This is a genomic window from Corynebacterium callunae, assembly GCF_046592015.1.
Classification (GTDB): domain Bacteria; phylum Actinomycetota; class Actinomycetes; order Mycobacteriales; family Mycobacteriaceae; genus Corynebacterium; species Corynebacterium callunae_A.
Genome location: NZ_JAWVOB010000001.1, coordinates 1 through 57,671, shown reverse-complemented (window position 1 = coordinate 57,671; position 57,671 = coordinate 1). Strand labels below are relative to the sequence as shown.

Genomic DNA, 57,671 nt, shown 5'->3' with positions numbered 1-57,671 from the left:
TTAGTACAGCTTTTGGGTTCAGATGCGCCCACCATGACGCGCACGCTGCAGCGCTTGGAAAGTGCCGGATTTATTAAGAAAATCCCTAGCAAAACAGATAAGCGCGTGACCATTATTGAGGCAACCATTGCCAGCAAAGCCATTCAACCCCAGGTCAAACAGGCGTGGGAAGAGTTGGAAGCTGGTGTGACTGATGATCTCAGCGACGCCGATAAACGCAAGCTTTTGGAGCTTCTAGAACAAGCAGAAGAGACTCTGACTGGCATCTTAGAAACCTCTGACGAGGAAAAAGACACTAAGTAAAAAAGCCGGTTTTTCGTCGAAAAGCGCAAAGTTTAAGGCCCGCACACAAGTACCTTGTGTGCGGGCCTTAACTGTTAAAACTAGCGGGTCAGCTTGCGGTGGGTGACTCGGGAAGGACGAGCGGCGTCAGCGCCGAGACGCTCAACCTTGTTCTTCTCATAGTCTTCGAAGTTGCCTTCGAACCAGTACCACTGGCCTTCGACGATGTTGCCTTCCCACGCCAAGATGTGGGTACAGGTGCGGTCGAGGAACCAACGGTCGTGGGAAATGACCACGGCACAGCCGGGGAAGTTCTGCAGTGCGTTTTCCAAAGAGCCCAGGGTTTCGACGTCCAAGTCGTTGGTAGGCTCATCGAGCAGGATCAGGTTGCCGCCCTGCTTCAAGGTCAGTGCCAGGTTGAGGCGGTTGCGCTCACCACCGGACAGTACCTTGGAAGGCTTCTGCTGGTCAGCGCCCTTAAAACCGAAGGCGGAAAGATATGCACGGGATGGCATTTCATTCTGACCAACGATGATGTAGTCCAGACCATCGGAAACAACTTCCCAGACAGTCTTTTCTGGGTCGATGTTCTCGCGGTTCTGGTCAACATAGGACAGCTGCACGGTTTCGCCGATTTCAACCTTGCCGGCATCTGGCTGCTCGAGGCCAACAATGGTCTTGAACAGGGTGGACTTACCCACACCGTTAGGTCCGATCACGCCGACGATGCCGTTACGAGGCAGGGTGAAGGAAAGATCCTTAATCAGGACGCGGCCATCAAAGCCCTTCTCCAGGTCGCTAACCTCAACAACCTTGTTGCCCAGGCGTGGAGGGGTTGGGATTTGGATTTCTTCGAAGTCGAGTTTGCGGAACTTTTCAGCCTCTGCAGCCATCTCTTCATAGCGAGCCAGACGAGCCTTGTTCTTGGCCTGACGGGCCTTAGCGCCGGAACGAACCCATGCGAGTTCTTCCTTCAGACGCTTCTGCAGCTTCTGGTCCTTCTTGCCAGCAACTTCCAAACGCTCAGTCTTCTTCTCCAGGTAGGTGGAGTAGTTGCCCTCGTATGGGTGCAGCTGACCGCGGTCAACTTCACAGATCCACTGTGCAACGTGGTCGAGGAAGTAACGGTCGTGGGTGACGGCAAGGACAGCGCCCTTGTAATCAGCCAGGTGCTTTTCCAGCCAGAGCACGGACTCAGCGTCCAAGTGGTTGGTAGGCTCGTCGAGCAGCAGCAGATCAGGCTCAGAAAGCAGGAGCTTAGCCAGTGCAACGCGGCGACGCTCACCACCGGAAAGGTGGGTTACTGGCTCATCTCCGGGAGGGCAACGCAGAGCGTCAAGAGCCTGCTCGATCTTGGAATCAATTTCCCAAGCGTCAGCGGCGTCAAGAGCTTCCTGCAGGACACCCATCTCTTCCATGAGCTCATCGGTGTAGTTGGTGGCCATTTCTTCTGCAATGGCCTCGAAGCGCTGCTTCTTTTCGAAGATCTCGCCGAGACCTTCTTCAACGTTCTGGCGAACGGTCTTTTCCTCATTCAGTGGAGGTTCCTGCAGCAAGATGCCCACAGTTGCGCCCGGATCAAGGAATGCCTCACCATTAGATGGCTGGTCAAGACCGGCCATGATCTTCAGAATAGATGACTTACCAGCGCCGTTAGGACCAACGACACCGATCTTGGCACCTGGGTAGAAGGACATGTAGACATTGTCCAAGATGACCTTGTCACCAATTGCCTTACGCACGTTCTTCATCGTGTAGATGAACTCGCCCAATGTAACCCCTTTAACTGCGATTTTGCGTTTAAGTACTCAGCTGTCAAGGTTACATGAGCGAGCCCAAAATCGGGACCTTGGCCTGACCTGCTCTGGGGATATACAGGGATATCGCGGGAAAGGCCTCTGTCCCACTGCTACTCGGGGTTACTAGGAAAGGTTATTGTTCAGGTTCATTGGGTGCGCCGGCGTTAACCAATTGGTTCTCCGCACCTGACTCCCCGCGCTCCCCTGCCTCTCGTGCCTCTGGATTATTGTGCTCTTGGTTATCTGGGTCTTGGCGCGTATCTCCTGAGGTATAACTTGCAGACCTATTTTCCGGCATGACCACGCCATGGGGAACGTTTTCCAAGCGAGGTCGCGCATCCACAAAGCCCACAAGGTAGGAATTGAGATCAATACCAATTGATAGGGCACGCAAGCGAACTTCTTGGCGCTTGATGGGCTTGTCCGAATTGGCTTCAACAGTTTCCCACTGATTGGTATAAAGCATGCCGTGCACGATGACGGATACTCCAACTGTCAAGGACTGGTGTGCGTTAACGGCCAGGCGACCCCAAGCCTCAACATTGATATAAAGCTGGTCGGTGTTGTGCCACTTTTCGTCCTGACGGTAGGAACGTGAGGAAGCAATGCGAATCTTGAGCACACCGTCGCTATTATCCTTAGTTCCGATATAAACAGGGTCGCTGCAGATACGTCCGACGATGGTAATTGGTGAGTTAATCATGTCCTGGTTTTCCATTTCTCTGGTTGGCGGAAGTGCTTTCACCAGGCAGTGTGCCAGCCTCTAACCAAGACGAAAAACACCCCAGCAGCCAAACTGTGGATAACTTCTTCAGATCGAAAGTTATCCACAGGCCGGGCTCCTGGGGCGCGCAAGAAAGCGTCGAAAAGCTTATTCTTTGTCTTTAGCTTCGAATGTTTCGTTGTAGTAATCCGAGTGTAAATCGTGGCCTTCGCTCATGCGGGCCAGCATCTTGTTGTACTCCTCCGCATCCTCAAAACCTGTCTCCTGAGCACGCTTTTCATAGATTTTTTCATTGTTTCGCTCCTCACGTAACCAGCCACGGAAGAGGTATCCAAAAACAATAATCATCGGGAATGATCCTGAAGCCCAGGCAATGCCGCCACCTACCAGCTGGTCATGTGCCAGGTCCACGGCCCATGGAAGATCTAAGCGGGTATAAAAATCTTCAGCCAAAATCTCCTTGAGCTGCATGAGGTAGACGCCAAAGAAAAGGTGGAAAGGCATGGAGAACACCAGCCAGGCCAAGCGCGATACGTGGGTGCGCTCCTCCGGCTTGGGGTCTGGTCCAATCATTTCCCAGTAGTAGATATAACCCGAGAACACAAAGACAAAGTTCATAATCAGGTGGCCAGCGTGCTCGGACACCATAACCTCATAAAGCGGGGTGAGGTAGAGCGCATAAAAAATAATAATGAACTGAATCGTGTTAACCGCAGGGTGCATGAGGAACTTCAGCAGCGGGTTATCCGCCAGCACCGCAGCCCACTCATGCAAGCCTGGACGGCCCGGTTCACCAGGTTCAACAGCCTCCATAACCAGGGTTAATGGCGCGCCAAGCACCAAAAATACCGGCACCACCATGGACAGCAGCATGTGCGCGACCATGTGCATGGAGAAGGTCGCCGGCATATTCATGCCGATACCCGAAGAAACGGTGATGCCCAGCGTGGCACAACCGAGCACCCACCAGAAGGTGCGTAGGTGGTTCCACGCCTTTGCTTTACGACGCAAAACTCGCAGGCCTTGCATATAGAAGAGGAATAGCAAGATAGCGACAGTGCCCAGCATCAAGTCAAAGCGCCACATCGAAAAGACGTTTGTCAGGGTGGGTTCCTTTTCAAGGGCATAGCCAATTTCGGTAGCCATCACAGAAAGATTTGGAGCATCTGGTGCTGGTGGCGGGGTGCGCCCCATGGAAATCGCAATACCCATAATCGCAGCCATCGCCAAGACTTCCACGATGGCAATCCGAGCAAAGATCTGTGGGTTTTGCCCAATCTTGGGTATTGATACCACCCGGTGCGCCAAGCCAAAAAGACCTACAACGATGACGCCGACAGTTTTTGCTACCACAAGGAGTCCGTAGTTGGAGGTGAACAAATCCGCGAAATCAATACGCAACAAGGCATTAAAAACACCAGAGATCGCCATGCCAAAAACGGCAAAGGTAGCGATGGCGGAATAGCGCTTGACGGCTACTTCAAGGTCTGGACCGAGGCGTCGACAATGTGCAATAAGCGCCATCAGGCCGCCAACCCACAACAGCATAAGCAGCAGGTGCCACAGCAAGGAGTTGGTGCCAAAATCGTGGTTACCACCAGATGCAGAGTGCCCCTCCAAACCGAGTGGCAGCATCATGATAACGGCGCCACAAAGCAGTACCGGCTGCATTAACCAGCTGCGTGAGAAAAGGCCAAGGATGCCGGTAATAAAGGCAAAAACTGCAACCCAGGCCCACGCTTTGGCGGTTGCTACCTGCTCAAAAGCAATGGACCAGTTCTGAGGTTGAATAGCCGAGCTAAAAGGCTGTCCCGAGAGATCCGACATGACCAGGGGAATCATGACAATTGCGATGAGTCCGAAACACAGCGCTGCTAGTGCGCCGGTGCGAGTGGAAATAGCACCATCAACCGATAACAAAGCCCTTTTAAGATCATTTTTGCCATCCACCAAACGTGGTGAAATGAAAAATGTCGATGCCAGGAAACTGCCGACCGATAGTGACGCCAGAATCCAGCCCACAGCCCGCAGGAATGGGAGGCCGGCGGTGGTGATTGGGCCTGGATCGGGAATGCCTAAGGCAGCGAGGGAATCAGAGAGGAACCCCCACGAAAGAATTGCGCCAACGAGGCCTGCAACACAAGCAAAGAGGATATAAAGGGGCCAGGAGACCCGTACCCTGCTTTTCTTTATAGTCCCCGTTTGTGCACTAGCTTGCTCATCCATGTCACCAATCTAACCCGCTTCCTTTTAGCTTCCCTAGTTGAGTGAGCTTTTTACTAACCGAACCCGGGTGTGCGATAGAGTTCCATCTCAGATAAAATTTGTGGGAATTCACACAGCTTTAGCTCGTTTTGGATTCAAGAGAGTACTTTATATAAAGTATTTTCCAGAAGTTGCAAGTACTTTTGCTTTGCTATTTCTATCGCCTCCATAGCTCAGTGGACAGAGCAACCGGCTTCTACCCGGTTGGCCGCGGGTTCGAATCCTGCTGGGGGCACAGATTTTCTCCAGTTCAGGGCACCTCTTCCGATCGGATTAGGTGCCCTGATTTTTGTATGCCCACCATATGCCCACAAACTTTTGTCTCTTAACCCAGTCCTCTCATGGTGTCAATTATGTCTCGACTGATCTGTCAACCATGCCTTGACGCACGACTCGCCCCGACCAAGTCTCCCGTTTCACCTAAGTAAGTGGACACTAACTTTTTAACTTAAGTTTCCAAATAATTAAGAAATCTCTAATAAGTTCCTTAACGTCAGCATATTTACAGCTGTCTTATTTTCCCGAGTTTGGTTGTCCCAACATTCACCTCGACTTATAGGAATTTTCATGTCTTTTAATCGTCGTCGCTTTGTTCTAAGCTGCGCTGCCACCAGCAGCATTGCCCTTGTTGCACTTTCCGGTACCGCTACCGCTCAGTCTTCTTTTGTTTCCGGCTCTTCCGGACTATTTTCTTCTGATTCCACTCCAGCAGCTCCTGAGGCTCCAAAGAACATCATTTACATGATCGGCGATGGCATGGGATTCAACCATGTTTCTGCCACCAACCTCTATGAAACCGGCCAGACCCGTTACCAGGTTGCTGGTGAGCCCGGCGCGGTTGAAGCACTTCCAGGTGGCGAGGCTGTTCAGGTTTATGAGCAGTCAGAGTGGACTCAAATTGCAGCATCCTCCTACCAGGATGGAAACTCCTACGACCCAGCTCGCGCTTGGTCTGATCACAACTACGTCAATGAGAACGCCACCGACTCTGCAGCAGCTGGCACCGCAATGGCAACTGGTGTTAAAACCACCAACGGCATCATCGGTATGGATCCTGCTTTGCAACCAGTTCAGAACACCTCTGAATACGCTATCGCCCAGGGTAAAGCTGCAGGTGTTGTAAGCTCCGTGCCTTTCAACCATGCGACTCCTTCCGCTTGGGCTGCGCACAACTCCAACCGCAATGATCTCCACGCCATTGGTGAGGAAATGATCAACAGCGATCTCAACGTCATCATGGGCGCCGGTCACCCCTTCTACGATCAGGACGCTAAGCCTGTCGCTACCGCCGATGAGGACTACATGCTGACTTCCCAGTACGAGCGCCTTGCTAATGGTGAAACTGAGTTCACCTTCGTTGAGGATGAAGCAGATTTCCAGGCACTTGCCGATGGCAATGTTTCCAGTGACAAGTACTTCGGTCTAACACAGGTAGCAGACACCTTGCAGCATGACCGTTCTGGAGAATCTGTCACCCCTTATGACACTCCTCAAAATGACGTAGTTGATCTAGCTACCATGTCTGAAGCTGCGCTTAATATCTTGAACCAGGATGAGGACGGCTTCCAGGTAATGATCGAAGGCGGCGCTATCGACTGGGCCGGCCACGCCAACGACGAAGCTCGCGATATCGAAGAAGTTCAGGCTTTCAATGCTGCCGTTGAAACTGTTGTCGAGTGGGTTGAAGAGAACTCTTCCTGGGAAGAAACCCTCGTTATTGTTACCGCTGATCACGAGACCGGCTACCTCGCTGGCCCAACCGACGATCCAGCATGGTCTGCTATGACCGGCGCAGCGGGCGTTGTTCCAAACCACAACTGGTTCTCCGGAAACCACACCAACCAGTTGGTACCAATGTTTGTTCGTGGCACCGGTTCCGAGGACATCGTTGCTGCTGCCGATGAGATCGATCCCGTCCGCGGAAAATACATCGACAATGTTGAGGTTGCTCAAATCACCATGAACAAGTGGTGGTAATTCAACGTCTGAAAAACGCTTAAGTTTTCTATTCTGACCAGCCGTTTTGGCGAAAGCAGCACGGTGCATTAACATAATCCGTGCTGCTTAACGCGGTAATGGTGGCTGTAGTTCAGCTGGTAGAGCACCAGGTTGTGATCCTGGGTGTCGCGGGTTCGAGCCCCGTCAGCCACCCCTAAGAAATCAGGGTTTCTTCTCCTAGGAAAAGAAACACTGATTTTTTGTTGTGCACGCACTAGCCAGTGCAACAGTCTGCAACTAGTTGCTTAGATTCCACGATCTGAGCACACTAGTTTTATGAGCCACAAAACTATCACCATGCCCATTCATGGAGGCCCGGCAGAATCGGCGGCCCTGTGGGGAAGCGCCGTGGAAGTTCTCAACGAGGAACAAGTCCGCCAATTCATTTTTGATGAGATCGCCAAATTTGATATTGACGGCAAGTCCGTGTGTATTCCGATACCCGATGGCACCCGCTCCGGCCCGATGGGCTGATGATTAAGTCCGTTTATGATGCGATCGCTGATCGCGCCAAGTCGATCACTATTTTGATTGCGCTGGGCACCCACGCAGCAATGGATGAGCCTTCCATTGCCAAGCTTCTCGACGTTCCATCCGGCACCATTGCGGAACGTTTCCCCAAAGCGGTAGTCGTCAACCATGACTGGCACAACCCCGAAGCGATTGCCTCCCTCGGCACCATTTCTGCTGAGGAGATCTCTCGACTATCCAATGGCCTACTCACCGACCGCGCCATGGATGTGCAGATCAATAAGCTCGTTGCCGAAGCCGATGTCAACCTGGTTGGAGGCCCAGTCTTCCCACATGAGGTGGTCGGATTCTCCGGCGGAAATAAGTACTTCTTCCCCGGCTGCTCTGTCCATGATGTGATCGATATTTCGCACTGGGTGGGTGCGCTGATTACAGCCTCGGAAATTATTGGTACCTTAGGCATAACTCCCGTTCGTCAGCTTATTAACTCCGCCTCGGATTTGATCAAGGGAGAAAAGCTGGCGTGACCTATGTTTCCACCACCGGCGATGATGAACAGCCGGTGCTGCACTCCGTTGCGGTGGGAACCACTGAATCGGCCTGGGCTGCTAACGCTCAGATTGCCTCCAGCACCCATATCAAGTGGTTGGATGCTCCTTTTAAGCGCATCGTGTCCAAGGTTCCAGAGATGTATGAGGATCTGTGGACCGGCGCCAAGGGCGTTTATAAGATGGAACCAGTGTGTGCTGATGGTGGCGAGATCATTATTTATGCACCTCACATCACTGAAATCTCGGAAATGCACCAGGGCCTTGCCGATATTGGCTACCACTGCATCGAGTACTTCACCAAGCAGTGGGAAAAGTTCAAGGACCATCCTTGGGGCGAAATCGCACACTCCACCCACGTGCGTGGACTTGGTACCTATGATCCAGAAACCGGTGTGGAAAAGCTGCGCATTAATGTGACACTTGCATCCCAGGTTTCCAAAGAGGTCTGCGATGCCTACAACATTGGTTATGCCGATCCCAATACCCTGACTGGGCTGAGTTTGAGGCAGATCCTGACACCCTGGTGGTAGAGCATGCAGGCGAAATCTTGCACCGTTTGGAGTCCCGGCGCTAATGACACTGCTTAACCCTGACTCCGACGCGCAAGCACTGATTGCCCGCGTCGAAAAGCATCTTCCTGCTAATGGCCGGCTTGGGGTGGCCTACTCAGGTGGTGTGGATTCGGCGGTGTTATTGGCCATTTCGGAGTATGTGCTCGGCTATGATCGCACGCTGGGAATTACGGCGGTTTCGCCTTCTTTAGCGGCGCGTGAGCGTGCCATTGGGGCGGATACGGCAGCTTATATTGGTGCTGAAACCCTCGAGATCAACACCAATGAGCAGGCAGTGGCTGCCTACCGTGCCAATAACGTGGACCGTTGTTATTTTTGCAAGAATGAGATGTTTAACCGCATTGATGACACCGTAGTTGAGGCACATAATTTAGCGGCTGTTGCCTATGGTGAAAATGCGGATGACACCAAGCGTATTGACCGCCCCGGTGCGCGCGCTGCTGCTGAGCACAATGTGTTGCGTCCGCTCTCTGATGCTGGTTTGAGCAAGGTGGAGGTGCGCCAAGTCGGCCGAGCTTTTGGACTACCGGTTGCCGATAAGCCGGCAGCGCCATGTTTGGCTTAGCGCATTCCCCATGGTCAGGAAGTAACTGAGGAGAAATCGCAGCAAATTGAGGCGGTGGAGCTGGAGCTTTATCGTTTGGGATTTAGCGATTCCCGCGTGCGCCACCATGGCGATATTGCGCGCATTGAACTGCTTACCACTGAGCTTCCGCTGGCTACTCAACCGGAGACGGCACGAGCCATTGAAGCTGCTGCCAAAGAGGCTGGATCCCGTTATGCGACGGTTGATCTTAAAGGTATTCAATCTGGTGCCATGACATTGTCACTACTAAATGCGAAGGGCACTCTGTGAGCGAAGAACAAACCTCTGATCAGCGCACCAAGAAGTTTGGTGATTTCGCACATCTGGATGTGGATCGCGCACAGCGGCGTGGCTACCCCGAAGCGGTGTACTGCGAATCCAAAACTGTCGAGCAGGTAGCAGCCATTGCAGAAGGGCTGCGCGATGCTGGCCACACCACGCTGTTTACCCGGGCATCCAAGGAGCAAGCAGCAGCGATTATCGACACTCTCGGCGATGTTTTTTCTGATGCTGACGCTGGTTTTTGGCCTACCCGGCTGCCCCACCAGCATCATCTGGGGTAAGCGTATTGGTGGTTTCCGCAGGTACCTCGGATCTACCAGTGGCCAAAGAAGCCTTGCACACCGCTAATCATTTGGGACGCGAGGTCTCCCTCATTGTGGATGTGGGAGTAGCTGGGATTCACCGCCTGCTATCCTATGAACCACAATTGCGCGAGGCCGGGGTGATTATTGTTGCTGCCGGTATGGACGGCGCCCTGCCCGGAGTAGTTGCCGGCCTGGTATCTGCGCCAGTGGTTGCCCTGCCAACCTCTGTTGGTTATGGCGCGGGGGCCGGTGGAATTGCGCCATTACTCACCATGCTTAATGCCTGCGCTCCGGGCATCGGCGTGGTCAATATTGACAATGGCTATGGCGCAGGCCACCTAGCAGCGCAAATCGCTGCCCGCTAGGCGGATTCTCAGCTAAAGCTACTGCTGGACCCGGGCAAGTACCTGCGCCTCAGTCCAGGCCAGAGCAGCAGCTGTTGCTTTAATATCTGCAAACTCCGGCTGGCGGGTGAGCACTTCCCCACCCCGAGATCCCACCTTGATCTTGATGGTGTGGCCTTCGATCTCCACATCCTCAAAATGGCGGTCTAAACCTTCATGTTCCACCTTCCAGGAGCGAATGCCAAAGGTGCTGGTGCCAGCAAAAATAATGCCCTTTCGCTTTTCGACGTCCCCTGCAGCTGTCAGTACATGAAGCGTGTGGGCTGGGCGTCCCTTCTTCATAATGATGGGGCTTAACCACGCATCGCGCGCACAAGCTGCGAGCAAACTATCCAAGACTCCTGGCCAGAGGCGGGGATCAAGATCATCCACATTGGCCTCCAACAGCACCAACTCACCGGTATCAGCATTGGGTTGTGACGCGAGGGTGTCGTCGAAAAGCACAGCACGCACCACATTGGGGCGGCCGACCACGTCTTTGGTGCCGGCGCCGATGCCGATGGCGCGCATAATGCCGCTGGGGACTGTCTGCGCGGTGGTGGCAAAATGCCTGATCAGCGCCACGCCGGTGGGTGGGGCCAGCTCGCCGACGGGATCGAGGGAATCACCGATGGCACCAGATTGCGCGGGCCAGCCCTTAATGAGCTCGGCAACTGCCGGAACTGGGACTGGAATATCACCATGAGCTGCCTTGATGCGTCCAAATCCAAGGGCAATGGGGCTGGCGGAAATGCCTCCGGGATTTAGTTGGCGGATGGCCTCGCACACGCCGACGATATCGGCAATGGAATCCCAGGCGCCGACCTCGTGGAAGTGAATTTTTTCCGGATCGATACCGTGTACCTTCCCCTCAGCTAGGGCGATTAGTTCAAAAACTGCCAGGGCATCTGCTTTGGTTTGCGCCGGAATTTCGGCTGCGCCCAGCACCTCTTTAATAGTGCTCCAATGGCGGTAGGAATGGTGTTCATGCACAGCATGAACGTCTAATTTGATGCCACGTTGGCCTTGACGGACAACCTCTGCAGTTTCCAAGCGCACATCACCTGGGATTACGGCCTCGACCACCTGCTGAATTTCGTTGAGATCGGCCCCGACATCAATGAGTGCGCCCATTAGCATGTCCCCAGCTACACCTGCGGTGGCATCAATTCATAAACCCACTTTTACCCCATTCATATCCTCTGAAAAACTTCTTATCTGACCAGCTTAGACCCACTAAAGGGGTAGGAAAATCAACCCCGTTTATCACGGTCTTATTAGACTTTCAAACACAAAGATCAAAACTAGGGTGTAGCTGATTTGAAGGAGCAAAATGTCTAAGTTCGCCGCCAATTTATCGCTGCTTTTTAAAGAGTTTGAGTTCACTGATCGCTTTGCCAAAGCAGCTGAATTTCCTTTTAGCGCTGTGGAATTGATGTACCCCTATGACGAGGACATCAATGAGATCAAGGCGGCTCTTGATGCTGCAGGTCTGCCCCTAACGCTTTTTAACGCTCCAGTGGGAGATCAATTTGGCTATGCTGCAAATGTAGAACTACCGGTGTTTAAAAAGCTTATGCAGCCCGCCTTGGAATATGCCGAGGTGTTGCGTCCAGAGAAGATGCATATTCTTTCCGGACTTGTAGAGCACACTGCGGAGGCCTCGCAGCGCTATATTGCCAATATCAGCTGGGCTGCGACTAAATTGGAACGGCTCAACGTACTAGCCGTTATTGAGCCCATTAATGGCTACTCCATTCCTGGGTACTTCTTGAATGACCTGGATCAAGCTCTAAAACTGGTGGCTGCGATTGATCACCCCAATGTGAAGATCCTTTTTGATATTTTCCACCTGCAGCAAATCCACGGTGACCTCATCCATCAATTAGAAAAAGTCACCACAGCTGGATTACTGGGGCACGTGCAGGTAGCAGGAGTGCCCGCCCGCAATGAGCCCGGCACCGGCGAGGTTAATGAAGCTCTTATTTTTAAGGCTTTGGATGTGGCTGGTTACCAAGGCTATGTAGGCGCAGAATACAACCCCAAGGCGGACACCATCTCAGGCCTGGGATGGCTGGACAATCACGTGTCCACCCCATGACGTACCATTAATCGCGATAGTTTTTTGCCATTTAATCAGCACCGAATATTAAGCACGAAGGAGCCTGACATGGCGTTACCCATTCCGAGCCCAAATGCCCGCGCACTGGTCACCGGCGCCAGCCAAGGTATTGGCCTAGCCATTGCCCGTGACCTCGCCCGCTTTGGCCACAACCTCATTTTGGTGGCCCGCCGCGAAGAAATCCTCAAGGAGATTGCCGCCGACTTGGAAAACAAGCACGGTGTCATCGTTGAGGTCCGCGCCATTGACCTGGCAGATCGCGATGCCCGCGCGGAACTCATTGCGGAGATCTCCGAACGCGAGATCAATATCATCATTAACTCTGCTGGTATCGCTAGTTTTGGGCCATTTAAGGACCAGGACTGGGGTTATGAAACCAAGCAATTTGAGCTCAATGCCACCGCAGTTTTTGAGCTCACTCATGCCGTGCTCGGAGGCATGTTGGAGCGTCGTAATGGCGCTATTTGCAATGTTGGTTCCGCAGCCGGCAATGTGCCAATTCCAAACAATGCCACCTATGTGCTTACCAAGGCTGGTGTCAATGCCTTTACTGAGGCGCTGCACTATGAGCTGCGTGGTACTGGCGTTTCCTGCACCCTGCTGGCCCCAGGCCCAGTACGTGAGGCTGTAGTTCCAGCTGAAGATATGTCCATTGTGGATCGTGTGGTGCCAGACTTCCTGTGGACCACCTATGAATCTTGTTCCGCGGAAACCTTGCAGGCACTCTCCAAGAACCGTCGCCGCATTGTTCCCGGTCCGCTGGGCAAAGCCATGAACACTATTTCCTCTATTGCTCCAACCGCTGTGCTCTCCCCTGTTATGGGCTGGGTTTATAAGAAGATGGGTTAACCATGACCGAAATTGATACAACTACCCCTCCCGTTGCAGCACGCGATGATCGCCTGGTCTGGATTGACCTGGAGATGACCGGCCTGGATCTGCAAAAACACGTCATTGTGGAAGTTGCAGCGCTAGTCACCGATGCCAACCTCAATATCATCGGTGAAGGCGTGGACCTGGTTGTTCACGCCACCGAAGAAGAGCTGGCGCAAATGGATGATTTTGTGACCAATATGCACGAATCTTCTGGACTCACCGAGGAAATCCGCAATTCCACAGTTTCCCTTAAAGAAGCAGAAGACGCCGTGCTGGCGCTGATCGCTGAGCACTGCGATCCTGCACACCCAGCACCACTGGCCGGAAATTCCATTGCCACGGACCGTTCCTTCATCCGCGAGCAAATGCCCCGCTTGGACGCCGCGCTGCACTACCGCATGGTTGATGTTTCTTCGGTCAAGGAACTCGCCCGCCGTTGGTACCCTCGCGTGTACTACAAGCAGCCGGAAAAGGGCCTCGCCCACCGCGCACTGGCCGATATTGTGGAATCAATCCGCGAGCTGGACTACTACCGTCGCTCATTTTTTGTGGCAGCGCCAGGTCCTACCACTGAGGATTGTGCCGCGGATGCGCAAGCAGCCACTGAACGCTTTGCTCCTTATCTCGAGGACTAAAGTTCCGGAGCTTTAAAGGCTTTAAAAAGATTTCAGCAGCCTGGTGAGTTCGGTCAGCATATGAATCCGCCACCAGGCCCAATCGTGGCCACCGTGAACTCCGCGCACGCGGACTTCACGGATATCGCCAGAAAGATCCTCGGCAAGCTGATGGGAAAGGCGCAGCATATCGCCCTCATATTTGCCCGTTTGCAGATGAATGGAGCTCCAATTTTCCGCCGTGGACAGGGCATCGGCAATATTAAAACGCCATAAACTAGGCGATTGTGCGATGGCATGACCAACTTCGCCATCTGCCAATGCAAGTGCCCACAACGCAGCCAAACCGCCGAAGCTAGCACCAGAAACAATCGTCTCTTCGCCACGAGTTGAGACGTTATAGGTGGCGCGGACGTGCGGCAGGAGCGCGTCGAGAAGCGTATCAACCTGGCCACCAGGCACGCCCAGAGTCTCCCAGCGGCGCTGCATGTCCACGGAGTCCAGCATCAAAACGCTCACCGGCGGCAACAGCCCAATGGCAATCGCTGCATCAATATGCGCAGCTAGATTCATATTTTCATGCCAATGCTGACCGTCAAAAAGAATCAGCAGCGGAGCTTTAACCGGCGCCTGATAAAACCAAAAATGCTCGCCGGCGACGGTTTCTTCCACAACTTTGACGCTTGTCGACGCCACACCCCAGCAGTTGGGCAAGGCATCAGGGCCTTCCACGAGGGAGGAATTCATGACCGCGCCCGAGGCGCGAGAATCCATATGCGCACCGGCTTTAATCGCCTGCATAATCTCAAAGCGGTCGCTGCTGTGGCGCCACGGTGGCACCTCATGGGATTCCCAGGTGCTAATGGTGTAGCTGGCACGCCAATCGGAAGGCATGCGCAGGCTTAGAATCCACAGGTCAGAGCCCTCGAGGCGGTGCATTTCAGAATCTTCAATGCGGGTTTCATCAAAAACTCCATTAACCCACAAAAGCACCGCGGTGGCGCCGGGGCATTCCACAACCCAGGTATAAAGGCACATATCGGGGTTGCCTTCAGGATCGTCCGCGATCAGTGGATTGGGCTTAGCCAGCGCGCTTACTGCCATATCGCCGCAGAGGCGGGCGGAGTGTTCGCCACCTTCTTGAACCGCGTTTTGCCAGGCCAATTCCATGGAATCGATAAAGCGAGCATGGCGAGGAGCATTAGAAAAAGACACAGTTGGCTGCAGCTCCTGGTGGGAAAAACCGAAACGGTCCACCCACTCCTTGGTCTGCCTCAACGGTGGCATCTAGTTATCCCCTTGGCCTGGTCAATTAACAATCTACAGCTATAAACACGGACAACCGGCCGACATTTACCCCTCACCTTGATGCCGTGAAGGTGAAAATGTCCGCCGGTTTAAAAACAAATTGTCAGTCTAGTTCAGAGGATTAATGCAGGCAATATTGCTATTGTTGGGGAAATTAATTTTAGCTTTCGTCCGCATTTCCTGCACTCCAGGTTGACCAAGGAATATTCCAGTCACCCAGGCCATCGGTACCGCTCAAGGTGGAGCCAACAGTATTTTTCACGGTGACAATATCGCCGCGCTTCACTGTCTCTTGGAACCACTGTGCATTTTCAGTGGAGACGTTGATGCAGCCATGGGAAACATTGGACACACCCTGCGAACCTACCGACCATGGGGCGGCGTGCACATAAATTCCGGAGTAGGACATCTGGGTGGCGTACTTCACCGAGGTGCGGTATCCACCTTCTTCATATCCAAGGCCGAAGGTGGTGGAATCCATAATCATGGATTCATTACGGTCGCCAATAATGTAGGTGCCATTTGGAGTAGCCCACTCTGCAGTATCACGCCCAAAGGAAACAGGCATGGTGCGCAGGAGCTCGCCATTCTTGTACACGCTCATGGTTTTGGTGTTGTCATCTGCCACCGCCTCCACGCGGTCACCGATGGTGAAGTTGGTGGCATTATCAGTTTCACCCCAGAGGCCGTCGCCAAGTTTTTGGCCATAAATATTGGCTTCTACGGTTACTTCAGTACCTGGCTGCCAATATTCCGCGGGACGCCAACGCACCTCATAATCATTAAGCCAATAGAAGGCGCCTTCCACCGCAGGAGAGGTGGTGATGGTGATGGCATCTTGAGCTGCTTGACGATCCCCTACTGGAGAACCAAAACGGAATCCGATGGTTTGACCAACGCCAACAACGGAATCAGCCAAAGGGGAAAGTGCTACTGAGGTAGTAGAGGTAGGGCTGATAGTGCTAAACACGGTGGTGGAGGATTCACCATTCTTATCCGTGGCCTCGATTGTGTAGGTGCGGTTATATCCCAAGGTTTCAGCGGTGGTCCAAGTACGACCATCAGCAGAAAGCTCAGATTCCACCTCATAGCCTTCTTCATTGGTCATGGTGACCTCAGCGAGGCCATCGCCCATGGACTTAACAATGACCGGCTCAGCGGGATTAACCTCTTCAGCTTCATCATCAACAGAAACGACAGGCGCGGAAAGTTCTTTCTTGGCGGCTACTGCTTGAGTACCTGCCTCTTGAGCTTCAATATCTCTTTCAATCGTGCAGCCGGAGAGCGCAAGCGCTCCCACAGTGAGCATCGCAAGCATTGATCCAACAACTACCTTGCGCTTATTAGCTAAAACCCGCAACTACTTCGCCCTCCTGGCAAAACTGCACAAACTGCAAAATAAAACACTCGCCACTGCAGTTTCCCGCTCTTTTAGGGAGCCGTGGCTGCAATGGCATTAATTCAAAGTCAAACGCTACAAGGTTCAACACTTTTTAAAAGGGCAACATGCCAGTAGTAATCAAATCGTTAGGAGATCGACACCAATAAGTGGCCTAAAATCGAAACATATCAAATGACCTGCATAAACATTGCCTTTTAAACCTTGTGCAGAACTACTTTACGCCTTACATCGCCGATTCTAAGCACCGTCAAAATCCTCCGGAATTTGTAAGTTTGCCCACAGCTATTTGAGGAATTTTCAAAGGAGTCAAAACAGGAATTTTCTAGAATCCTCCCACCACAGGCGAATCTGTTTTAAAATTCGGGGAGGTCTCGGTTTATCCACTTCAGCAATTTTCTATGACAATGAAAATTAGGGCTTTTACCTGCTGATTTTACTTTGTTTCCATATTGCTGTTATATTTTTCTTCGTTGCAAGCGAGGTTATCACCTCAAAATAGACAACAATGCGCCATTAGCTCAATTGGTAGAGCAACTGACTCTTAATCAGTGGGTTCGGGGTTCGATTCCCTGATGGCGCACCAAGTAAGTACATCCCGTAGCCCGAGCAATTGGGCTGCGGGTTGCTTCTTGAATGTCTTGAAGAGTAAATTAACTTGCCAGACAACAATGCGCCATTAGCTCAATTGGTAGAGCAACTGACTCTTAATCAGTGGGTTCGGGGTTCGATTCCCTGATGGCGCACAATATAAAAGCTCCAACCATAAAAATGGTTGGAGCTTTTTGCGCTTACCTCCTTAAATCCAAAATCAAAACGCATCACATGACATTACTTTTGTGTCCTGTACTACACTTTTGGAATGAGATGCCACTTCCAGCCCGTGGCGGCCCATCATGCATAGCCCCTTGCCCAATGATGAGATGGTCAATAAATTTGCCGACACCCACCTCCCCTGGAACCTTGAAGTAAGCAAAAAAGCCGCCCTCCAGCATTCAACAAAGAGATTTGGCGAATTCTGGGCCGTAGCCACTGCCCTAGGTGGAATGTCCGGACAGCGGGGTCCAAAGGAAATTAGACGGACCAATGGCGAATTCCTCGCGGTTCTCCTGGTTCATAATGGGCGTGAGATTTTCACCCAAAAAGGCAATAAATCAATCATTAATGCAGGCTCTGCCATTATTTGGGATGGCGTCTTGCCGGCGGAGTGTTACACCGAAGGAGCATTAAACAAATCCACCTTCTTCCTCCCCCGCGATCTTGCCAAAAAGGCGTTGCCCCATTTGGATGCAATCGTCGGCAAGCCTCTTATCTCAAACGGTTCCCTAAAGCTGCTTAGCTCCTGGATTAAAACCGCTATGACCACAGAAGACTTGGATGACACCGCTGAAACGCTGGTGGGAAAAACCGCCACCGACCTCCTGGCCGCAGCACTTGGAAGCTCTACCGAATTGGTTTTAGACACACGCGCAATCCGTTTAATGGAGTTCAGATCCTTTATTGAACAAGAACTAAGCAATCCCGAACTAGATACCGACATGATTGCCGCAGGCACCAACTTTTCCACCCGCTACCTGCATTCACTTTTTGAGGGTTCCGGGGAAACCTGCAGACAATTTCTCCAAAGAAGGCGCTTAGAAAAGGCGCAAGAACTCTTAACCTCGCGTCCCGACATGCTCATTACAGAGATTGCGATGCTCTGCGGATTCAGCACACCATCGGCCTTTAGCAGGTCTTTTCGTGGATTTTTTGGCCATTCCCCCAAAGATCTCCGCGTATTGCAGCCTCAATAAATTCTTTGCACATCTGGAACATTTCCATGCACACATTGGACAGCCCTTAAAACATCACAAACCTAGAGTAAAGGTGAGTTAAGTCACTACACCCTAAGGAGTTTTCAAGTGTCCAAAGAACCGCTGACCCTCGAGCCTAGCTACAGCAACCTCTTCCAGCCAGGCCAAATCGGCACCATGAAACTGCGCAACCGTATGGTGCAATCCCCCATCTTCACTCAATTCGCCGGCACTTACGGCGATATCAGCGATCGCCTCCTGGAATATCACCGCGCCCGCGCCCGCGGGGGCGCAGGCCTCATCATCACCGAGAACACCTCCGTGGACTGGCAGCTCGGCCGCACCGTCGGTCACCCTATGCGTATCGACGAAGACCGCTTCCGTTCGGGACTAATGGCACTCACTGAAGCCGTCCATAATGAAGGTGCCAAGATCGCAGTTCAACTGCATCACACTGGTCGCCAAAATTCCAAGTCCAATACTGAAGGAAATGTTCCTCCACTAGCACCAACTGGTGGTATTACCAGTGCTTTTGGTACCGAGCCTCGCACCATCGAAGCAGATGAAATCCCGGGACTAATTGATTTCTATGTCCAAGGTGCCCGGCGCGCCAAGGAGTCCGGCTTTGACGCCGTGGAACTGCATGGAGCCCATGGTTATTTGCTGGGCCAGTTCCTCTCCCCCAAGACCAATAAGCGCACCGATGAATGGGGCGGCTCTTTGGAAAACCGTGCTCGTTTTGCCTTGGCGGTAGTCCAGGGTATTCGCGATATCGTTGGCCCTGATTATCCAGTGATGTACCGCATGAGTGTGGAGGAGCCATATGAAGGCGGACTCCCACTTGAAGATGGTTTGGCCTTTGCCAAAATGCTGGAACCATTAGTTGATGCCATCGACGTTTCCGCTGGTAACTATGACACTGCGGATACATTGCTGCCCATGTACCCACCCGGAAACTTGGTGCACTATGCCAAGGCCGTCAAACAAGTGGTCAATGTTCCGATTATTGCAGTTGGCCGTTTGACCTGGCTGCTCCAGGAAATGGATGAGGCCGTAGGCAATGGCGACTTTGATTTTGTCGCCCTGGGACGCGCCCAACTTGCCGATGCTGAGGGTATCAACAAGACCCGCCGTGGCGAGCATGCCCATGTGCGTCGTTGTATTGCCGTCAATGAGTGCATCTCCCGCTGGATGTTTAATGGCCAGCGTACCCAATGCGTGATTAACCCCGCACTATCCCAGGAACAGCGCTCCCAGCAGGCGCTACATACTGCAGATAAGAAGAAAAAGGTTCTTATTGTAGGCGCGGGCCCATCCGGATGTGAGGCAGCCATGAAGGCAGCTGAACGCGGCCATGAGGTAACTCTGGTGGAACGCGAGAATTCCATCGGTGGCCAAATGCGGGCGTGGGCAGCTGCCAGCTATTTACGTATGGAAATTGAGCACATGATCAATTTCTACCGCGTAGAACTTGAACGACTCAATGTCGAAGTGCAGTTGAACACGGATGCCACAGACCTTGATCTAGCTGCATTTGATGAGGTGCTTTTGGCAACTGGTACCAACGCCGGCGAGCGTCCAGAAGGCACCATTGATGCTGTCACCATGCTCATTTCCGGTGAGAAGCCAGACGCTGATGCAGTTACGGTGTTTGGTGAAACTGAGGTAGCAATGTTTAGCGCATTGTGGCTGGCAGAGCAAGGAATTGCCGTGACTTTGAGCTCCCCTGCGGACAATGTTGGTCTAGATACCAATGACATGCAAAGGGACCGTTTGCTGCAGTTGCTGAACCCAGCTGGAGTGGAGATTAAGACGAATCAGGCAGCTCCTAGCGGCGGCGTGATTGTATGGGCTCAGGATCGGGTGGCTGATCAAACCCTGGAAGACGCCGTCAACCTGGACAATATTCGTACCATCGGAACTCGATTCCGTGGCGGCCGCATGTTTGAGGCAACTCAATCCGGCTACTGGACTGCATCGGAGATTTAAAAATGGCTATTCGCGGAGTTGAACATGTGGGTCTGACTGTTCCTAATATGGACAAGGCCACCCGCTTTTTTGAAGAAGCTTTTGACGCAGTTGTACTTTATGACATGCTCACTGAACCACTTGCTGGACCAGCCGTAGAAAGTGGATTGGGCATTCCATCGGGAGCTCAGATTGAGGCCATCAGAATGATGCGATTGGGTAAAGGTCCAAATATTGAGCTTTTCACCTATTCCAATACTGAGCAGCGCCGTCCCGTCACCCCCAATGACTTTGGTATCCAACACATTTGTATTTATGTGGACGATATTGCAGCTGCTGCTCAGCAATTCGAAAAAGCTGGTGGAACTTTATTGAGCCAACCTGTTGATCTTCCAGGTGCTGATGCTGGCCCTGGAAATCAATATCTTTATGCTCGCGCACCATGGGGCAGCACTATTGAATTGCTGACCTGCCCTTCTCCGCAAGCTTATGAGGCTCATACGGAGTTAAGGCGGTGGCGCCCCGCGCCCTAAATAAAGCAACGGGGGTTCGTCGAAAAGCAGGTTTTTAATGCTTTTCCGGATCCCCGCCCTCCTCGAGGGCGGGCTCGGCGACAGGTGGAGTGGGCGGAGTAAGCACCGAAGGATTATCCGCGTTGAAGGTGACCGTGAGGAACGCGATGTGGGTTTCGTAGCGGTCGATGACGTCGTCGATAATCTGCTGCTTGCTCAAGCCCATGAGGTCGTAGCCCTCAGAGCCGGTGAGGTTAAAAACCTCCAGGCGGTAGTAATTTTCCTCGGTCTGCGCGCGGCGGCCACCGAAGGACGGAATCGGGGTGGATACCGGGGAGACGAAGTATTAGAAGCGGGGCTGGTTTTCAATATTGACCAATAGCGCGTGGGTCGGGATGCCGGAATGCGGATCCACATCACTAATCAGCTCCGTGGAATAACCCAGGCGTGCAAATTCCTTGTGCACATCCTGCAAAGCGGGCTCCACAGTTGAGCCCACAAACTTCTCCACCTGCTGCTTACTTGGATAGGAGCGCAAGCTGGCCAAACGCTGGCGCCAGGTATTCTCTGGAGCATTGCCGCCGTCACTTGCCACATAACTATTGTGCAAGTGGCGGCCTTCCATCTCCGCACGCTCCATGCGCAGCACCTTGAGGAAGGAGGCCATCACCAAATAGGCGATGATGGTAACCGGCAGTGCAAAGATCAAAGTGGCGTATTCCATGGTGGTCACACCACCTGCGAGCAGCATGGCGATGGTCAAAATTGCGGTCCCCACCGCCCAGAAAATGCGCAGCCACTTGGCGCCATCCTGGCTGGGGTCTGGAATGGAGGAGGAGAAATTAGCCATCACCATGGCGCCGGAGTTTGCCGAAGCGAGGTAGAAGAGCAGGCCGGAAATAGTGGCCAAACCAATGAGGAAGGTTGCTCCAGGAAACATCTCCAGCAAGGTGTACCAGCCTTGTTCTGGTGATTCCATGGCTAGCTGTGCAAAAGCATCGTTGCCGTTGAGGACCTCAAACATTGCGGAGTTGCCGAAGGTGGTGACGATAAGGAAATCGCAGATCACAGGCGCTGTAATGGCTGCAATGACAAACTCTCTCAAGGTACGGCCGCGGGAAATACTAGCTAGGAAGACACCTAAAAAAGGACCCCAGGCCAGCCAAAACGCCCAGAAGAATAGGGTCCAACCGGCCATCCAATCAGATCCGCCCTCTTCATAGACGATGGTCTGTAGTGAGCGCTGCGACAGCGTGTTGATGAAGCGGCCGAAGTTTTCCACCATGCCATTGAGCAAAAATGAGGTGTGGCCAGTGACAATGATGTAGAGGGTCATGGCACCTGCACTCCGCAGATTCAGCTCTGAAATTAGGCGAATGCCCTTATCCACGCCAGAAGTACAGGCAGCGATGGTAATAACCACGGCCACAATAACCAGGGAGATTTGTAATGCCAGGCCGTCTTCAAAGCCAAAGAGCTTGGAGAATCCTACAGAGAGCAAGACCACCCCAATGCCCATGGAGGTAGCCACACCCATAACGGTGCCTACCAGGGTGATGATGTCAATGGCATCTCCAGCACGGCCTTTAACACGCTTGCCCAGCAGTGGATAAAGGGCAGCTCGAATAGAAAGTGGCATGCCCCAGCGGTAAGCAAAATAGCCCATGGCCATGCCCAATAGTGAGTACATGGCCCAGCCGCCGATGCCATAGTGGAACATGGTCCACACCACGGCGCCGCGAGCAGCTTCAACAGATTCGGGAACTGCATCCGGTGGGGTGGCATATTGGGTAATCGGTCCGGTTACGGAGTAAAAGAGCATGTCAATGCCTACACCTGCGGCAAAAAGCATGGAAACCCAGGTGAAGAGGCTGTAATGCGGACGGGAATGATCGGGCCCGAGGCGGCTTTTGCCCATGCGTGACAGCGCCACCCACAGCACAAAGCAGATCACAATAAAGACGGTAAGAACGTAGTACCAGCCCAGACTTTCACCAATAAATCCAACAATGGATTCCATGGTGCCAAAAGCATGGTCCGGGGCAAACATTGCCCACATGGAAAAGGCGAGAATAATTGCAGCGCTGATGGAAAGAACTACCCAGTTAACTTTGGCTTCGCCAAAAACCTGAGCACCTTTGGAAAGTTCATCGCGGGATACCGGCGGTCGGTTTTCCCGCTTTTCCTCGGTTTTGGATGATCTTTGGCTGCCGCCTAGTTCATCGCGCTTAATAGATTCTCGGAGCGTTTGAGTGTTTTCATCTTTTTTCTCGCTCACTCACAACTCCTTCCATGTTCAGTTACATACGTCTTTATGCAGCAAAGACGCTCTTTAGTCGGCGATGCGCCTGCGAATCTTCGGGCCTTTACAAACTCTGTTGTGGAGGTCGGGGCGGCGCATCAGCACGCTGTCATTAAACGCTGACACTGAATGGAAAAAGGGGCATCTTTGGTGCAGGTGCCAGCACATTTTCCACAGGATCGTCGCGAGCAATTGCACTCAGCGGCAAGCGATTTTAGAAGACAAGAAAGTATTACCCTATAGGTTGAAGAGGCAATGCCAAAACGCTAGCGCGCTTTATAGCCTTCACAATAACCATTGCTACGCTGCAAAAATACCCAGCTGACAGCAATTTTTAAGACTGATAACACTTTAGAAACATTTGGAAAATTAAGCTCTTTTTCCTATTTAAGGGCGGTGCTAACCAGCACCGCAGCGCGCTCAGGTTAAGCCCCCTCTAGGGCGGTGGTAAGTTTTGCCACCTGGGCGTCGAAAAGCGTCTTGGTGGTTGCCTCGTCGGTATCTAGGCCAGCAACAATGACGTGATGGTTGCCGATCTTTTGCAGCATCATCACGGTGGTAGCTTCATTGCCTGGGGTTACAGAGATGTCATAGTTAAAGCCGGTGGCATCTTCTGAAGGATTTTTTAGGCTGCTAATGGTGTATTCCGCGCCGGTATCTACATCATTGAGCGGCTCGGTGCAAGAGTTTGCGATCTCGGAATAAAGGTCTACAACGGATACCTCGTTGTCCTCCGGGTTGGAAATCAGCGCAATGGAGACCGTGCCCTCCCCCACATCGTAGGTGCGCGCAGCAGAAGCGACGGTGGGAAGCTCTGCTTCCTCGGCGGCCTGAAGTGCTTCCCCACACGCGCCCTCAAATTTGCCGGCATCATTTACCACTGCCAGGGGAACTGCCTCACCGGTTAAGGAGGTGTCATTGGCGGTGATGACATTCTCAATACCTGATTCTTCAGCGTTAAGTAGCTGCTCATGCAGGGGTTCTGCAGCCAGAGGCGCAGCTGCGGGCTCGCTTCTACATGCGCTCAACACCAGTCCAGTGGCTAACATAGGGGCAAAAATGAAGGCTTTTTTCATGGTGCGATTTCCTTTAATTACGGTATTCAGAGCTGGTATCCACAGTAGCGCAGCCTTAGCTACCTAGCCTCGCTTTCAGTGCCAAGCATGGTGGTCGGGGTGGAGCTTCCGCTTAAAGATCCCGCTCCGAAGCCAGCTGCATACATAAAGTGCCATCGGAGAAGATGAAATCCGGCAGCACATTATCTGGGTCAACAATGGCCACATTAAATCCCGCGTCACGGATTCTTTTAAGTCCTTCCTTGACCATGCGCATAGCCATGGGATGGAAGGTAATCACTCGGCTCAGATCCAGCACCACGCTTTCCCCGGTGAATTCATATTCATGCACCTCATGGAGGAAGTTTTCACCTGCTGAGAAGTTCATCGCTCCCTGGAGGCGGATGGTGGTCACGCCATCTTTTTCGGTAATGGATCGCACCGCATGCACGGCCACAGGTTCTGTGGACATAAGGTGCAAGCCCATATCTTCAGAAAGCGTTTTAAAGATCTCCACGCCACGGACACTATTTCCCTGCGCATTAAGCCGCGGGGAGAAGGTAGAAATACCTAATTGCCCAGGCAGAATACCGATTAGCCCACCGGCAACTCCGGATTTGGCCGGGATTCCCACAGTGGATAGCCATTGACCTGCTTCGTTATACATGCCAGCTGAAGCCATCACCGAGAGTGTCAAGCGGCACACACGGGCGTCGATAAGCTTCTTTCCGGTAATCGGCTGTACTCCGCCAGCTGCCAGCGTTGCTGTCATAACTGCAAGGTCGCGCACGGTGATTTTAATGGCGCATTGCAGGGTATAACTAAGCACTGCGTCATGGGCATCATCCTCAATCACGCCATAATTGCGCAGCATATGAGCAATGGAAAGGTTGCGATCCGCACCATTTAATTCGGATTCGGTCAGGCGGCGATCAATCATAAGTTCACGGCCAGCCAACTCGGAGAAGTAGGCGCGGATTTTCTCCACGCGATCCTCCACTGAAGAATCTGAACCGTTGATTAGTTGATTAATGGCAATGGCACCAGCATTGATCATGGGATTCATTGGGCGGTTGGAACCATCCAAAGAAAGCTCATTAAAAGCTTCACCTGAGGGTTCCACTGCCACCGTGTCAAAAACTTTTTCGCGTCCACATTCTTGGAGTGCTAAAGCATAGGCAAAAGGCTTGGAAATACTTTGCATGGTGAACTCAATGTCATCATCACCAGCACTATAAATACGTCCATCCACAGTGCACATGGCAATTGCTAAAGGATTGGGGTCAGCTTTTTTGAGTTCGGGAATATAGTCAGCCACTGCGCCGGAGGTATTTGCACGTACGGATTCGAGAATTTCACTGAGGTATTCGGGAATGGGCATGGTCAACTTATTCGCGCTCATAGCTGCCAGCCTACGTATTTTGAGCCAGCCACACCGGCTTGAGTGGGGATCATAATATACTCGACACATGACTCAGCGGGGCGAAGAAGCAGGTAGTTCTCCTAATGTCAAAGCCACCATTTATGATGTGGCTAAAGTTGCTGGAGTCTTCCCTTCAACTGTGTCCAGGGCATTTTCCCAACCGGGCCGGGTGAGTTTTAATACCGCTGAAAAAGTTCGCCTTGCAGCCGCCCAAGTAGGTTATGGCAAAGACGTGGAAACCGTCGGAGAGACCACCCTTAGCCAGCCTAAAAGCGGAATTATCGCCATGGTTGCAGCCGATGTGTCCAATCCGTTTTTATGGAAATTTTTCGGGGTGCTGAACATGCAGCAGCCACCCAGGGATATACGGTGGTGCTCATCAATTCCAATGAATCAGCACGCAAATCCCGAGAGGCAATTGAACGCCAACTTCCCCACGCTGATGGACTCCTGCTTGCAGCATCGCGCTTAGACTCCGGCGAATTACAAAAATTAGCGCGCTCCCTGCCCACAGTGTTGATGACCCACCCCGTCCCCGGTATCCCCAGCGTGATGGTTGATAATCATGATGGCGCCATAAAGGCAGTACTGCACCTGGTTGATCAGGGGTGTCGTTCCATTACCTATTTATCGGGTCCGACTAAATCCTGGGCCGATTCCACCCGCTGGCAGGGATTGGTAGATGCAGCAACGGCCCTTGGCAGCGTTGCTGCCGTCGGCGGCGGGGCTACGTCGACAAGCCCGCTTTTAATCTCGCGCGGGGTAACGCTGCAGCCAGGGCGGATGCGGCATGTGGTGAAGCCGAAGCTGAGCACCCTGACGATTGAGGAGCCCACTTTTGTGGGCGGCCGGCGCGCGTTTGAGCAGTGGCGGAAGGCGCCGAGCGATGCGGTGATTTGTTTTAATGACATGGTGGCGCTTGGTTTTATGCAACAGGCAAAGCTCGCTGACCTGCGGATTCCTGAAGATGTGGCCGTGGTGGGTTTTGATAATACCGAAATTGCAGTGGTGAGTTCGTCGACGCTGACCACGGTAGCGGGGCCGTTGCGCTCGGTGGGGCGGGTGGCGACCGCAAACCTGATTGCCCTTATTAAAGGTATGAAAGCGCCGCTGATGGCCAAGCCCCGTGAATTGCCCACCCGCTTAATTGTGCGTGAATCCTCGCTGCGCAACCGCTGAGCCAAGCTTGCTCGCGGTGGTCGAGCCAGCCCCGTGCAATATTTGGCAACAAGTAGCAAACACATCCGCGCTGCCATAATTATTGAGGCATGAGAACCTCACACGCAGCGCATCCTGATCGGCTACTGCCGGCAGATCCTGCAACCCGCGACATTGCCCGTCGCCTCCTTGCCCATGTGGAAGACCTGCCGATTATTTCACCCCATGGCCACATCGACGCCTCCATGTTTGTCCGCGATGAAGCCTTTGCTGATCCCACCGCCCTATTGATCAGCCCGGATCACTACCTCACCCGTATCCTCCACTCCGCTGGCATTGATTTGAGTGAGCTGCGGGTGGGTGGCCACGAAGCTACAACTCCGCGTGAGGCTTTCCGTATTTTTGTTGAGCACTGGGGTCTTTATGCAGGTACTGCCACCGGTTATTGGGTGGAGCAGGAATTTGAGCATGTTTTTGGCATCAACCCCGATCGACTCAACTCCGGAACCCCGGATGCCGCAGATGCGATCTATGACGAACTCGTGGAAATCCTAGCGAAGCCGGATTTCCGCCCGCGCGCCCTCCCCGAGCAATTTAACCTCGAGGTGCTTGCCACCAGTGATGATCCCCTCGACGATCTTGCAGCCCATAAGCAGCTTGCAGATGACCCCACCTTCTCACCCCGCGCGCTCCCCACCTTCCGCCCCGATGCGTATACCAAGACGTACAACCCCGGGTGGGCAGAAAAAACCATAAAGCTTATCGACGCCGCCGGTGGTGGAAAACAAGGTTTTGTGGGCTATCTTGAGGCCATGCGTAATCGCCGTCAGTACTTTATTGAGCACGGCGCTACCTCCGCCGATCATGGTCTCCACGACACCGATAGCACTCCGCTCTCACACGCTGATGCCCAGACAATTTTAGATAAAGGCCTGGCAGGCACAGCTTCCTTGGCTGAAATGCGGGCTTTTGAGGCGAATATGACTTATCGCTTTTCCGAGATGAGTCAAGATGACGGCTTGGTGATGACTATTCACCCTGGCGTTTACCGCAATCACTCAACTTCCGCGCAGCAGCGCTTCGGTGCAGATATTGGTGCAGACATTCCCTTCCGCGTGGAATACACCAAGGGTTCGCAGGCCCTGCTAAGTAGTTTTGGCGAAAACAAAGACTTCCACTTTGTGATGTTCACCATCGATGAAACGGTCTTCTCCCGCGAAATTGCTCCACTTGCTGGCTATTATCCTGCAGCCTACGTCGGAGCACCGTGGTGGTTTATTGAGGAAATTGATGCCATGAACGGCTTCCGCGCGGCCACCACCGGCACCACCGGCTTCTCCCGCTATTCCGGATTTATTGATGATACCCGCGCTTATTGCTCCATCCCGGCGCGCCACAATACCTCCCGCCGCGTGGAAGCCAACTACCTGGCACGTTTAGTAACAGAGCACCGCATCTCTGAAAATCGCGCCGCTGAAATCATTGTTGATCTCATCGATGCCTCCCCAAGAAGGGTTTTTAAACTATGAGCACTCCGATTCCTCTTAACCGCAGCTCCGCCGGTACTCCCGCTCCCGCTCCCGTGCGTTTGGTGCACCTTGGTCTCGGTGCTTTCCACCGTGCCCACCAGGTGTGGTACACCCAACATGCAGAAGCTGATCCAGAAAACCCACAGTGGGGATATGCCTCCTTTACTGGCCGCAGTGCCCGCATGGCCGATGCATTGCGCCCCCAAGATGGGCTTTATACCCTTGTTACTCGCTCTGGCGAAGGCGATAGCCCCGAGCTCATTAGTTCTTTGGTGGAGGCACAGCCTGCCGATAATGTAGCCCGCTTGGTGGAACTGGTGGCAGATCGTCAGGTTGCGGTGGTTACCTTGACCATCACCGAAGCTGGTTATCACCTCGGCGCCCACGGCGAGTTGGATGAATCACATCCCGATGTGCAGGCTGATCTAGCAGCCCTTAAAGATCCCTCAAATACTGCGCTCAAAACTGCAGCTGGCAAATTGGTGCGCGGTTTGGCTGCGCGCCGGGCTGCGGAAGCTGGCGGAGTTGCCATCATGAGCTGCGATAATATCGCCGAAAATGGCAAACTCACCGCCGGTGCGGTCCTCGGCATGGCACAGGCTATCGACGCCGACCTCACCGCCTGGATTAAGGGCAATGTCACCTTCCCTTCTACTTCCATTGACCGCATTACCCCAGCCACTGAGGATTCCCTGCTTAAGGAAGTAACCGAGCACACCGGCTTCCACGACAATGCTCCGGTGGTCACCGAGCCCTTTGCTTCCTGGATTATTGAGGGCGAATTCCCCGCTGACCGCCCCAATTGGGAGCGCGCCGGGGTGGAGTTTGTCACCGATATCGAGCAATTTGAAGGCCGTAAGCTGTGGCTGCTTAATGGTTCTCATTCCCTCATGGCATATTTTGCGCAACTGCGCGGTCACCAGACCGTGGCCGATGCGATTAATGATCCCCTGGTGCGCTCCCACGTTCAGGCATTGTGGGACGAGGCCTCCAATCACCTCACTGCCCCAGGTCTCAACATTCCGGAGTACCGTCGCAGTCTGATCCAGCGTTTTGAGAACCCCCGCATTGTGCACAACTTGGCGCAGATCGCCATCGATGGCGCGACCAAACAGCGCATGCGCGCCGTGCCTATCCTCAAGGCCGAATTGGCGGCTGGGCGTTCCGGTAACGCCGCCGATTTTTCCATCGCAGCCTGGATCGCCTACGTGCTGGGCACCAAGGAGGTGCGCGACACCCGCGCCGCAGAAATTAACGCCGCTAAGGAGCTTGACGACGAAACCCTCGCTCTCATCGCAGTCCTGGACGCCGATCTAGCTGCAAATGACGAGGTAGTGGCACATATCCGCACCCTGGTAGCCGAGCTTCGCTAACGCTTTTTAAACCAAGGCCCTTAAAAGTGTTCCATATCACCTTTAAGGGCTTTTGATTTTGTGGTTCACATTTCCCCGAAGATAGGGTTATGATATGACCATTAACTTTTTTGTGAGATTTTAGTTTTTAGTGAAAGGATCAACTATGACAGCACCAGATGGCGTGCACATTGTGGTCATGGGCGTATCCGGCTGTGGCAAATCAACCGTCGGCGCTTTGCTTGCCGAAAACCTCGGTCTTGAGTTCAAAGATGGCGATGAGCTTCACCCCCAGTCCAATATCGATAAGATGGCTGCCGGCCACGCTCTTGACGATGATGACCGCGCTTGGTGGCTGGTCCAAATTGGCAAATGGCTCCGCGATCGCCCCAGTGGAGTAATTGCTTGCTCAGCTCTTAAGCGTTCCTACCGCGATCTCATCCGCACCAAATGCCCCGGCACCGTATTTGTACATCTGCATGGCTCCTATGATCTGATGCTTTCCCGCATGAAAGCCCGGGAGGATCATTTCATGCCCGCTACCCTTTTGGACTCCCAATTTGAAACCCTGGAGCTGCTCGACGAGGACGAAGTACACCGCGTTTTTGATGTAGCTGACACCCCAGAAACCATTGCTGCCGATGCCGCGGAATGGATTCTTTCTTTGCCAACTCGCGTTACACTTGGATCTGAGTAACAGCACCTTTTAGGATCTATCAATTCTGAAGCGGAAAGGCCCTCATTCTCATGGCACGTGCACTGATTATCGTTGACGTTCAAAAAGATTTTTGCCCCGGCGGTTCCCTTGCCACCGTCCGTGGAAATGAGGTAGCTGGTCTGATCGAGGCCTATTTGCTTTCCCACGCTGGAGAATATGACTCAGTTGTAGCCACCCAGGATTGGCATATTGATCCTGGTGAGCACTTTTCCGACAACCCTGATTATGTGGATTCCTGGCCGGTGCACTGCAAGGCAGATACTGACGGCGCCGCCATCCACGAACGTATCGATCTCAACCTCATCGATGAGTTCTTCCGCAAAGGCCACTACACCGCGGCTTATTCCGGTTTTGAGGGCACCGCCACCTCAGAGGAACTCCTTTTAGGCCCTTGGCTAAAAGCTCGCGACATTACCGAGGTTGACGTGGTTGGTATCGCCACCGATCACTGCGTTCGTGCCACTACGCTAGATGCACTCAAAGAAGGCTTTGAAGTGCGCGTCCTTAGCGATATGTGTGCAGCCGTTGATGTTCATGCGGGCGATCGTGCTTTGGAAGAAATGCATGACGCTGGAGCACTACTGGTTTAGTTAGTTCTGGGGGTCCATGAGCCAATTTCCTCCGCAGGAAGCTCACCTTCGCCTATAGAGGGAAAAATACCCGCAGCTTCCAATTCATGGACCACATCTTCAACCGGGAGATTTCTCAGGACAGCAATTGTCTGAGCTGAAACGATGCCCTCTTGATAACCGGCAATCGCTCTGGTTAATAGTCGTTGTGGAGCGCGGGTTTTATCAGAATCGGACTGCAGCATGGCGTATTGCTTCGACCATCCAAAACGCGTTGCTAAACGAGAAGTAGATATTTTCATCCACTCCTTCTTTTTGGTTTCTGCGATATAACCACCGTTACTCAAAGCAATGGCAGCTATGGCTGGCGATACCAAAAAGCTCTGCACCAGCAATGACAAATCCGCTTCAGTCAGCTCCCGCCCGGGACGTCCAAGAATTCCCTCAATACCTTTCAAGGGAATAAGTAGATTGCGAGCAAATGCATCCGCTCTCTGTTCAGGGAAAGTACGCTGAGACAACTCTTCAGCTACACCCTCAAACCAATCTTCAAAAAGAACATGCGAAAGCTCATGCGCAAGAGTGCTGCGTTGACGCATTGGATTGCGGGTCCGAGCCACTGCAATAAATGCAGCATCTCGAACTGGATCACGCATTGTTAATCCATGCTCATCAGAATCATCAACATCGAGAACCGTAACTTCATAATCTGTCACATTCTCGATTAGTGAGACGAGATCGCCAAGTGGCTGCACCCCAAGGTTATGTTTTTCGCGGAATTCTACCGCTTTCGCCTTGCCTTGTTCTTCCGCATTCATTAAATGCCCTGATCGTCTAGATAGTCATTGAGATCAACAAATTGCAATAGTTTGTTTCGCATGGCTTCCATGGATGATCCGTTTGTAGATCGGGCTGCATATTGCACCCGTTGAGGAATATCACTGGTTCCGGTGAGCTGGGCAACACTAACTCCGGTTGCATCAGCAATGAGGATAATCTCCGACATTTTTGCTGGTCGGTCTCCTGAAATAATGCGCGACAGCGTTGCCTGCGCTATTTCACACCGATCCGCCAACCCACGCTAGCTTAGTTTGGCAGCCGCTCGTGCACGATCGATACGGATTCCGATATCTTTCGAATCCATTATCCCCACCCTTGAATCACTTTTAAATTTTTGATTCACACCAGGATAGCTCAAAACATCTCAGCCGTAAATAGAGAAAGCACCGCATCCCCACTCAGGGATACGGTGCTTTTGAAGTTCACTCTAGCGCTGGGAGAGCAGGCGCTGAATCTCTTTAAGATCATTAGCCTTCTTGCGGCCACGCACGATGCTGAAAACAATTGCACCGGCGACAACAGCAGCGGCACCGAGGAGAATCTTCTGCACATTAGGCTCCTGCAGCTTCGCAGTAGCCTGGTTCTTGGCATCATCAACTAGGTTGGCTGGCTTGCTGCGATCAGCAAGTTCGTCGAGGGTATTTGCCAGCTGTCGGCGGGTGCGCTCAATATCGCGCTGGATGTCTTCAATGTTGCGTGCCACTGCGCTACTCCTGATTTGGTGTATCTGTGATCAACTATTTTGGTTTAACGCGTCATGAAAACCCGTTACTGGGTTTCCATATTACTTAACTCCTTGACTTTAGGTTCATTGGTCCCCAAAAACCTTTGCTGAACTCAAGGTATCCCTCACGTTAGCCACCCGCTATTGTTGAATATATGACTGAAGCACAGCGACTAAATATCGGAGACACCCCACCCGCTTTTACCCTGCCTAATGATTCCGGCAGCACTACGTCGCTTAGTGACTTCGCAGGTCAGCAAGTTTTGGTCTACTTCTACCCCAAAGCCAACACCCCAGGTTGCACCAAGGAAGCCTGCGATTTCCGCGATTCTTTGAGCCAGCTTAATGATCTTGGCATCAAGGTCATCGGCATTTCTCCCGATCCCGTGGACAAGCTTATTAAGTTCCGCGAGGACCACGAACTGAACTTCCCACTGCTCTCAGATGAAGATAAGTCTGTTATGACTGCCTGGGGTGCCTTTGGTGAAAAGAAGAATTACGGCAAAATTGTGCAGGGCGTTATTCGCTCCACTTTTGTTATTAATGCCGATGGCACCGTAGGAATGGCTAAATACAATGTGCGCGCCACCGGCCACGTCGAGCGCCTACTGCGCGAATTTAACGCCGCCTAAGAATAACTACCTCGATCATTAAACACATGGAACCCCAAAAACAGGACGCCGCGGAAAATCCTGCCGGTACGGAAATCCTCGTACCCCGACGCCGCCCCGCCCAGCAACGCAGCCGTGAGCGCTTTAATCGCATCCTCACCGCTGCGCGTTCTGTGCTTGTTGATCTCGGCTTTGAGTCCTTCACCTTTGATGAAGTAGCCAAACGCGCCGAAGTTCCCATCGGCACGCTCTACCAATTTTTTGCCAATAAGTATGTACTCATCTGCGAGCTTGACCGCGTGGATAATGCGGAAGCCGTAGCCGAACTCAAAAAATTCTCGGACCAGGTCCCAGCCCTGCAGTGGCCAGATATTTTGGATGAGTTCATTGAGCACCTGGCTCGCCTCTGGCGCGAGGATCCTTCCCGGCGCGCGGTGTGGCATGCCATTCAGTCCACTCCAGCCACCCGCGCAACGGCAGCAGCCACGGAAAAAGAAATGCTGGAAATCATCGCAGAGGTCATGCGTCCCCTCGCTCGTGGCGCCTCCTATGAGGAACGCATGTCCTTGGCAGGCTTGCTGGTGCATACCGTGAGCTCCCTGCTCAACTATGCGGTGCGCGATGTGGATACTAGTGAAGAAGCCTTCGAGGGCATCGTCACGGAAATCAAACGCATGCTGATTTCTTATCTCTTCTCTGTCGCCACTGGATAAAACCGCTAGTTCATAATCACGCAGGTAGCCACCACATAGTCACCATCGTGGCTAATACTGACACTGCTTTGATATTCCCCAATGGAGTCTTTGACCTGCTTGGCCAAATTTGGGTGCAGTTCAATGGACACACGGCCCCAAGCATCGGCACGAACTTCAATTTCACGCCATTGCACATGTTCTTCGGCAATAACCGGTGGCTGCCCATAAATCGCCTGCGACCATGCCTTAATAAAGGCTTCCTTAGCAGCCCACCGTCCGGCTAAATGCTCTGCCTGGCGGCTCTGCGAGCGTGCAGATGCTAGGCGGCGCTCACTGGCAGAAAACACTTGCATAAAGGAACTGCCCGGCTGGGCTAGTTGCTCGGCAAATGCGGAAATGTGGACTAAGTCGGTTCCAATGCTGATCACCTGTTTTAGTCTAGTTGTCCCCCAGCCAGCACAATGCCCGCCCTCGATAAAAATCAAGGGCGGGCACTGACTAGTTGTACTTAGCCTTCGGCGCGCAAGATGCCGTCGACAAGCCTAGCGCGGGAGTCCAGCAGAACCGCAGCCTCAACTTCCTTGGCTGCATCACCGTGAACGCCGAGGTTGCGCTCAACTGGGCGCTCGTAGAGCGCACCACCGTGCATGCCGGCCACAATGCGGCGCAGGCCAGCTTCCTCGCGGGCTTCGGCTGCAGCACGCCACTGTGCGGCGGCCTGGTCACCGCGCTGTACTCGCACGGCCTCGAAGAAGGCATCTGGGTGCACGATCGCTACCAGCGCAGATACGTGACCAAAGCCGAGGGAGGTCACTAGACCGGCCTTTGGTGCCTGTGCGCGCAGGTCCAGTGGCTTGCGCAGCCACACCAGGTGGGAGTGCTTGGACAGTACTGGGTCCACGCAGTCCAGGGAGCGGTTGGCTGGAACCAGACCAGAACGCAGCACCTGGGTCAGGCCGATCATCTGGAAGGCCGCAGCGCCACCCTTGGCGTGGCCGGTAAGTGACTTCTGGGAAATCACGTAGAGCGGGTTGCCGGCCTTGCGTTCAATAGCTGCTGCAATGCGCTCATGCAGATCAGACTCATTGGGGTCATTGGCATTGGTGGAGGTGTCGTGCTTGGAGATAATGGCAATCTCATCAGCGGACACGCCGACCTCACGCAATGCGGTAGCCAGGCGGGAGTTCACACCCTCACGTGCTGCACTCAAAGCACCCAAGCCAGGAGCTGGGATGGAGGTGTGTGCACCATCGGCGAAGGACTCCGCAAAGCCAACCACACCAAGAACTGGCAATCCCAGGTCCACAGCTAGGGAGCCGCGGGCTAGCAGCAGGGTTCCGCCACCCTCGGACTCAATGAAGCCACCACGGCGGCGGTCATTGGCGCGAGAGAAGTAGCGGTGCTCGATGCCCTTGGCTTCCATCTCTGCAGAATCTGCAGTAGCAGCCATATCGCCGAAGCCGGTGATACCTTCCACGGAGAGGGCATCAAAACCACCGGCGACCACAAAGTCAGACTTACCCAGGCGGATCTTATCCAGGGCTTCCTCCACCGAAACAGCTGCGGTAGCGCAGGCTGCAACTGGGTGAATCATCTGGCCATAGCCGCCCACATAGGACTGCATAACGTGAGCTGCCACCACGTTGGGCAGAGCTTCCTGCAGTACGTCATTGGCGCGAGGCTCAGCCAGAATGCGGTCCACGTAAATGCCGCGGAGGGATTCCATGCCGCCCATACCGGTGCCCTGGGTGGAGGACACACGTGCTGGGTGTACTGCAGCCAGAAGCTCAGCTGGGGTGAAACCAGCAGAGAGGAAGGCGTCAACAGTACAGACAATATTCCACAGCGCCACAGTATCGAGGTTGTCGATCATATCGGCAGGAATACCCCAGACCGCAGGATCAAAGTTCTGTGGCACCTGGCCGCCGACAAAGCGGGTCATCGCCATGCGACGTGGCACGCGGATGGCAGAACCAGCCTTGCGGGTAACCGTCCATTCGCCGCTTTCTGGGTCCAGGGAAGCAACGGTGTGGTCTGGTTCGGAATCCACGAAGGTTGCAGCCTCTTCACGGGAGCTCACGGTGAAGCTGAGATCGTGGTCGAGGTACACGGTGGTTAGCTCTGGGGCGAAGTTGTCGATCATGCCATATTCAGGCATGTCATTGTACTTACGCACACCAACGCGGCTCAGCACCTCATCGTGGAAGCGATCGAAGATATCTTCCTCGGCAATGGCCTCATCAGATGCGTCATACCAGCCTGGCTTAGGGTCAACATCCCAGTGGATAAGTCCCATGGTCCACGCCAATTCAATAACACCGGCAGCAGTGAGGTCACCGCTGAGTTCGGCGTCGAAACGCGTACGGGCTGAACCCCAAGGTCCGAGCTCGCCGGCACCCACAATAACCACCATGTCATCCAGGGACTGGCTGACCTGACCTGCAAAATCAGGATTGGTTTGCACCAGCGGACGATAAGGGGTGGGCAGCGCAGCAATGGTGCGTGGCTGCTCCTTAGCTGCGGCCTCGGAAGCTGCAGCAGCGGCCTTAGCTGCCTCAGTACGTGCCATTTCCGCCAGGTTCAAATCAGATTCGCCCAGGCCACCGGTGAAGTCCACGGTCACTGGAGCAGCTGCAGCAGCAGCGCGCACCTCGGCGGTGACCTGCGAAACCAGCTTCTCTGCGATCTCGGAGGTGGAATAGGTTTCCACACCAGCTTCCTCAGCGGCAGCAACCAAAGGATCATTGCCACCCATCAGGCCAGTGCCACGCACCCATCCAATGTGAGCGTGGACCAGGGAGGTATTGGCACCCCAGGCACCTTGCTCCGCCTTCCAGCGGGTAACCACTGCATCCAGCGCAGCCTTTGCCTCACCATAAGCACCATCGCCACCAAAGCGGCCACGGTTTGGTGAACCCGGAATAACAACATGCAGGCGGTGACCCACATTGGTATTAGCACCCAGCGGTGCCAAACCAGCAATCAAGCGCTCCACCGACCACAGCAGCAAACGCATTTGGGTTTCAGTCTGTGGGCCGGCATCTGCCAAGGAACCGGAAACCCGAGGTGCCGCAAATGGGAAGAGCAAGGTTGGGACCAAAGCTGGCTTAATCAGCTTGGAGGCACCATTGACGGTGGCAGTCTGCTCAGAGCCCACCCAGTTCACAATGGCATCAATATCGCTATAGGAACTCAAGTTGGCAGCCACAATCCACAGCGCCGCATTACCGCGCGCAGAACGGACATAAAGATCCTTATAAAACTCCAGGCGCTGCTGATTCAGGCTGGAGGTCGTGGCAACCACAGTTGCCCCACCAGCAAGCAGCTTTTCGACGACCGCAGCTGCGATGGAATTAGGCGATCCGCCGGTCACAATCGCCACGTCAGCGGCGTATTCCAAAGCAGCAGTATCGCGTGCTTGCGCAGCCAACTCAGTTAGGCCGAAGAACTCAGCCTGTACTGCTACTGCTTCACCAGCACCGGTGACATCAATATCAGCAGCATCAAGCTCGCCCACAGCCACACGGCTGAGATCCTCGCGAGCAGATGCCCAACGGTCATCCAGCAGCACCACCTTATCTTCATCAAAGTGTGGTGCCACCTGACGTGGCCAATCAGAACCGAGTTCACGCGAGACCAGCTCATAGAGCTGCTGCTCATTATCGGCAGATTCTTCCACGCCAGCAGCTGCTGCTGGAGCGTCCAAGCCCAGCTGCGCCAAGATGGTGCGTGCGGTTGCAGCCAGCACACCGGCCTTACCGGTAACCTGCTCTGCAAACTCGCCCAGAGCAGCGGAATCCACCACTCCGCCACCGGCACCGCCAGCGGAAGGCAGGGACACTGCCACCCCGCGCCGGGCCGCAACTGCCTGCACGGCGGCGTCGATAAGCGCATCTAGTTCGGTGGTATTAGCTGGGGTTGCCGGTGCCAGGGACGCCAAGTCACCGCCACGCAGGGAGGCGCCTTCGCGGGCGCCGATAACAACCTCAGCGACCACATGGTCAGCCCAGCCCTGGCCCAATTGCCAGGCGCCGGTAACGCGCTCTGCCACGTATGCAGGACGCTTTCCGGTGGGGCCGGTGATTCGACGCAGCGCATCGGCAGCGGAATCAGAAAGCACTGGTCCAAAGGCCTTGTAGCCCTTGGCCATCTTGGACACGGTGACCTTCAGGTCTCCAAGCTCAGCATCGGCTGCGCCATCAATGGCACCGAGGCCAAATTCCACGCCCAGGTCCAGCATGAGCTGGTTGCGGCGGGAGGACACACCCTCCACCAGGGACTCGATGGAATCGGTGGCACCCATTTGATCAGGGCGCACCTTGGTCCACAGAGCAATGAGCATCTCGGTGGCATCGGCTGGGGTGAAAGAAATATCATCGGGGCGAGGTCCGCCCACAGCTACTGGTGCTGGAGCAGCTTCAACTGCTACTGCAACCTCGGCGGTTGGGGCAGCTGCTGCTTCGGTGGATGCTGCAGCATCCTCAGCTTCCTCAGCTTCAATGCTGCGGACAACCTCATCGGTGGCAAATACCACTGGGCGATCGCGCTCGATATTGAGCACCTCAATGGGGCATTCGCGGTACTGCGGCAGGCGCAGGGTCTGGCCCATCATATTGGCCAAGGTAGGTGCAGATCCCACACCAACCTCTACAAAACGCTCGGCCTTTAGGCCCTTAAGCAGCAGATCCTGGGTTTCAATCCAGCGCACTGGGGAAGCAAATTGCCAAGCCAGAAGCTCAATGAGCAGGGTGCGGGCAAGCTTTTGGGGGTTTGCAGCAGCTGCTTCAAAATCACTCAAAATCTCAGCGATATATGGGGAATCAACGACCTCAGTCATGGACTCTACAAACTCGCGGGTGAGCTCAAATGGACGGGCAACCAAGTTTGGAATATAGCGTCCCACCAGCACGTCCAGGTCCAGCTCAGCTGGGATGAGGGAATCGAGGTGCTCGCGGAAAGCGCCTACGCCATCACGCAGCTTGGAGGAGTGGAATGGCACGTCAATGCCTGGGATCATGATGAAGGCACGCTGGCCCGGGGCGCGGTTTTCGGCATCGGCACGCAGTGCTGCCAAACCTGCCTGGGTGCCAGCTACGGCGTACTGCAGACCAGCCAGGTTGTAGTTGACGATCTCCAGGAATTCGCCGGACTGCTCTGCAATGCTTGCCACATAGTCAAAGACATTGTCGGCGGTGAGCCCCATCTTGTTGGGGCGCAGTGCTGCCAGACCGAAGTTGGAGAGGCCACGCTCATCGCGGTCCACCAGGCGGTGCATGGTGAGGCCGCGGCGGTAAACGATCTCCAGCACGGATTCCAGGGAAAGCACACCGGCATAAGCTGCCAGAGCGTTGTACTCGCCGACGGAGTGGCCGGCAAAGTAAGCACGCTGGTTGAGAGCACCAGCCTCACGCATTTCTGCAATTTGAGCTACGCCCAAAGTTGCCATGCCCACCTGGGTGAACTGGGTGAGGTACAAGACGCCATCTGGGTGGCAGAACTTCTCCCCTGCCACGGTGACTTCGCGGGGGTTGTTTTCCACGATTTCCACAATGGAGAAGCCCAGCTTGGAGCGGGTGTGGGCATCTGCACGATCCCAAATTGCGCGGGCGGCTGCAGAGTTGCGGCGAGCTTCCATGCCCATACCTGGGGACTGAATGCCCTGGCCTGGGAAGGCATAGAAGGTGGTGGGAGCTGCCACAATGGCAGTAGCGCTCAGCACGGGGTTGCCGTTGACGGTAGCGCTAATGGCGCGGACTTCACCACGTCCAGGGCGGTTATCAATTGCGGAGCGTTCCACGGTGAAGGTGATGGTTTCACCTGGCAGCACTGGAGCCAACATGGTGGCGCTGAATTCCACAACGCGCGCTGCTGGGGTGTGAGTCTGCTCATCCTTAAACTCGGCACCTGCAATGAGCTCTGCAATGGCAGAGGTCCACATTCCGTGCACAATCACGCCTGGCAGTCCTGCCAAGGAGGCTGCGGTGTCAGAGACGTGGATGGGGTTGCGGTCGCCAGAAACGATGGCAAAAGGACGCATGGATTCTGGTGCTACAACCTCAGCAACCGCACGCAGGGAACGTGGGGTGTCGATGGTGGTAGGTAGCGCAGAAGTATTGGTGCGGGCGACAGCGTTGCCCTTGCGTCCGCGGATAGCAAAGCGCTCAGCCAGGGTGGCAATCTTGGTGCCATCAGCAGTGCTGATCTCTGCGCGGATAATCACCAAACGGCCGAGGTCAGTATCAGAGACCTCATCTGCCTTTGCGGTGACATGCAGTTCTCCTGCGGTTGGGACCTCAGCATGCAGCACAATGTGGTGCTCGAGGTGGACCAGGGACAGCATGCCCTCAACCACGGAAGCGGAATCAGAACCAGGAATGGTGGCGGACTGCACAGCTGCAAAAACTGCAGGCCATGCACGGCCAACCAAAACATCTGGAGCGGTGTTGGCTGGCATCACCGTGGCAGGTAGGTAACCTGCGGTGACATTGTTGTAATCGGCAATGACGCCCGCATCCAGGGAGGTTTCCCATACTGCAGTGCCATTGTCCAAGGTAGCCAGGGTGCCACCGGCAGCAATTCGGGTGAGCTCACCCATGGCAGCTTCAGCAGCTTCTTGGGTAACCAGTGGTACTGCACTTGGCAGTGCATCAATAGGGCTGGTCAGGCGGATTTTTAGCTCAGCGGTGGTGCCAAAGGCAGTAGATCCCGCCAAAGGTACCGTCAACATCACATGCTCTGCGTCTTCATAAACCAGGGTGGCGCCAGTTGGTGCGTGGAAGGCTTCAAATTCGGTGCGGGACCACTTATCGGAATCGCCCAGGCGGTGCACGATGGATGGAATATTGCGTCCAGCCCAGTAGGTGCCAGGGGAAGAAAGCACCTTGCCCATAATGTCGCGGGAGCGGGAATCATGATCCTCAATGCGTGCGATAGAGGCATCCACAAAGCGATCAAGCAGCTCAGCCACTGGCTCATTGGCGCGGGTGATACCGGCAACAGCAATGACACCAGGGATAATAGCCACCTGATCAGCGTCATAGTGATCATCATGGGACTGCCACAGGGAGTCCGAACGCCACCAGCGGCGCACGTCCTTGTCAATAACAGGCACAAAGTTCACGGGCTTGCCCGGCGTGCGGCACAAACCCAAGAACCAGGCCGCATCGGCTGGGGTGAGCAGTTCGGTGGCGGCATGTGGGAGTGCAGCAAGAAGCTTGTCGACGTCGCCCGCCTCACTAAAGGAGGGTTCAAAGCTGCCGTGATCCTGCTCGATCAAACGAGCCTCGGTGCGCTCCAGCATCTGGCTAAAACGAGCAGCCCAGGAGACATCGATCCACTGGCCATCGCGGGGACCAGAAAGTTCCAAATAACGCTTGAGCCACTGCTCATAGGTCATGGACTCAAGATCGCCAAAGTACTGCTTAGCGGTCTTGCCAATGGCCTCGATAATCTCAGAACGGCGCGCCTGCACTGCTGCTTCATCGCCTGCGACCTCATCCAGCAGACGACCAGCCTTGGCAAAGGAGTTGTCAATCTCGTGGATATCGGCGCCCAGCTGGGAACGGCCAGAGGCCATGCCATTCTTAGCACCTCCAGCAGGAACCCACTGCTCAGAACCAGCGGTTGCCACCAGCAAATCCTTCACGGACTGTGAAGTGGTTGCTTCCTTGGTAGCCATGGCTGCGGTACCGATCAAAATGCCATCAACTGGCATGGCTGGCAGGCCGTGGCTCTGCGCCCAAGAACCGGTGATGTAATCAGCAGCGCGCTCGGGAGTGCCGATGCCGCCACCAACACACAAAACCACATTGTCTAGGGCACGGGTCTTGCCATAGGTTGCGATTAGCAGCTCATCGAGGTCTTCCCAAGAGTGGTGACCACCGGCGACACCGCCCTCAATTTGCATAATCACTGGTAGTTCTGGGATTTCACGAGCGATAGCCAAGACAGAATTAATCTGCTTTACAGTGCCCGGCTTGAAGGCGACCCAGGGGAAGCCTCCGTCGATAAGCTCTTTAACGAGCGCTACGGCCTCGTCCTTTTCCGGAATACCTGCAGTGATGACCACGCCGTCAATGGGAGCGCCATTGGCGCGGGCCTTTGGCACCAGGCGTTTGCCACCGATCTGCATCTTCCACAGGTAGGGGTCCAAGAACATGGAGTTGAACTGCGCGTTGATACCAGGTTCCAGCAGCTCGGTGAGCTGTTCAATATGGGTTTCCAGGATTTCTGGGGTGACCTGGCCACCACCTGCGAGCTCCGCCCAGTGGCCACCATTGGCAGCTGCTGCCACAATCGCAGGATCCACGGTGGTCGGAGTCATGCCCGCAAGCAGCATCGGGGTGCGGCCGGTGAGCTCGCTAAAGCGGGTTACCAGGCGTGGGGTGCCATCCAAGTGCTCCACGCGGGGCGCAAATTCGGCATAATCCACCGGCAATTCCGGTGCCACACCGGCATCAAAAACCTTGGCCTGACCAGCAGCGTCGGCGACGTCGAAGGAGTCTGCGCCACGGCCTTCCAAGATGGCCTGAGTTAGCTTGACGACGCCGCCATCCGGGCCAACATCAAGGAACCAGCGGGCGCCAGCGTTGTAGGCCTCATCGACCTCTGCTACCCAGTCAACTGGGTTGACGAGCACATCAGCGGCGATTTCGCGGGCGGTGTCAGTATCAAAGCCACAAGCCTTGGCCCAGGCAACAGCCTGTTCCACAGCCATGGACATTGCTGGGTGGTGGAAGGCGGTCTGTACCTTGAGCGGGCTAATGCGTGGTGCAAAAGCGGAACCGCCGCGCTGCTTATTTTGGATAGCCTTTTGATCTTTGGCAGCCATGGCATTAAGCACGGCAATAACGCGGGCGTTATCCTCTGGGCGGCCTACGAGGACATAAGAATCGCGGGCGTTGCGCAGGCCGATGACCGGGCGGATTTCCTCTGGTACCTCAGCAGTTGCCTGAGCGATCGCCTGAGCCAGCTGTTCCTTCTTAATACCGGAGATTGCGATCATTGGGGCGTTTTCACCCTGCGCAATCAATCCGGTCATACGTGCGGTGCGTGAAATTGCAGCACCAATAAGCTGTGCCAGGGCGACGAGCTCATCTGCGCGGGTTGGATCTTTAAGCAGGTGTACGCCGAGTACGCCCTGGGAGTGTCCAATATTAGCCACGGCCTGCTCAACATCGAGGTGTTGTGCTTCCAAAGAACCCAGGGTGGCGATTTGGGAGACAAAGATACCTGGGACGCTGATCGCGGATTGTGCGCTATCAAAGGCAGGTGCTTCTGCACTATTGGCCCATGCTAGTGGATCAAATCCATAAGGGAAGGTGCCTGCGAGTTCATCTGCCACCGGTGCAAGGAGTTTCTCAGCACGCTCGACAATGTCCTTGACGTTTTGTCCTGCGCCTGCGGCAACAGCTGTGCGCAGGGTTTTCAACCAGTCATAGCCTTGTCCCGCAAACACAAAAGCAAAGGGCTCTTGGTCGAAACGGTTAATTAGTCGGCTAGCCCCGAAGTTCTTGCTCAGTTCGGTCACGTGAGAACTTGCTCCTTGCTTAACTCAGTCGGGGTTTTTGAGGCCCTGTCTGACTGTGTATGTTCGGATAATTTAAGAAAATGGCACGGCGATGGTGGCCGTCGTGTCAATGTTTAGAAATAATATGCCACAAATCATGAGGAAAACGTCATATTTTGCAGGTGTGCGAAGGTCTCCAATTCTTCACATCACCCATGGCACTACTCTCTCCCACCTATCGTGCCACCTAAAGCTGTGTAGACAAAACTTTCCTTTAGGGGAATTTTGGGAGCTATTTACGCTGGATAGCCCAGCTTTTCACGCTTTAACTTTGACGAGGTGCCAGTTTTTAGCATTTGCGCAGCTCTGTGGCTCTTTTCATAGCTAACTACGCAAGGGGTTATTCTCACACTCTTTTTTATGTGGTGGGTTTTTCCAGTTTCAGCCAGAGCCTGTTTTAAAGGCGACCGAAAGTGATAGAACTAACATTTTTCGGCCGGAGGCCAGCTAAGGGGATTGCAAAAGGTCATATTAGATCTGAATATGGCGGCTTTTTGGGGTAAAAGTTGGACTTTTAGGGTTGGGAACCCCTAGCGTGGTCACAACTTGATAACGGATAGGTTACGAAATGATCTAATCCAAAACTAACTATCCAACATTAAGGATTCTCATGCATCCCGTTCTTAACCGCAGACTCGGTCTCCTCGCGCTAGCAGCGACATCCATCGCCACAGCTGGGCTTGGCACCATCCCACAAGCTAACGCCCAGGTGGGCACCTACTCTCCATTTTCTTCTGAAGCTGCTGCCACCACCGGCCAAACTGTTGCCAGCCCCACCACCGGAGTTCTAACCTCAGGTTTTGGCGCTCGTTGGGGAACCACCCACACCGGAATTGATATTGCCAACAGCATCGGCACCCCAATCTACTCTGTCATGGATGGCACTGTCATCAGCTCCGGCCCAGCATCCGGATATGGACAATGGATTCGAGTCCAGCACGATGATGGTTCCATGTCCATCTACGGACATATGGAATACCTCTATGTCTCCGTCGGCGAGCGGGTTTATGCCGGCCAAGAAATTGCCGGCATGGGCAGCCGTGGATTCTCCACCGGCTCCCACCTCCATTTTGAGATCCACCCTGCAGGCTCCGGAAACTACGGCGCCGTGGACCCTCAAACCTGGCTTGCCAACAATGGCATCTACTTCTAGGGGTTGAGTACCACTAATTTGCCGGTAACGGCACCTGATTCCATATCCTCATGCGCCTGCACAATCTCATCTAGCTGATAAACATGCCCCATGGGGAATGAGAGCTCACCCGCAGCCACAGCATCGATGATGCCTTGGAGGCTTTTAGCGGTGAGATCACTGGATTCACCGGAGTACGCCGTTAAGCGCACACCATTGGGGATATAGTCCATCGGATAAAAATCAGGAATAGTCCACTGATCTGACAACATGCCAGTGAAACACACGGTGCCATGGACTGCCGTGGCTTTAAGAGTGTCTGGCAGGGTGTTGGTGCCAATCAGCTCGATGGCTCCATTTACACCATCGGGGCAAATTTCCCGGACCTTTTCAAAGATTTCTCCATCGTCGATAATGACGTATTCTGCGCCAGCAGCGTGAAGCTGATCGGTCTTAGCAGGATTGCGGGTGGTGGAAATGACTTTAATGCCAGCATGTTTAGCCAAGGCAGTGGCAGCCAGCCCCACAGCCGAGGAGCCACCACGAATCAAAAGGGTATCGCCCGCTTGAGCGCCAACTCCAACCTGAAGTGAACCATTTGCCGTTTGCACCATCTCCGGCAGTGCGCCCAAAGCCTCCCAGCTGAGCTCACTGCGGAAGGGAATCACAATCTCAGCAGGTACCGAAACATACTCTGCATAACCACCATCAATGGTGCGCCCCATGCCGCCCATAATTGCAACGACCTGGGTTCCAGGCTCAAATTCTCCGCCGGGAGCTGTAACAACAACACCGGTTGCTTCAATGCCTGGAATACGTGGGAAAGATCCAAAAGATCCCATGCCGCGACGGAAATGTAATTCAGAGCGGTTAAGCCCAAAGGATTTCACCTGAATAAGCACCCAGCCCGGTTGCGGTACTGGACGAGGCACCTGACGCAATTTCAGTGCGGAGGGATCACCTGGACCGTCGAGGACCACTGCTTTCATTAGTTCGCTCATTGTTTTTAAGCCTCAAATTTCCTTAATGATTGGTCAATTTCTCCAAGAGCTTCAGTAACTGCGGTGATTGTTGCCGGGTTCACCTCGCTGAAGATCTCTGCGAGGATGTCATCCAAAAGCTCTTGGGTACGAGCAAAGGCTGCGCGACCTTTAACACTTAGACTGATGAAAGTACTGCGACCATCACTTGCATCAGAAGTACGAATCAAAAGACCGTCAGTGACCATACGGTCCACCAGACGACTTGCTGCACCGACGGTGATATCAACACCGGCAGAGATTTCTTGAATGCGCACTTGGCCATCATGTTGAGAAATGAAATCCATGGTGTGGAAACGCGCCATGCTCAGTGGCCCATCGTATTGACGAAGAGCTCTTTCCACGCTGTTCCACAATCGAGTTTCATGGCTTGTAAGTATGGACAAGTAGTCTCGCTGAGTGGTTGGCATAACTCCAGCTTAAACTATATTACATGTAATATAGTTGCGTATCCCTCCCCCGTGTGATGGGAACTAAAACCAAGGAGACTCATGTCTGAGATTAATTTTGCAGCTGCAAAAACCGCCGTCCTCGTTATTGATATGCAAAATGACAACGTTCTTGCTGAAGGCGCTTTTGCTGACTTTGGCGCTGCTGAGCACGCAACCCAGCAGGATGTCATTAATAATGTGAACCGCGTTTTGGAAGCTGCTCGCAAGGCGGGCGCACCAATCTTCCACAACCGCATCATTTCCTACCCACAGCGTCCAGTTGGCGGCTCCAACGCACCAATCTTTAACCTCATTGGACCTGAGTCCCTCAAGGATGGTTCTTGGGGTGCAGAAATCCTCAAGGACATTGAGGTTCGCGATGATGAGATCGTGCTTGACCGTATGCGCATGAGCGCTTTCCACGGCACCAGCTTGGACGCCATGCTGCGTAACCTGGGCATCGAGAATGTCATCGTTGTCGGCGTATGGACCAACATGGCCGTTGAGCACACTGTGCGCGATGCTGCTGACTACGGCTACAACGCAGCCATTGTCTCCGATGCAACCTCCAGCATTAACGCTGAGTGGCACCAGGCGGCATTGAGCTACGCTCTGACCAACATTGCAACCATTACTGATGTCGCTTCTGTAGAAGCTGGCCTGAAGTAAAACAAAAACGGAAGCCCCGGTAAAAACCGGGGCTTCCTTTTATTTTGTGCGCCTGGAGAGACTTGAACTCTCACGTCCTAGGACACTGGAACCTAAATCCAGCGCGTCTGCCAATTCCGCCACAAGCGCTTAGTGCGGGTTTTACTATACATGGTCTTGCCTCAAATCAAATAATGCAGGGTGACTAATTGCACCCGCAGGAAATTCGCTTATCACAAAAATGCAGCTAGAATAGCGTTCTATGAGCGAGCCAGGCAGCGTCGGAACAAAGCAAAAGAAGACCGTAAAACTAAGTCATATTGTCTTTTTGATCATCTGTTTTTGCATTGCTATTGCACTCGCTTGGTGGCAATGGTCGCGTTTTCAATCCGGCTCTGGCACCTTCCAGAATCTGGGCTATGCCTTCCAATGGCCAGTCATCGGTGGCTTTTTGGTCTACGCCTATCGCAAGTACTTGCAATATGAAAATGAATCCATCGAGCTGGAGAACTTAGAAGCTCAAAGTGCGAGCGAGCGAGTTGTCGCCCCTGGAGATGAATTCATTTCACAGCGTCCCAGCTTGGTACAGGAGGAAGGGGTCAAAGAAATTGATGAGTCTTTCCTTCCCGAACGACCAACCTTGGATGTCGAAGAATTTAATAGGCTTAATGATCCTCGTGCGAGAAGGCGTCGACAAGCTTAAAAACGTGGAACTTTCCGCACTGCTCAGCCGACTACTCTCCTAGTTAAGTTTCACCCCAATCCCCCAAGGAAGTTTTAAGTGTCAACCACCACCCCGATTCACCCCGAACGTAAAAAGCGCGTTCGCCAAGCTCTCACCATGTTTTCAATTGCAGCATGGATCACCGGTGTTTTTCTGCTGGCGCTGACCCTGCGCATGGTTTTGCAGTACATCGTGGGTATGGAGATGCCTGGCTGGGCTACGTTTATCGCTATCTTCCACGGCTGGGCTTACATCATCTATTTGCTCACCACCCTGAACTTGGGACTTAAGGCGCGCTGGGAGCCGATTCGTTGGTTCACCACTGCAATTGCTGGTGTGGTTCCATTTCTTTCCTTCTTTATTGAGCACAACCGCCGCAAAGAAGTAATCGCTGCCTTCCAGCTCGATTCTTAAAACCAAGTACAGCAAAAGGCCAGCACCTCAAATGTGAGGTGTTAGCCTTTTGTTATTTTTAAGCAGGTAGTTTGGCCAGGATTTCTACCAAACCGCGTAGGGCTTTGCCGCGGTGGGATAAAGCATCCTTCTCCGCTGCAGAAAGCTGTGCCGAGCTGCGGATTCCTTCCTCAGCGGGCTTAAATAGCGGATCATAGCCAAAGCCATTCTCTCCCCGTGGCTCCCGCAACAGGGTGCCTTCCCAGCGACCTTCTTGGACAAATTCTTGACCATCTGGCAGCACCAAAGCACATACCGAGACAAAGGCTGCCGCGCGACGCTCATCAGGAACGTCTGCCATTTGAGCCAGAAGGAGATCATTATTGGCCTGATCATTGCCATGTGCGCCGGACCAGCGCGCAGACAGCACACCGGGCATACCGTTGAGCTCTTCGACGGAAATACCGGAGTCATCGGCAATGGTGACAAGTCCAGTATGTGCTACCCCGGCCCGCGCTTTGATCAGTGCATTATCTGCAAAGGTACGGCCGTTTTCAATGGGCTCATCATAGGCAGCTACATCAGCCAAAGCGAGCAGCTCTACAGAATCAAGGCCTGCTTGATCCAGAATGCGCTGCAATTCTTTGAGCTTTTTGGCGTTGTTTGAGGCAAGGAGAAGCTTCATTTAGATTCCCAGTGCTGCCTTTTGGGCGGCGATGAGCTCCTTGCAGCCCTTAGCTGCATAATCAAGCATTGAGTTGAGCTGCTCGCGGCTGAAGGTGGTAGCTTCGCCGGTACCCTGAATTTCTACAAATTCTCCACCCTCGGTCATGACCACGTTGAGGTCAACATCGGCGCGGGAATCTTCTTCATAGGGAAGGTCAAGGCATATATTGCCGTCGACAAGACCAACAGATACAGCAGCTACTGGAGGAAGCAAGGGGTTACCTCGAACTACACCCTGATCCTGAAGAACCTTGATGGCATCAGCCAGTGCAACATAAGCGCCGGTGATGGAGGCGGTGCGGGTGCCACCATCTGCTTGCAAGACATCGCAGTCAATGGCGATGGTGTTTTCGCCGAGCTCAGAAAGGTCAACAGCAGCACGCAGGGAGCGGCCGATGAGGCGAGAGATCTCATGGGTGCGGCCCTTAACCTTGCCGGCCATGGACTCACGACGATTGCGTTCTGCAGTTGCAGCAGGCAGCATGGCATATTCTGCGGTGAGCCAGCCTTCGCCGGAATCACGCTTGAAACGAGGAACACCCTGTTCCACAGAGGCGGTGCACATAACGCGGGTGTTGCCGAATTCTACAAGCACACTGCCTGCAGGGTTGGAAGTAAAACCACGGGTGATTTTGACGGCACGCATCTGATCCTGAGCACGGCCATCAAAACGGGTAAAGCTTGAAGATGAAGTCATAAGGTACAGGGTACCTTTATGATTTCCGCGGCAGCACGTCGAGAAGCGTTTTTGGCTACGGCGCGGGTGTGGCGCCGCACCCCGGGCGCCCCACTTTAAATGTCGAAGTGCATCCCCGGGCGGGCCAGTTCAATGGGGCCGTCAAAGTACTGCGCGGCGGCAGCTACGGCGGTATCGGCTTCAACCCATGGCGGAATGTGGGTAATAACCAGCTTCTTTACTCCTGCGGCGGCGGCAAGTTTGCCGGCGTCTTGGGCACACATATGCATGCCAGGTGCCTTGCCATCACAGCTGGCACCCCACGTTGCCTCGCAGAGGAAAATATCAGCACCGCGGGCAGCATCAATGAGAGCTTCGGTATAAGCGCTATCGCCGGAATAGGTCACCGTTGCACCGGTGTTATGTTCCTCAACGCGCAGCGCATAGGTCTCAATAGGGTGAACAACCCTAAAAGGGGTCACCGTGAATTTATCGATTAGCAGTGGCTGACGTTCCTTCCACGCATCAAAGGCGAAAGTATCAGACATATCGTCCACACCTTCTGGTTCATCAGAGCTGAGGCGACCTAGACGGTTGGGAGTATCCTGTGGACCGAAAAGCAGGTTCCGGCTTTTGGCGGCTTTGGTGGGGTGGAATCGGCGCCACACCAGCAAGGAAGCGAAATCTGCGCAGTGATCGGTGTGCAGATGGGAGAAGGTCACATGCGCGTCGGAAGGATCTTGGATCTCTTGTAAAGAGGCCAGGACTCCAGGTCCCATGTCCATAATCAAAGATGGGGAATCTGGAGAATTAATCATGTATCCAGATGCTGGGTTACCTGGAGCAGGAACGCTTCCAGAGCTTCCGAGGATGGTAAGTCTCATAGGGATACTGTGCCATGACTTGACAGTTCATGTGAACTTTTCCGGGGAATAAACACCGAATTGTGAGCATTTAACCCCAGGCTTAATTCCAGGATTAACCACACACCTGCACTTATCCCTCGTTTTTCCTCACCTGAGACACAATCGGCCCCAAAAAACGGCGGCTAAGTTGCTCGAAAATTTCCGGATCGCCGGTTGACTCAAAGCTATAGGTGGGCTCTGGATGCATATCTGGGTCTGCTAAAAGATCACGCTCGCTCAAGATACGCAGCACATCCTTGGCGGTTTCTTCTGCACTGGACACCAAAGTCACATGATCGCCCATGGCCAATTGGATAACACCGGAGAGCAAAGGATAGTGAGTACACCCAAGCACGAGAGTATCTACGCCTTTAGCCTGCAGCGGAGCCAAATAATCCTCTGCAATATTGAGTATCTGGCGACCGCTGGTAATGCCACGCTCCACAAAGTCCACAAAACGTGGGCAGGCAGTGGCGCTGACCTCGATGGAGGGGCTGGCTGCAAAAAGATCCTGGTAAGCACCAGAATTAATGGTTCCGACGGTGCCGATCACGCCCACTTTGCCGTTGCGGGTGGCAGCAACTGCACGGCGCACGGCAGGCAAAATAACCTCCACCACGGGGACGTCATAACGCTCCCGGGCGTCCCTTAAAAAGGCCGCAGATGCAGTGTTGCAGGCGATCACAATCATTTTGCAGCCACGTTCAACCAGTTCATCTGCAATGCGCAGTGCATGTTCACGTACCTTGGCGATCGGCAGTGGACCATAGGGGCCGTTGGCAGTATCGCCAATATAAATAATTGATTCATGGGGCAGCTGATCAATAATTGTGCGCGACACTGTTAGTCCGCCAACACCTGAATCAAAAATGCCAATTGGTGCATCGGCACCGGGCATGGGACGTTCAATCATTGAACCGCTGTAATCAGTCACGCTATTCATACTAGGCACACCTTAAAATTCTTTCCGCCATCCCCGGCCAGCATTCCTTTTTATGCTGCGGCAATGTGCCACAATATGGCCATGGCTGATTCTGTAGATCCAGAGACCACACAATTCCCACCGGTGCGGGCAACTCCGCAAGCAATTAATCTTGGTGACGCCGGAAATAAGCCCAGCTCACCACATCGCCGTGGCAATGGGCCCATGATCGCTTTATTGTCTGTTTTGATCCTCATCATTGTGGCTGCAGGTGTGTGGCTTTTGCTTGGTCTTAAAGGTTCAGAATCACAAACCTCAGCATTGAATTCAGAAGCCTCTATTTCTGAAACTCAGCCCACCTTGCCCGCAGACAGCTCAGCGGAGGGCGCCTCCGCTGGAGCAAACGCCACCTCCCCCGAGACAGCAGAAAGCACCGAAGCCACCGGCCGTCCTGCACAACCAGAGCTGCCAGCGGAAGCTATGCCGGCAAATGACGCGGCGGCGTCATTGGCAGATGCAGGAAACCTCAATAATGTTTATTCGGGTTCTGTGGTTACCTCGGCAGAATTTGCCCGTGCCGTCCGCGATGCTTTTGTTACCCACTATCTAGAAACAGATGAGCTCTCCGGCGAGATTCAGGCTACCAGCCCGGTGACTGGAGAAACCTACACCCTCAGCTGCGAGGACAATGGCGCTTATGTCACCTGTTCCGGTGGCAACAACGCCATTGTGTACATCTCCTAAACAGCTGCCTAAACCTGTGGCATGCGTGGAGGATCTAGCGCCGCCACAATTTTCTTCATAGCGCTGCCTAGCACCTTGAGTTCATTATCATCAAGGTTTTCAAAAACAAGTCGACGTACCTCTTGTACGTGGCCGGGGGCTGCAGCAACAACCTTGTCCCATCCTGCATCGGTCAGCACCGCGACAGTCGCGCGACCATCATCGGGGTCCGGTTCACGCCTCACCCACCCGGACTTTTCCAAACGTGTGACCACGCGGGAGAGGTGAGATAGGGTCATATCTGAGAGTTCAGCCAACTCGCTCATGCGGAGTTTACGATCCGGCGCCATGGAAATCTGCGCCATCGCAAAATAATCAAAGTTGTTTATCCCAGCGGATTCTTTGAGCTGAGCATCTAAACGCGCAGGCAGCCACACCCGCAGGGACCACACATTAAGCCAAACGTCTTGTTGCTCTTGAGTCAGCCAGATGTCATTGGATTCGGTGTTTTCGCTTGGCATGTCAACTAATCTTAGTCGCTCCGCAATATATATGTAAGCAATTGCACCAGAGTTCTCCGCAGCACAAAAGCTCAAAAGTGCAAAAGCTTAAAACCCCCGGCTTTGGCGCTTTTGCTCTAATTTCTTTTGTTGTTTTTTAGCTTTGAGCGCAGCGGGATCATCGGAAGTAATAAAAGCTCCGGCACCAATGCCACCGATTGCTCCAAACAGATGCCCCTGCCAGGACACACCTGGTTGGGTGGGCAACAGACCCCAGAAAAGACCGGAATAAATAAAGGCCAGCGCTACGCCTAAGAGGAATTGCTTAAAATCGCGGTTAAAAATGCCACGCACAATCAGATATCCCAACCAGCCATAAATCAGACCAGAGGCGCCAATGTGGTTGGTGCCGATGCCGCCAAAGAACCAGGTTCCAAGGCCCCCAACAAGGCCTGCGATAAGGGTTACCTCCCAAAACACCCTTTTACCGCTCATGCCGATAATGAAGCAGAAAATTGCACCGGGAATGGTATTGCCGATGAGGTGTTCTAAGTTGGCGTGTAACAGTGGCGAGGTAAAAATATGCCACAGGGAGCTGGGGTCAAGCGGGTGAATTCCGTAATAGCTCAGCAATCCGCCGGTGAGAAAATTAGCAAAATGCACCACCCAAATAACCACCACAAATCCGATGGCAAAACTAAATCCGGTGCGTAGCGAGGACTTATTTTTCAGTTGCTGATTAAGCTGCGGGCTTGGCTTATTCCACGGCCGCAGCGGGCCGGAGGTATTCGGGTTAAAACCTGAAGCTCCAAAACCGGTGTTGTGGTAGGGGCTGTTATAACTCATCTGCTAGTTCCCTAAAAGTGTGTAGTCCGAGTCCCGGACTCGCGGAAGTTATGGCGTCGATAATAGCGTCCTGCACACAATCAGCAGCGTGCGCACACAATTGTGTCAGCACTTCCGCGCTCACCCCACTGCCATCACCACTGGACATGGCAAAGAAAGTATCCCCATCAAAGGGCGAATGAGCAGGCCTTACTGCCCGTGCCAAGCCATCATGCGCCGCCAAAGCCACGCGCTTTGTTTGCGCTTTAGTCAGTGGCGCCGAGGTAACGATCACACCAATGGTGGTATTCAGCGTGGTCGTCGCAGGCGCCAGCTTTTTTAGCTTGTCGACGTTCACCGCCGCAGCACTCGGCCGCCCATAAAGGCGCCCGGTTTCTGGGTCGATTACCTCCCCCACCGGATTCGCCACAACTGCTGCCGCCATGACGTACTCCCCTGCCCGGCGTGCACCTTGGCCAAAACCACCGCGCAATCTTCCAGCAGTTGCGCCCATGCCTGCGCCGATACTTCCAGATTGTGTATCAGCACCAGCAAAGGCATTTTCTACGGCAGCCGCGCCATCGGCAGCGGCGGGGCGATTGTGGGGATCGCCGACAAAAAGATCAAAAATGACAGCAGCCGGCACAATTGGCACTTTTAGTTCGCCCACTGAAAAACCGATGCCGCGTTGCTCCAGTGCCTGCATCACACCGTCGGCAGCAGCCAGCCCAAAGGCCGAACCTCCGCATAAAGCCACCGCATGAACTTCTTGGACGGTGTTATGCGGTTCCAAAAGGTCAGTTTCCCGGGTTCCTGGACCGCCACCTCGCACATCGACGCCTGCTATTGCACCTTTAGGTGCAATAACCACGGTGCAACCGGTATCCCCCTTGCTCACGTGGCCTAAAAGGAACCCCGGGACGTCGAAAAGCGCACTCATGTTAATCCATCATCGCTTCAAGCAAGGATTCCTGGTTATAAGCCAGCCACTGCACCAGGTTTTCGCGCTCCGCGGCAGCACTTTCCCCGCCATAAAGCTCGCCGGAGGCAACGTAGAGGCGAATATCATTTAGTGCTGCCAACCAGGCGTGGGCTTCTTCCTCAGAGGCATTGACTGCAACATTTCCATCGGGGCCGAGAGCATCATTAATGACCCTCAAATTGGCCAACTTTGCCCGCGTAATATCGCCCTCATGGAGGGAACGGAGGAAGGAATTATCTCCTTCATATTCCTCATCGCCAGCGTGCTGAAAATCTGGCAACAGTCGAGCTAGAGCCGGATCTTCAGGGGCCTCTTTGTGCCCACCGACCATGCCAGTAAGTTCTGCCAACGGGTCCTTAGGCACTGATTGCGCCCGCTGGATTAAAGCTTCAGAAACTGCGGCCGAAAGATCACCCAGTACTTCTCTTTCCATGGGTTCAAAAACCACGCTAAAACGAGCTTGGCGCCTCAAACCTTTTTTCTTTTTCCACTGTTGCATATGTTTTCCTAGCCGGCCTGCTGCATGGTGGCCCATAGTCCAGCGGTGTGCAGCTTTTTTACATCGCCTTCCACTTTGTCTTTTTCCCCCGAGCTCACAACCGCTTTACCTTCGGTGTGAACCTGCATCATTAACTCTGTGGCTTTCTTTTTACTAAAGCCCAACACGGTTTGGAAGACGTAGGTTACATAACTCATCAAATTCACGGGGTCATCCCACACAATGCACAACCAGGGCAAATTCTCGCTGGATAGGGTGTGGACATTTACTTCCACATCAGGAGTTGCAATGGGTGCTGACGGCATGGAGGCCACCGGTGAATCTGCCACCGCGAGAATCTCGGTGTGTTCAATCGCCTGGGTGGCGTGAATGTGGTTAAGCCTGTTCATATCAAATAGCCTAGTCAACTACCCTGCATGAGCGCAGCGCAGAACTAGTTTCCTGGGGTAATTTCCGGTAAGGCACTGGAGTTCGCCCACCGCCACGTGCCGGCTCTGATAGTCTTGGCTCAACTTTGAGACACCCTCTTTAGCAAATCTTAAGGCTAATGTTAAGACTCTAGCCCACGGTGAAAACAAGCGTTGTGGAAGGAAAAACAAATGTACGGCCTAGACACTCAAGTGCGTACGTGGCTGCAACAATTTGGTGTTGCTCCTTCCTATGCTGAGATCATCAGCTCACTTGCCCGTGCTATTCCTATCTTGTCAATTCTGCTTACAGCCATCATCGGTTTTAATGCAGCCTCCAATGGTAACCCTTCGCAGAGCCCGGTACTTGATCAACTTCGTACCGATGTAATCAACAAAATTAATTATGAGCGCTCTCCACATGGGTTAATCCCACTGACTCCTGAGGTAAACCTGCACAGCGCAGCCCAAAAGGAAGCAGAAGAAAATGCCGCCACCAAAACTGAGGGGCCGGTTGCTGATCCGGAGGGCAATTTGGTGGTACTTCAAATTAATATGCCCTATGCGCAGGCCAACGCTGACTATATTGTCGATACCCTTTTAGCCTCCCCAGCGCACCGTGATGTACTGCTAACGCCCATCTATGAGGCCATCGGTGTGGGAGCTTCATATAGTGGAGATCACGTCTGGGTAGTGGTCGAGTTCACTATTAGTGCCACAAATTCCGTAGAATCGACAAGGTGAATCTAAACAACTCCTCCATTCCGGCTAATCGCTCCACCGCACTGCTCACCGATAAATATGAGCTGACCATGCTTGAAGCTGCACTTAAAGATGGCACTGCAGAGCGCCCAGCAGCCTTTGAAGTCTTTAGCCGCAGGCTTCCCAATGAACGTCGCTATGGTGTTGTTGCAGGTACCGCCCGCGTTTTGAATGCGATCCGGGACTTTGTATTCACCGAAGAACAGCTGGCTGATCTCGATTTCCTTAACGAAACCACCCTGGAATACCTCCGTAATTACCGCTTTAAGGGCCAAGTCGACGGCTACCGCGAAGGCGAAATTTACTTCCCTAATTCCCCACTGCTTACTGTGCGCGGAACCTTTGCAGAATGTGTCATTTTGGAAACTGTGATCCTATCCATCATGAATGCGGACTCCGCCGTTGCCTCGGCTGCAGCTCGTATGGTTACCGCAGCTGATGGACGTCCTATTATTGAAATGGGATCTCGTCGTGCCCATGAATACGCTGCCGTGACTGCTGCACGTGCTGCATACTTGGCTGGTTTTGTTGCCACCTCAAACCTCGAAGCTGCTTATCGTTATGGCATTCCAGCCTCCGGCACTTCAGCACATGCATGGACTTTGCTGCACATCAATGAAGACGGCACCCCTAATGAGGCTGCTGCTTTTAAATCCCAAATTGAGTCCCTTGGCGTTGGAACCACTTTGTTAGTTGATACCTACGACATCACCCAAGGCGTTGCCACTGCCATTGAGGTTGCTGGCACTGAACTTGGTGGCGTTCGTATTGATTCCGGCGATCTCGGTGTGATGGCACGTAAGGTGCGTAAGCAGCTTGATGATCTTAATGCCCACAACACCAAGATTGTGGTTTCCTCCGACCTTGATGAGTTTGCCATCGCCGGTCTGCGCGGGGAACCTGTTGATGTGTACGGCGTAGGTACCTCTGTGGTAAACGGCTCCGGCGCACCAACTGCAGGCTTGGTTTATAAGCTGGTTGAGGTTAATGACCACCCCGTTGCCAAGCGTTCCCGCAATAAGGAAAGCCATGGTGGTGCCAAGCGTGCTGTGCGCACCCACCGCGATACTGGTACCGCGATTGAAGAGGTCATCTACCCCTTCAACAATGACACCCCTGATACCTGCAAGCTTAATGTTGTGCAATTGACCATCCCACTTATGCGCGATGGTGAGATTGTTCCTGGCCTACCAACTTTGGAAGAATCTCGCGACTACTTGACTAAGCAATTGGTTACTTTGCCTTGGGAAGGTCTAGCGCTTTCGCGTGATGAGCCAGTGCTACACACCCGTTTTTCCGGCTTCCCTGACGCTTAATATTTTTTAGCGTCAGCCTTCCCCTAAAACCACTCACCTGTTCTGAGCTGTGGTTTTAGGGGATTTTTTAATGCCTTAAAGGTTTTTGTTGATACATCACCAAAGATGTGTTTATAATAGGAACTACCGACAAGGTCAACACCTCACACAACGAAAATTGTGAGAGAAGAACGGAATATCATGTCCACCAAAAAATGATTTTTCAGGAAAAGTAGCTCTCGTTACCGGCGCAGCATCCGGACTTAGTGAAGGAATCGCCAATGACCTTGCAGCCCGTGGAGCTAAGGTTGTTGTTACCGATATTAATTCTGAAGGCGCAGAGAAGGTCGTTGCTGCCATTCAGGAAGCAGGCGGCGAAGCTGCAGCTCTGAAGATGGACTCCTCCTCCCGCGAGGATAATAAAAAGGCCGTAGAGTTTGCCGTCGAAAAGTTCGGCGCTTTGCACCTAGCAGTAAACAATGCCGGCATTGGCGGCAAGGATAACAAGGTCGGTGAAATGGACCTTGATGACTGGGATCGCGTTATTGGAATTAACCTTTCTGGGGTTGCTTATGGCAACCACTACCAGATCGAGCAGTTCCTCAAGCAGGAGGATCCTTCCAAGACCGCCATCGTTAATATTGCCTCCATTCACGGCACTGTTGCTGCTCCAGGCAACTCCGCATACACCGCTGCAAAGCATGGTGTTATAGGCCTTACCAAGAAC

The 57,671-nt window shown here is 53.5% G+C and carries 46 protein-coding genes, 5 tRNA genes and 5 pseudogenes (1 of these 56 running past the window's edge); 30 read left to right on the top strand and 26 right to left on the bottom strand.

Features of this window, described 5'->3' with window-relative positions:
• Positions 1-303, top strand: partial view of a MarR family winged helix-turn-helix transcriptional regulator gene (locus SFC07_RS00280; RefSeq protein WP_411206235.1) — the 3' portion only. The gene continues 117 nt to the left of window position 1, outside the view; the window shows 303 of its 420 coding nt (coding positions 118-420); the start codon falls outside the window, past its left edge; the stop codon is at positions 301-303.
• Positions 304-383: 80 nt separating this feature from the next.
• Here SFC07_RS00280 and ettA read toward each other — a convergent pair whose 3' ends face one another.
• The 3 genes from ettA to SFC07_RS00265 all read right to left on the bottom strand — a co-directional run bounded on the left by ettA (position 384) and on the right by SFC07_RS00265 (position 5,031).
• Complete coding sequence (ettA, locus tag SFC07_RS00275; protein WP_411206234.1) at positions 384-2,054, bottom strand: energy-dependent translational throttle protein EttA; 1,671 nt, start codon at positions 2,052-2,054, stop codon at positions 384-386.
• A gap of 160 nt (positions 2,055-2,214) precedes the next feature.
• The gene (locus SFC07_RS00270) at positions 2,215-2,784 is read right to left on the bottom strand and encodes a single-stranded DNA-binding protein (protein WP_411206233.1); all 570 of its coding nucleotides are present in this window, start codon (positions 2,782-2,784) and stop codon (positions 2,215-2,217) included.
• A 168-nt stretch (positions 2,785-2,952) separates the two neighbouring features.
• Positions 2,953-5,031, bottom strand: a complete 2,079-nt coding sequence (locus tag SFC07_RS00265; protein WP_411206232.1) for a cytochrome c oxidase assembly protein — start codon at positions 5,029-5,031, stop codon at positions 2,953-2,955.
• 201 nt (positions 5,032-5,232) lie between these two features.
• Between SFC07_RS00265 and SFC07_RS00260 the strand changes: the two genes are divergently transcribed.
• The 6 genes and pseudogenes from SFC07_RS00260 (at position 5,233) to larB (ending at position 10,200) form a co-directional block, all read left to right on the top strand.
• Positions 5,233-5,305: transfer RNA gene (locus SFC07_RS00260), tRNA-Arg, on the top strand.
• Between the two features lie 332 nt (positions 5,306-5,637).
• A complete protein-coding gene (locus SFC07_RS00255) occupies positions 5,638-7,047 on the top strand; it encodes an alkaline phosphatase (RefSeq protein ID WP_411206231.1) in 1,410 nt (469 codons plus the stop codon).
• A 101-nt stretch (positions 7,048-7,148) separates the two neighbouring features.
• A tRNA-His gene (locus tag SFC07_RS00250) sits at positions 7,149-7,221 on the top strand.
• A gap of 123 nt (positions 7,222-7,344) precedes the next feature.
• Positions 7,345-8,664 (top strand): annotated as a pseudogene (locus tag SFC07_RS00245) (lactate racemase domain-containing protein).
• Positions 8,664-9,518 (top strand): annotated as a pseudogene (gene larE / locus SFC07_RS00240) (ATP-dependent sacrificial sulfur transferase LarE). The pseudogenes SFC07_RS00245 and larE overlap by 1 nt, the downstream one beginning before the upstream one ends.
• Positions 9,515-10,200 (top strand): annotated as a pseudogene (gene larB, locus SFC07_RS00235) (nickel pincer cofactor biosynthesis protein LarB). Before larE ends, larB begins: the two co-directional pseudogenes overlap by 4 nt.
• A gap of 18 nt (positions 10,201-10,218) precedes the next feature.
• Here larB and larC read toward each other — a convergent pair.
• Positions 10,219-11,388, bottom strand: a complete 1,170-nt coding sequence (gene larC, locus SFC07_RS00230; RefSeq protein WP_411206743.1) for a nickel pincer cofactor biosynthesis protein LarC — start codon at positions 11,386-11,388, stop codon at positions 10,219-10,221.
• Between the two features lie 163 nt (positions 11,389-11,551).
• Between larC and SFC07_RS00225 the strand changes: the two genes are divergently transcribed.
• The 3 genes from SFC07_RS00225 (at position 11,552) to orn (ending at position 13,851) form a co-directional block, all read left to right on the top strand.
• The gene (locus SFC07_RS00225) at positions 11,552-12,319 is read left to right on the top strand and encodes a hydroxypyruvate isomerase family protein (protein WP_411206230.1); all 768 of its coding nucleotides are present in this window, start codon (positions 11,552-11,554) and stop codon (positions 12,317-12,319) included.
• Positions 12,320-12,388: 69 nt separating this feature from the next.
• Positions 12,389-13,189, top strand: coding sequence for a mycolate reductase (gene cmrA, locus SFC07_RS00220; RefSeq protein WP_411206229.1), 801 nt, complete (start codon positions 12,389-12,391; stop codon positions 13,187-13,189).
• Positions 13,190-13,191: 2 nt separating this feature from the next.
• A complete protein-coding gene (orn, locus tag SFC07_RS00215) occupies positions 13,192-13,851 on the top strand; it encodes an oligoribonuclease (RefSeq protein ID WP_411206228.1) in 660 nt (219 codons plus the stop codon).
• Positions 13,852-13,872: 21 nt separating this feature from the next.
• Here the strand turns inward: orn and SFC07_RS00210 are convergent, their stop codons facing one another.
• Together SFC07_RS00210 and SFC07_RS00205 are read right to left on the bottom strand one after the other, a co-directional pair.
• Positions 13,873-15,117 (bottom strand): alpha/beta hydrolase-fold protein, encoded by a 1,245-nt coding sequence (locus tag SFC07_RS00210; protein ID WP_411206227.1) that lies wholly within the window; start codon positions 15,115-15,117, stop codon positions 13,873-13,875.
• Positions 15,118-15,298: 181 nt separating this feature from the next.
• On the bottom strand, positions 15,299-16,447 hold the full coding sequence (locus tag SFC07_RS00205) for a L,D-transpeptidase (protein ID WP_411206742.1): 1,149 nt from the start codon (positions 16,445-16,447) through the stop codon (positions 15,299-15,301).
• A 600-nt stretch (positions 16,448-17,047) separates the two neighbouring features.
• On the opposite strand from SFC07_RS00205, the gene SFC07_RS00200 reads away from it, so the two are divergent.
• The 5 genes from SFC07_RS00200 to SFC07_RS00180 all read left to right on the top strand — a co-directional run bounded on the left by SFC07_RS00200 (position 17,048) and on the right by SFC07_RS00180 (position 20,831).
• Positions 17,048-17,123 (top strand) — tRNA-Lys (locus tag SFC07_RS00200).
• 87 nt (positions 17,124-17,210) lie between these two features.
• Positions 17,211-17,283 (top strand) — tRNA-Lys (locus tag SFC07_RS00195).
• Positions 17,284-17,433: 150 nt separating this feature from the next.
• Entirely contained in the window at positions 17,434-18,330 is an 897-nt protein-coding gene (locus SFC07_RS00190) for a helix-turn-helix domain-containing protein (RefSeq protein WP_411206226.1), read from the top strand.
• A 108-nt stretch (positions 18,331-18,438) separates the two neighbouring features.
• On the top strand, positions 18,439-20,319 hold the full coding sequence (locus SFC07_RS00185) for an FAD-dependent oxidoreductase (RefSeq protein WP_411206225.1): 1,881 nt from the start codon (positions 18,439-18,441) through the stop codon (positions 20,317-20,319).
• Positions 20,320-20,321: 2 nt separating this feature from the next.
• Positions 20,322-20,831 (top strand): VOC family protein, encoded by a 510-nt coding sequence (locus SFC07_RS00180; protein WP_411206224.1) that lies wholly within the window; start codon positions 20,322-20,324, stop codon positions 20,829-20,831.
• 34 nt (positions 20,832-20,865) lie between these two features.
• Here SFC07_RS00180 and betT read toward each other — a convergent pair.
• The 3 genes and pseudogenes from betT to SFC07_RS00165 form a co-directional block, all read right to left on the bottom strand.
• Positions 20,866-23,088, bottom strand: a pseudogene (gene betT, locus SFC07_RS00175) (choline BCCT transporter BetT).
• A 449-nt stretch (positions 23,089-23,537) separates the two neighbouring features.
• The gene (locus SFC07_RS00170; RefSeq protein ID WP_411206223.1) at positions 23,538-24,188 is read right to left on the bottom strand and encodes a hypothetical protein; all 651 of its coding nucleotides are present in this window, start codon (positions 24,186-24,188) and stop codon (positions 23,538-23,540) included.
• Positions 24,189-24,300: 112 nt separating this feature from the next.
• A complete protein-coding gene (locus tag SFC07_RS00165; protein WP_411206222.1) occupies positions 24,301-25,569 on the bottom strand; it encodes a glutaminase in 1,269 nt (422 codons plus the stop codon).
• 67 nt (positions 25,570-25,636) lie between these two features.
• On the opposite strand from SFC07_RS00165, the pseudogene SFC07_RS00160 reads away from it, so the two are divergent.
• The 5 genes and pseudogenes from SFC07_RS00160 (at position 25,637) to SFC07_RS00140 (ending at position 30,937) form a co-directional block, all read left to right on the top strand.
• A pseudogene (locus SFC07_RS00160) lies at positions 25,637-26,769 on the top strand (LacI family DNA-binding transcriptional regulator).
• 89 nt (positions 26,770-26,858) lie between these two features.
• Positions 26,859-28,277, top strand: a complete 1,419-nt coding sequence (gene uxaC / locus SFC07_RS00155; protein ID WP_411206221.1) for a glucuronate isomerase — start codon at positions 26,859-26,861, stop codon at positions 28,275-28,277.
• Positions 28,274-29,650: a mannitol dehydrogenase family protein gene (locus tag SFC07_RS00150; RefSeq protein ID WP_411206220.1), complete on the top strand. Its 1,377-nt coding sequence runs from the start codon at positions 28,274-28,276 to the stop codon at positions 29,648-29,650. Before uxaC ends, SFC07_RS00150 begins: the two co-directional genes overlap by 4 nt.
• A 145-nt stretch (positions 29,651-29,795) precedes the next feature.
• The gene (locus tag SFC07_RS00145; protein ID WP_411206219.1) at positions 29,796-30,326 is read left to right on the top strand and encodes a gluconokinase; all 531 of its coding nucleotides are present in this window, start codon (positions 29,796-29,798) and stop codon (positions 30,324-30,326) included.
• A gap of 50 nt (positions 30,327-30,376) precedes the next feature.
• Positions 30,377-30,937, top strand: coding sequence for an isochorismatase family protein (locus SFC07_RS00140; protein ID WP_411206218.1), 561 nt, complete (start codon positions 30,377-30,379; stop codon positions 30,935-30,937).
• Here SFC07_RS00140 and SFC07_RS00135 read toward each other — a convergent pair.
• From SFC07_RS00135 to SFC07_RS00125, 3 genes are all read right to left on the bottom strand, one after another.
• Complete coding sequence (locus tag SFC07_RS00135) at positions 30,934-31,734, bottom strand: ImmA/IrrE family metallo-endopeptidase (RefSeq protein ID WP_411206217.1); 801 nt, start codon at positions 31,732-31,734, stop codon at positions 30,934-30,936. The genes SFC07_RS00140 and SFC07_RS00135 overlap by 4 nt on opposite strands.
• Positions 31,734-31,991: a helix-turn-helix domain-containing protein gene (locus SFC07_RS00130; protein WP_411206216.1), complete on the bottom strand. Its 258-nt coding sequence runs from the start codon at positions 31,989-31,991 to the stop codon at positions 31,734-31,736. Before SFC07_RS00130 ends, SFC07_RS00135 begins: the two co-directional genes overlap by 1 nt.
• A 192-nt stretch (positions 31,992-32,183) precedes the next feature.
• Entirely contained in the window at positions 32,184-32,459 is a 276-nt protein-coding gene (locus SFC07_RS00125; RefSeq protein WP_411206215.1) for a DUF3618 domain-containing protein, read from the bottom strand.
• Positions 32,460-32,635: 176 nt separating this feature from the next.
• On the opposite strand from SFC07_RS00125, the gene bcp reads away from it, so the two are divergent.
• Together bcp and SFC07_RS00115 are read left to right on the top strand one after the other, a co-directional pair.
• A complete protein-coding gene (gene bcp / locus SFC07_RS00120) occupies positions 32,636-33,112 on the top strand; it encodes a thioredoxin-dependent thiol peroxidase (RefSeq protein WP_411206214.1) in 477 nt (158 codons plus the stop codon).
• A 26-nt stretch (positions 33,113-33,138) separates the two neighbouring features.
• On the top strand, positions 33,139-33,804 hold the full coding sequence (locus tag SFC07_RS00115) for a TetR/AcrR family transcriptional regulator (RefSeq protein WP_411206213.1): 666 nt from the start codon (positions 33,139-33,141) through the stop codon (positions 33,802-33,804).
• Positions 33,805-33,809: 5 nt separating this feature from the next.
• On the opposite strand, the gene SFC07_RS00110 is transcribed toward SFC07_RS00115, so the two are convergent.
• Positions 33,810-34,214 (bottom strand): holo-ACP synthase, encoded by a 405-nt coding sequence (locus SFC07_RS00110; protein WP_411206212.1) that lies wholly within the window; start codon positions 34,212-34,214, stop codon positions 33,810-33,812.
• 80 nt (positions 34,215-34,294) lie between these two features.
• The gene (locus SFC07_RS00105) at positions 34,295-43,315 is read right to left on the bottom strand and encodes a fatty acid synthase subunit beta domain-containing protein (RefSeq protein WP_411206211.1); all 9,021 of its coding nucleotides are present in this window, start codon (positions 43,313-43,315) and stop codon (positions 34,295-34,297) included.
• 649 nt (positions 43,316-43,964) lie between these two features.
• On the opposite strand from SFC07_RS00105, the gene SFC07_RS00100 reads away from it, so the two are divergent.
• Positions 43,965-44,507, top strand: coding sequence for a M23 family metallopeptidase (locus SFC07_RS00100; RefSeq protein WP_411206210.1), 543 nt, complete (start codon positions 43,965-43,967; stop codon positions 44,505-44,507).
• Here SFC07_RS00100 and SFC07_RS00095 read toward each other — a convergent pair.
• Positions 44,504-45,487, bottom strand: a complete 984-nt coding sequence (locus tag SFC07_RS00095) for a zinc-binding dehydrogenase (protein WP_411206209.1) — start codon at positions 45,485-45,487, stop codon at positions 44,504-44,506. The two genes, SFC07_RS00100 and SFC07_RS00095, sit on opposite strands and share 4 nt — an antisense overlap.
• A 5-nt stretch (positions 45,488-45,492) precedes the next feature.
• Complete coding sequence (locus tag SFC07_RS00090; protein ID WP_411206208.1) at positions 45,493-45,870, bottom strand: MarR family winged helix-turn-helix transcriptional regulator; 378 nt, start codon at positions 45,868-45,870, stop codon at positions 45,493-45,495.
• Positions 45,871-46,017: 147 nt separating this feature from the next.
• On the opposite strand from SFC07_RS00090, the gene SFC07_RS00085 reads away from it, so the two are divergent.
• Complete coding sequence (locus SFC07_RS00085; protein WP_411206207.1) at positions 46,018-46,626, top strand: cysteine hydrolase family protein; 609 nt, start codon at positions 46,018-46,020, stop codon at positions 46,624-46,626.
• A 47-nt stretch (positions 46,627-46,673) separates the two neighbouring features.
• Here SFC07_RS00085 and SFC07_RS00080 read toward each other — a convergent pair.
• A tRNA-Leu gene (locus tag SFC07_RS00080) sits at positions 46,674-46,755 on the bottom strand.
• A 112-nt stretch (positions 46,756-46,867) separates the two neighbouring features.
• On the opposite strand from SFC07_RS00080, the gene SFC07_RS00075 reads away from it, so the two are divergent.
• Both SFC07_RS00075 and SFC07_RS00070 read left to right on the top strand, forming a co-directional pair.
• Positions 46,868-47,308, top strand: a complete 441-nt coding sequence (locus SFC07_RS00075) for a hypothetical protein (protein WP_411206206.1) — start codon at positions 46,868-46,870, stop codon at positions 47,306-47,308.
• Between the two features lie 78 nt (positions 47,309-47,386).
• Entirely contained in the window at positions 47,387-47,743 is a 357-nt protein-coding gene (locus SFC07_RS00070; RefSeq protein WP_411206205.1) for a DUF3817 domain-containing protein, read from the top strand.
• Positions 47,744-47,801: 58 nt separating this feature from the next.
• Here SFC07_RS00070 and rdgB read toward each other — a convergent pair whose 3' ends face one another.
• From rdgB to murI, 4 genes are all read right to left on the bottom strand, one after another.
• The gene (rdgB, locus tag SFC07_RS00065; protein WP_411206204.1) at positions 47,802-48,407 is read right to left on the bottom strand and encodes an RdgB/HAM1 family non-canonical purine NTP pyrophosphatase; all 606 of its coding nucleotides are present in this window, start codon (positions 48,405-48,407) and stop codon (positions 47,802-47,804) included.
• Entirely contained in the window at positions 48,408-49,145 is a 738-nt protein-coding gene (gene rph / locus SFC07_RS00060) for a ribonuclease PH (RefSeq protein WP_411206203.1), read from the bottom strand.
• Between the two features lie 95 nt (positions 49,146-49,240).
• The gene (locus tag SFC07_RS00055) at positions 49,241-50,008 is read right to left on the bottom strand and encodes an MBL fold metallo-hydrolase (RefSeq protein ID WP_411206202.1); all 768 of its coding nucleotides are present in this window, start codon (positions 50,006-50,008) and stop codon (positions 49,241-49,243) included.
• 112 nt (positions 50,009-50,120) lie between these two features.
• A complete protein-coding gene (gene murI / locus SFC07_RS00050; RefSeq protein WP_411206201.1) occupies positions 50,121-50,972 on the bottom strand; it encodes a glutamate racemase in 852 nt (283 codons plus the stop codon).
• 81 nt (positions 50,973-51,053) lie between these two features.
• Here murI and SFC07_RS00045 point away from each other — a divergent pair, with 81 nt between their 5' ends.
• Entirely contained in the window at positions 51,054-51,695 is a 642-nt protein-coding gene (locus tag SFC07_RS00045) for a hypothetical protein (protein WP_411206200.1), read from the top strand.
• A gap of 8 nt (positions 51,696-51,703) precedes the next feature.
• Here the strand turns inward: SFC07_RS00045 and SFC07_RS00040 are convergent, their stop codons facing one another.
• From SFC07_RS00040 to clpS, 5 genes are all read right to left on the bottom strand, one after another.
• The gene (locus tag SFC07_RS00040; RefSeq protein WP_411206199.1) at positions 51,704-52,195 is read right to left on the bottom strand and encodes a MarR family winged helix-turn-helix transcriptional regulator; all 492 of its coding nucleotides are present in this window, start codon (positions 52,193-52,195) and stop codon (positions 51,704-51,706) included.
• Positions 52,196-52,282: 87 nt separating this feature from the next.
• Entirely contained in the window at positions 52,283-53,020 is a 738-nt protein-coding gene (locus tag SFC07_RS00035; RefSeq protein WP_411206198.1) for a rhomboid family intramembrane serine protease, read from the bottom strand.
• Positions 53,010-53,939, bottom strand: a complete 930-nt coding sequence (locus SFC07_RS00030; RefSeq protein ID WP_411206197.1) for a P1 family peptidase — start codon at positions 53,937-53,939, stop codon at positions 53,010-53,012. Before SFC07_RS00030 ends, SFC07_RS00035 begins: the two co-directional genes overlap by 11 nt.
• A gap of 1 nt (position 53,940) precedes the next feature.
• Entirely contained in the window at positions 53,941-54,480 is a 540-nt protein-coding gene (locus SFC07_RS00025) for a DUF2017 domain-containing protein (protein WP_411206196.1), read from the bottom strand.
• An 8-nt stretch (positions 54,481-54,488) separates the two neighbouring features.
• Entirely contained in the window at positions 54,489-54,785 is a 297-nt protein-coding gene (gene clpS / locus SFC07_RS00020; protein WP_411206741.1) for an ATP-dependent Clp protease adapter ClpS, read from the bottom strand.
• 294 nt (positions 54,786-55,079) lie between these two features.
• Between clpS and SFC07_RS00015 the strand changes: the two genes are divergently transcribed.
• The 3 genes from SFC07_RS00015 to SFC07_RS00005 form a co-directional block, all read left to right on the top strand.
• Positions 55,080-55,631 carry a CAP domain-containing protein gene (locus tag SFC07_RS00015; protein WP_411206195.1) on the top strand — a complete coding sequence of 184 codons (552 nt, stop codon included), beginning with the start codon at positions 55,080-55,082 and terminating at the stop codon, positions 55,629-55,631.
• Complete coding sequence (locus tag SFC07_RS00010) at positions 55,628-56,965, top strand: nicotinate phosphoribosyltransferase (protein ID WP_411206194.1); 1,338 nt, start codon at positions 55,628-55,630, stop codon at positions 56,963-56,965. Before SFC07_RS00015 ends, SFC07_RS00010 begins: the two co-directional genes overlap by 4 nt.
• 175 nt (positions 56,966-57,140) lie before the next feature.
• Positions 57,141-57,671 (top strand): SDR family NAD(P)-dependent oxidoreductase (locus SFC07_RS00005; RefSeq protein ID WP_411206740.1); only part of this gene is annotated, 531 nt, incomplete at its 3' end.

Excerpts from the sequence above, each read along its gene's own strand:
- SFC07_RS00270 (WP_411206233.1), bottom strand. The coding sequence starts at position 2,784 with ATGATTAACTCACCAATTACCATCGTCGGACGTATCTGCAGCGACCCT.
- SFC07_RS00265 (WP_411206232.1), bottom strand. The coding sequence starts at position 5,031 with ATGGATGAGCAAGCTAGTGCACAAACGGGGACTATAAAGAAAAGCAGG.
- SFC07_RS00255 (WP_411206231.1), top strand. The coding sequence starts at position 5,638 with ATGTCTTTTAATCGTCGTCGCTTTGTTCTAAGCTGCGCTGCCACCAGC.
- SFC07_RS00225 (WP_411206230.1), top strand. The coding sequence starts at position 11,552 with ATGTCTAAGTTCGCCGCCAATTTATCGCTGCTTTTTAAAGAGTTTGAG.
- cmrA (WP_411206229.1), top strand. The coding sequence starts at position 12,389 with ATGGCGTTACCCATTCCGAGCCCAAATGCCCGCGCACTGGTCACCGGC.
- orn (WP_411206228.1), top strand. The coding sequence starts at position 13,192 with ATGACCGAAATTGATACAACTACCCCTCCCGTTGCAGCACGCGATGAT.
- SFC07_RS00210 (WP_411206227.1), bottom strand. The coding sequence starts at position 15,117 with ATGCCACCGTTGAGGCAGACCAAGGAGTGGGTGGACCGTTTCGGTTTT.
- SFC07_RS00205 (WP_411206742.1), bottom strand. The coding sequence starts at position 16,447 with ATGCTCACTGTGGGAGCGCTTGCGCTCTCCGGCTGCACGATTGAAAGA.
- SFC07_RS00190 (WP_411206226.1), top strand. The coding sequence starts at position 17,434 with ATGCATAGCCCCTTGCCCAATGATGAGATGGTCAATAAATTTGCCGAC.
- SFC07_RS00180 (WP_411206224.1), top strand. The coding sequence starts at position 20,322 with ATGGCTATTCGCGGAGTTGAACATGTGGGTCTGACTGTTCCTAATATG.
- SFC07_RS00170 (WP_411206223.1), bottom strand. The coding sequence starts at position 24,188 with ATGAAAAAAGCCTTCATTTTTGCCCCTATGTTAGCCACTGGACTGGTG.
- SFC07_RS00165 (WP_411206222.1), bottom strand. The coding sequence starts at position 25,569 with ATGAGCGCGAATAAGTTGACCATGCCCATTCCCGAATACCTCAGTGAA.
- uxaC (WP_411206221.1), top strand. The coding sequence starts at position 26,859 with ATGAGAACCTCACACGCAGCGCATCCTGATCGGCTACTGCCGGCAGAT.
- SFC07_RS00150 (WP_411206220.1), top strand. The coding sequence starts at position 28,274 with ATGAGCACTCCGATTCCTCTTAACCGCAGCTCCGCCGGTACTCCCGCT.
- SFC07_RS00145 (WP_411206219.1), top strand. The coding sequence starts at position 29,796 with ATGACAGCACCAGATGGCGTGCACATTGTGGTCATGGGCGTATCCGGC.
- SFC07_RS00140 (WP_411206218.1), top strand. The coding sequence starts at position 30,377 with ATGGCACGTGCACTGATTATCGTTGACGTTCAAAAAGATTTTTGCCCC.
- SFC07_RS00135 (WP_411206217.1), bottom strand. The coding sequence starts at position 31,734 with ATGAATGCGGAAGAACAAGGCAAGGCGAAAGCGGTAGAATTCCGCGAA.
- bcp (WP_411206214.1), top strand. The coding sequence starts at position 32,636 with ATGACTGAAGCACAGCGACTAAATATCGGAGACACCCCACCCGCTTTT.
- SFC07_RS00115 (WP_411206213.1), top strand. The coding sequence starts at position 33,139 with ATGGAACCCCAAAAACAGGACGCCGCGGAAAATCCTGCCGGTACGGAA.
- SFC07_RS00100 (WP_411206210.1), top strand. The coding sequence starts at position 43,965 with ATGCATCCCGTTCTTAACCGCAGACTCGGTCTCCTCGCGCTAGCAGCG.
- SFC07_RS00095 (WP_411206209.1), bottom strand. The coding sequence starts at position 45,487 with ATGAGCGAACTAATGAAAGCAGTGGTCCTCGACGGTCCAGGTGATCCC.
- SFC07_RS00085 (WP_411206207.1), top strand. The coding sequence starts at position 46,018 with ATGTCTGAGATTAATTTTGCAGCTGCAAAAACCGCCGTCCTCGTTATT.
- SFC07_RS00075 (WP_411206206.1), top strand. The coding sequence starts at position 46,868 with ATGAGCGAGCCAGGCAGCGTCGGAACAAAGCAAAAGAAGACCGTAAAA.
- rdgB (WP_411206204.1), bottom strand. The coding sequence starts at position 48,407 with ATGAAGCTTCTCCTTGCCTCAAACAACGCCAAAAAGCTCAAAGAATTG.
- rph (WP_411206203.1), bottom strand. The coding sequence starts at position 49,145 with ATGACTTCATCTTCAAGCTTTACCCGTTTTGATGGCCGTGCTCAGGAT.
- SFC07_RS00055 (WP_411206202.1), bottom strand. The coding sequence starts at position 50,008 with ATGAGACTTACCATCCTCGGAAGCTCTGGAAGCGTTCCTGCTCCAGGT.
- murI (WP_411206201.1), bottom strand. The coding sequence starts at position 50,972 with ATGAATAGCGTGACTGATTACAGCGGTTCAATGATTGAACGTCCCATG.
- SFC07_RS00045 (WP_411206200.1), top strand. The coding sequence starts at position 51,054 with ATGGCTGATTCTGTAGATCCAGAGACCACACAATTCCCACCGGTGCGG.
- SFC07_RS00040 (WP_411206199.1), bottom strand. The coding sequence starts at position 52,195 with ATGCCAAGCGAAAACACCGAATCCAATGACATCTGGCTGACTCAAGAG.
- SFC07_RS00035 (WP_411206198.1), bottom strand. The coding sequence starts at position 53,020 with ATGAGTTATAACAGCCCCTACCACAACACCGGTTTTGGAGCTTCAGGT.
- SFC07_RS00030 (WP_411206197.1), bottom strand. The coding sequence starts at position 53,939 with ATGAGTGCGCTTTTCGACGTCCCGGGGTTCCTTTTAGGCCACGTGAGC.
- SFC07_RS00025 (WP_411206196.1), bottom strand. The coding sequence starts at position 54,480 with ATGCAACAGTGGAAAAAGAAAAAAGGTTTGAGGCGCCAAGCTCGTTTT.
- clpS (WP_411206741.1), bottom strand. The coding sequence starts at position 54,785 with ATGCCGTCAGCACCCATTGCAACTCCTGATGTGGAAGTAAATGTCCAC.
- SFC07_RS00015 (WP_411206195.1), top strand. The coding sequence starts at position 55,080 with ATGTACGGCCTAGACACTCAAGTGCGTACGTGGCTGCAACAATTTGGT.